This window comes from Paenibacillus filicis, assembly GCF_038070315.1.
GTDB lineage: Bacteria > Bacillota > Bacilli > Paenibacillales > NBRC-103111 > Paenibacillus_G > Paenibacillus_G filicis.
The window spans coordinates 114,518-159,916 of the sequence record NZ_JBBPCC010000018.1; the positions used below are offsets into that span (position 1 = coordinate 114,518).

Consider the following 45,399-nt stretch of genomic DNA (forward strand, 5'->3'; position numbering starts at 1 on the left):
TTTCAATCTTTGCGATTTGTGAAGCGAAGTCACTAACAACAAACCCTTCCCTTTGACCAGGTCCAAAATGATTAAACGCCCTGACATGAATAGCCTTCAAATGATTTTTTTTTGCTAGTTGTAATGTAAGCAATCCAGCCGAATACTTACTCAACGCATAAGGGTTTTGAGGTACACAAGGCATCTCTTCATTAAGTTCAATTCCGTTTTTAGCTGTAATGCCGTACTCCTCACTTGAACCAATGCTAATTATTTTTGTCCCTGGACTATATTTTATAATGGCACTTAACAAGTTACTCGTGCCAATTGTATTTACTAATAAAGTGTCTTTTGGATTTTCCCATGATTTAAGTACCATACTTTGAGCGGCAAGATGAATGAGTACATCTGGTCTTGTTGTCTTAATAACAGATTCAACCGCAAAATCATCTAGTATATTCAAATCATAAACGGGAAAAAGAGGCTTAGGTACTGAACTTTTTACAGTACCATAAACCTCATGATTTCTCATTAATAGTTCTTGTATTAAATATTCTCCTACAAAACCGCCAGAACCTGTGATTAAAATTTTCACAAGAAACCTCGTATTTTAATTATTTTTGTTACGTTCTAAATCAGCATCGACCATCATAGTTATGAGCTGCCTAAGATTCGTCTTCGGACTCCATCCTAGCACTTTCTTTGCCTTTCCGGGATTACCTAACAAAACATCGACTTCGGCCGGTCTATAGAACTTAGGGTCAATAACAACAAAATCTTCATAAGTTAATCCTACATGTTCGAAAGCAATTTTACACATATCTCTCACAGTTGTAGTCTCACCTGTCGCGATTACAAAGTCATCTGGCTTTTCTTGTTGAAGCATTAGCCACATTGCCTCAACATAATCCCCTGCAAAGCCCCAGTCTCGTTTAGCATCAATATTTCCTAATCGCAGTTCCTTTTGCCTTCCTAATTTGATTTTGGCCACTGCGTCCGTAACTTTTCTCGTCACAAATTCAATTCCCCTTAAAGGGGATTCATGGTTAAAAAGGATTCCACTGCAAGTAAACATGTTGAAACTTTCTCGATAATTCACTGTAATCCAATGACCATACAACTTTGCAACACCATAAGGACTTCTTGGATAAAAAGGAGTGCTTTCAGATTGCATTGATTCTTGAATCAAACCAAACATTTCACTTGTTGATGCTTGGTAGAACTTTATTTCAGGATTAACCAATCTAATTGCCTCAATTATATTTAATACTCCTACACCTGTCACTTGTGCAGTTACTATAGGTTGTTCCCAAGACGTACCGACAAAGCTCTGTGCAGCTAAGTTATATACTTCTGCGGGTTGAGAAATTTTAAGAGCTCTAATAAGGGAAGAGAGATCGGTCATATCTCCCTCAACAATCTCTACTTGATTGGCAATATCTAAATATTCCAATCGCCACTGCGTATTAGTGCTCCTACGAGCTACTATTCCGTACACCTTGTAATTCTTTTCCAATAACAACCTAGCCAAATATGCTCCATCTTGCCCAGTAATTCCTGTTATTAAAGCCGTCTTCATTTAAATACTCCTCCAGCTTATAATAGTCCTAAATGCTTTAAACGATTTTTTGCTTTCATTCCAACAGCAATTGGAGAGAACTCTTTTCGTATAGTTTCTTGACCCTTGATAGCAATATCCTGATAGAATTGCTTGTCTGACACCAATTTTCTCATATAATACGAAGCGTGCTCTATATCTGGATCTGCCCAATGTTGATATGCTTTGTATGGTCCATAGTCTTGTCCTAATTCGATTAGTTTATAATCGACTACACATGAATTCTTGTAATTCATGAAATCAACATTCGCTGACCAATTCGTACCTATTACTGGTTTTCCTAAGTACATCGCTTCTGCCAAACCTAATCCAAAACCTTCCGAGCGGTGAAGTGAAATAAAGCAATCTGAATTATTAATTAATGCATTAACATCAGCTCTACTAAATGTTTCATTGATAACATATATATTACGATATGACTCAATACTTTTTAGTAAGGCATGGAATAAATCTGGATTACTGTTACCATGGTTCACTTTTACAATCAAGCCCACTGAAGTATCCGTTGGTTCGAAAGCTAACTTAAATGCATTAATCACAGCATTAGGATTTTTCCTCTCCTGAAAACTGTACATATCATACATTGTTAGGAATAAAAAAGATTCGTTGGGAAGTTTAAAATGATCTCTGCTAATTATATTATTTACGTCTACTTGAATTCCATGTGGAATTTTAACAACAGGAATTGGAGATTTTGCCGAAATAGAATCCATAATAAATTGGGAGGGAACCCAAATTTCATCGAGATATTGAAAGCTCCCCTTCCATTCATCTGGAAAATCAGGTAATTCCCAGTGCCAGTAGCCAATATTATAGCGCGAAGCAAAGTAATTACTGCTTAAATAATCATAAGCAACTGGGATTTGATCAGCATTAATATGAAAGATGTTTACGTTATAACTCGGTCCTTCTATCTCTCTACTAATCCATGATGTGTCTGTACTTCTAGCGGGATTACCGTAATCATAATTGATAATACCAAAAGGCATGCTAGCTTCATGCAAAGCCCTTGCCGCCAAACGACATGATTCACCAACTCCCGTCTCAGACCGAGAGTACCCAATTAAATTAATTCCTTGTTGATTAGGCTGATATTCTTCACTAATAACAGGAGTAGGACTTATTTTCGAATTAACTGGAGAAACTGAAGCAGGATATGCAGCTCTTTGCATTTTTTCTTTGAATCTTTTTAGTTTTTCCTTTTGTGATGATGGTATATATTTAATTAGGTATGGCTTTAATGTAACTGCAGTAGCATAGAGTTTCTTATTTAGAAGCAGCTTCAATCCACCTACTGGTTGAGTAGAAGAAATTACTTCATTCGAATGTTCATCAGCTACTTGAGTGACATCTGTTGAATTGTTCACAATCAATGATTGCTTAACGGGAGTAATATATTCATTTGAAAATCCATACTCTCTTTCAGCGCTATCAATAAACCATTGACAAAACGAAACTCTATCTTTCCCCCAGATGTCTGGAAAAACATTTTTCAAATCATGCCTAGATTGCCACAGTTCTAACATGACATGAGTGATTAACGGCAATGATGTACTAGAGTCTTTATCTCTTGCTTGGGTATTTAAGAAATATTCAGCTTTTTCAAAGGGATTCTCTCCACACAAATGTTGTATTGTGGCATTATTACGATAAGAAATCCTTGCAAAATCGCTAATTTTAATTTTTTTCTCCTGTTGAAAATAATTATAATAGTAAGTCCATTGCCTTACTTGCTCATGTCCATTTTGTCGAACATTTTTGGCATACTCCTCCACCAACTGAGCTGCATCACCAATATTTTTTAATGTAAATCGATTTTGATGCTTAGATAAAATGCTTAAATCTAAAGGGTTAACACCACTAAAATGGAAAAAAATTAACGGTTTATCGTTTACAAAGAAACGCTTTTGGCGCTCAATCACACTTCGATGCTTCAAATTCCAGTAGGCAACGTTATATCCAACATGATGGAGAATGAGAATATCCTCAAAGAAACCAGGGACCAAATCCATCCATTTTTGGTCAACAAACAAACCATTAGGAATATCTACAGTGCAATCATACTCAAGCTTTCCCTTCCACCAGTCCAAAAATTTATTAGTTTGCTGATGCTTAGATACAGCTAAAAAACCTAAATTGTATGTCCCAGCTTGCAAGATTTGTAATTCACTGGGTTTCAAATCATCATCTAGGAAATCAGACAGATGAGGCGTTAGAACCATTAACTTCCCGCTATCTAGGGCTTCATCAACTTCAGACATTTTATCGTATAAATGAATATCAGGGTCGATGTAATAAACTTTATCAAAATTTTGTTGATTGAAAAGCCAATAAAACATCCAAGGCTTCACAGCTGTATTCAATTCAAGAATATTGTAACGAAAGACAAACTTCTTGAAATTTGGTAAATTTATATCCGCCATAAATTTAACTTGAAATTTTTCATTATCATAATTAAATACACCATCTGGTTCATCAACTAATAAAACAAATTGTTCCCATTCAGGATGATGATTTTTAACTGAATCCATTAAAGTCCTAGCAAATGCTAGATAATTTTTAGAAACTATAGTAAATACTGCAGTTTTGATTTCAATCACCTCTTAAATATTTTCGCTTTTATTATCTTTAAGACACTTTTATTCTCCAAGTAATGTATTTTCTCAAATTGTTCAGATATTATTTTTTCTTTAGAATTAATCATTTCATTTAATGAAAAAATCTCATTCTCCATATTACTTTTCTCAATTTCTAAAAAGTCTCTTTGTTTTTCAATATCTAACTTTTCATGTTCTACGCTACTAATCCGCTGGATAAAGCTTTCTTTTTCTTTTTCTAATGTTTTAGCATAATTTTCAGCTTCTTTGAAATTATCTTTACTTTGGGTAATGTGCTCATTTAAACTAGTATTTACTTTATTTAAATTAACAACTTCATCTTCATAACGTTTTTTTGCGTTTTCCAGCGAATGAGCATATTCAGTTGCGCTTTTAATTTGATTTTCAAAAGACTCTCTAGCTCTGAGCATTGCAGCATCTTTAACACGAACTGCTTCCATGAGTTCAACTTGAATTTGATGAACTTTGTTCGTTAGCTTATAATGCTCCTGATAGATGCTTTCAAGTAAATTTACATTATATCGGTACCCCATAATTAAAGGGGATCTCACAAAACTCTTCACTTCATGTTGACTATCTAGAATAATTCCTATTAATCGATCTACCCATGACGATTCATAATTCACCGTCAAAATGTTAAGTGTAACTTGTTCAAAAATTAAATCAATCTTTTCATCAGCTTCAAAATTGGATATAATCGGAAACAATGTATACAAACAATAGCATACTATATCTTGTAGAAAAAGCTTTTCATTGCCAAATGTGACGTTATCCAAGTCAATTAATTTAACTAGTCCGTCTTGATCGATCATAAAATTGTGAGCTGTCAAATCCCCATGTATTAAATTCGCTTGATGTAAATTTTGAATAATGTTTGCGCTTTTTTTAACAAAATCAATGAACTTCTCATAGTTCCAATCGTCAATAAAATCAAATAATTCATAATGCTTTGTTACCGGAAGGGAATACTTGTAAGCAATTTTTCCTTCATGAAATTCCATCTCATAAGAACAGTCGCAATGAGCTGTTATTTTAATCACACCGGAAAGTTCATTATTTTGCAGAAAATTAAAGACTTCACTTTGATTCTCAGGATTGATTTCGTAATTATACGTTAACTTTCTATTTTTCATTACCATAGTATTTTTCTTCTTAATCAGTGTCTGATTATTTGTGATTACTGGATACTCTAGGTGATTACCATCCCTCCCCAAACCAGAAAAATGGAAGGCCTTGAATGTTCTTCTACAATACAAGCATTCTTCACTACAACTTTCTCTTTGTGAAGTCACTTCATATTTATATTCTCCATTTTCAAACATCGGAAGTTTTAAAATCATAATCTCGCCACCTCTATTTTATAAAACACCAGACAGCTCTTAAACTGCCATCAGTAGCATAAGACCTTGTCACCAACTCTAATTTATCAAAGTTACCTAAATAGAGCAAATCAGTTAAGTATTTCTCATAGTTCGGAAAAACAAGTGAATTAGTTTCAAAAAAAAGATATTTCCCAGTAATAACTCCTAGTTTTACAACTAGACTTTTAAATTCATCCCACTCTAGCTTACCATGCTCTGTACCTTGCCCATATCCTGTAAAAAAATGATGAAGGATATTTAGTAAGAGAACCACATCGTACAAGGGCACATTAGGAAGTTTTTCGATAAAATCTTCTATTGATGAATTAATAGAAAGCACATTATTTATATGGATATTTTTAAACCTAGAATTCATTTGAGTTATGCTAGAAAGGCTATTTTCATCTTGGATAAGTATATACCTATCATCATCGACAGCAGTACAATGCATGTCCAGCATCGTATTTAAAACTAATGAAAACACGCCTCCGCTAGCCCCCAGATCGAGTGCAGCGTATCTATCTTTCGGCGTCCATTTACTTTTGAGGTAATTAGAAATACTAATTGCCCGATCGAAAGTAAATCTCTCTACTTCATTCAATTCGAGTCTTGTAAACAATTCCGTACTACTGATTCGACCAGTCTTTAACAAAATTAGCCAATCCGAATTCCAATCCAATGGTTGATATACCATATTTAACTCATTCCTTATTGAAGCGTAATTTTATTTTTAAGATTGGCTATACCCGTAGCCTTTCCAGATTCAACAATTTTCAAATAAAAACAATCAATTCTATGGTCATAGGGCTCGTAAACATCTCCGGTCTGGCCACCTAAGGCTAATGAGACGAAATACTCTCCAGCAATTAGATTAAAAGAGTCGAAATCTAAATTCAATTCGAAATTTTGGTTCTGTGTTAAAGTATCAAACAATATGTGTTCATCTCGTGTATTAAAAGCATAGACATCTATTCCGCTTGTTGTTTTAACTCTTACACCAAAAACTAAACTGGCAATCTCTTTTTTTGCCATACACATTAGTTTAATCTGTACTTGTTGGCCAGATAGTATTGTTGCCGATTCTGTATTTAAAAATACGTTAGACAACACTACATCTTGATTCCCGTAACGTTCTCTATCCGTCAGTTCAATCGAAATACCTTCGACTTTTTTCTTGTCGGAAGTAACGATGGATTTTTTCGTTGCGTCTTGCGTCTCAATCGACTCGGCGCTATAAACTTTTTTGTAAAATTTATTCACAGCTTCAACGGGAGACCCATCGTAAAGAAGTGTCCCTTTATCCAGTAATATAGCTCTATTAACAATTTGCTTTAGGTTTGCTAACTCATGTGTAACATAAATTAATGTGCATCCATTTTGATTTAATTCTTTGATCTTCTCAAAGCATTTTCTTTGAAAAAATACATCCCCCACTGCTAATGCTTCATCTACAATCAGAATTTCTGGATTCATATGAATAGCCACAGAAAAAGCTAATCTAACAAACATACCACTTGAATATGTTTTTATTGGTTGATTAATAAATTCACCTATATCTGCAAAGGATATTATTTGATCATATAGACGATCAGTCTCAACTTTTGATAATCCAAAAATAGAAGCGTTAAGATATATATTCTCATGACCGGTAAAGTCCGGATTGAAGCCACTTCCCAATTCGAGTAAAGCAGCAACCTTACCATTTACGACAATATCCCCTTCTGAAGGTGTAAGCGTCCCTGCTATAATTTGTAAGAGCGTACTCTTGCCAGAGCCGTTTCTTCCGATTATCCCCAACATTTCGCCCTTTTCGACCTGAAACGAAATATTATTGAGCGCTCGAAAGACCTTGTTATTTTGTGCTGTATTGTCTTTTACAAAAACTTGCTTTAATCGCTCCGTTGGTGAACTAAAAAATTTGTAAAACTTTGAAATATTCTTTATTGAAATCACAAGGTTAGAGGACATCTGAAAAACCACCTTTTGTTTTCATAAACCATTTGTATCCTATTATTAATAATATTGTCCCTATAACAATACCAGATATTGTCCATTCCCATTGCGGAAGCTGCCCCCAAACAATAATTCTTCGAACATCTTCAACAACAAAAGTTATTGGGTTTAAATTGTAAATGAATAATAAGTTTTTTGGGATTAATGATACTGGATAAAAAATGGGACTAAGTAACATTAAGGCTTGTACAAATACCCCCAAAAATTGCCCTATATCTTTAAAATAAACCCCCAATGAGCTTACTATCCATCCTACTCCTGCTGTAATCAAGACTAGTGGCAGTATAACAACTGGCAATAATACGATTGTCCAATGAACCCCACCCATGAAAATCCATACACCCGTCACTAAAATAGTAAAAGATATTGCTGCTTGAACCAAAGTAGCAAATAATATGTTTATAATAAGCAACTGTAAAGGAAATACTACTTTTTTCACTAAGTTTACATTGCTAGGTATTAGAGTTGGGGCTCGTAATATCACTTCAGAAAAGATATTAAACACGATTAGCCCACAAAAAACAAGGAGTGCAAACTCAACATGGCCACCATTATCAGTTTGGGACCATCGAGAATTAAAAATTTCACTAAAAACAAAAGTATAAACAACTAACATTAAAATAGGAGTAATAAAAGTCCAAGAAAAACCAAGTACGGAACCTTTATATTTTATCGAAAGCTCTCTTAAAGTGAATTGCTTTATTATAGTTTTGTATTTTATTAAATCTTTAATAATATACATAATTGTCTCCCTTAATAGTTATTCCCTTTGCAACATTCAAATAGAACGGATTATTAACGATGTAGTACATTTTAGCAATACGTAAACCGTAAGACATTGGAAGCTCGGAGTATATTTTATAAGTAGGCGACTTTATAATGAAATAGAATTCACCACATTAAAAAGGATAACCTTATTGTGAATATGCTTACGTATCAGCATCCATCTAAAAAAGAGTATGATCTTCCAAAATCAGAAAACAATAGACAACAGCTGCTTATGGCTTGAAGGCTAGGCGCCATTCATAAAGTAATTAACGGTAGATAGAAAAACAAAGGTTTTAAAATTGATAGCTTTGCTATTCAAGTAATACAATAGTTGCCCCATTAATAAATACGGAATATATGCAACTGAGATAGATATTAAAAAGAAATTATCGAAGAAAATAATTAGAGCACAAATAGAGATCAAAACAAAATTTGAAGCAATTGGTCTATTTTTAATTAAAGAAAGTGATAAAAAACACAAGATATAAAATAAAATCTCTATAAAAGTGTCCAAGCAACTCCACTAAAACATTCTGGGTTACTAGCACATAGTTAAAAAGAGTAAACGATAACAAATAAGCTTTTACTATAAAATTATCAATAAAAGTAGGAGAGTCAGTGAAATGTCCATAAATAATATTAGATCCGATAATCAATAAAATCGAAATTATTAACGGCGGATATATCGTGAATAATCTTTTAACTAAGAATGAGATTGGTTTTTCCTTTTGAGATACGAAAGTAACTATATAGCCACTCGTTAAAAAAATAGGACCACTACAAAAATCCAAAATCTTATATTACTTATAATGGTCGAGCGATATATTCTCTAATTAAAGTAAGGGGTACCCAAATTAACTTATTATAATCTAGCTATCTACCGACCCAATGAGCATATAAAACCAACAGAAATGCAGTACCTCTTATTAATACAATAAAGTTTAAATTTTTATTTATTTCCATGATTACTCCGCCTCGTAAATGTGTAGTCTTTTAAATTTATACAAAAACGAGTTTAACTTACTAGAGATTTGCCCAAATCGATTCATATTCGGATATAATAAAACTACAAACAAACTTTTCGTATTTGGCTACTCCCCAACAAATATGATAAAATTTTGTCGTACTACCACGCCAATCCCTACCATAGATAAGGAGAAAACCAATGAGCACCAAAAAGCCGCAATACGGCTACACCAGCGGGAACAAAAAACAATCCGCTGCCGCAACCTCAACAAGTGCAAACTCTATCCTCCTGTGGATCGTCCTTGGCCTGATCAGCTTGTTTCTATTCTGGGCTCCGTTTCAGAAAGCTTTGTTCAACGGAATCTACTCCAGCTTTGAAGGACCGATTTTCTCTGCACTAGTATGGACGTGTCTAACCTTCTTTTTGTTTTCCATATTTCTATTCTACCATTGGAGAATGAAAACTGCATCCGATGTCCTGGCGATTGCCGTGTGGCTGATTCCCTTGACCTATCTGCTGTCGACAATAGGCGCGGCGTCATCAACATTTGCCTTCAACATGTTTTACATTCAGATCATCTATGTCGCCTTCTTCTTACTGGCGTATTATATATCCAACGAGAAATTCGGACTTTCTCTGCTTCAGTACGTCTTTATCGCCTCGGCCTATTTTATTGTAGCGTTCGGATTACTGAACTGGCTCGGACAGCGCGAAGCCATCTTCCCCGTCGTCAAATGGTTCACTTCCGATATGGAGAGTTTTCCCTATTACCAGCATGCGGTTATGGAAGATTCCAATGGACCACGTCTAACATCAGTGTTCCAATACGCGAATTCGTACGCAGGCTATCTAATCGCTATTTTACTCTGTGCCGTGCATTTTGTCATTACTTCCAAACGCTGGTACACCGTAGCCCTGCATGCTTTGTTCGTTGTGCCTATCATCATTTCGTTCTTTGTGACACTGTCACGGGGGGCTTTGGTCATCCTGCCGATCGTCGTGTTGCTTGTCCTTCCTTTCCTGAAAGTCTACAAACAGGTAACATTTCTACTGCACTTGCTCCTGAGTTTTGTTGCATCCTTCATCATTCTAACACAAGTGTCGAATGCTGGCGTGCAATTGTTTAAAGGATATGATGCCAAACTTGCCCAGAGCGGCTGGACAAGTCTGATCGTGGCTTCTGTGATTTATACTGTGCTGGCTGTGGCAATTCAACTTTGGGTACAGCCTTGGCTGGAGAAGGTGCTCAGCAAGCTGCAGCAGCGCCGTTTCTCTCAAATTGGCCTTCCGATTATTGCAGTTATTGTAGGGACCATCGCTGTAGTGCTGCTATTCACGGATACAGGCGTGACCAAAGCTCTTCCCGATAATATTCGGACACGGATTGAAAATATCAACTTCCAGCAGCACAGCGTACTTGAGCGCGGGACTTTTTACAAGGACGCCATGAAGCTATTCAGCGACTATCCGGTGCTTGGAGCTGGCGGCGGCGCCTGGTCAGCCCTGTATGAGAAGTACCAGAATAACCCGTACACCAGCCGACAGGCGCATAGCTTCTATCTGCAGTACCTGGTAGAGACTGGCCTGATCGGAACATTGATTTTCGCATTGATCCTGATCGCGGTTCTGTATATCTACATTCGCAACTATGCCAGACAAGATGAAGTTTCACGCGAAAGCCGCTTCCTGTTCTTCATTGTTGCGATCGTCTTGCTGGTTCACAGCGCCTTGGATTTCAACTTGAGTTATGTATATTTGGGATTGCTCGTGTTCTTGTGTCTTGGAGCGATGACCTCTGGCGATTCCATAGTCTTCAAAGCTGGCTGGATTAAAAAACTCTCAGAAAAAAAATGGGTGGTTCCATCCATTTTTACCTTGATCGCACTTATCATGTTCTTTACATCCGTACAATTGGTAAACGCAAATCGTAACTTCAAAACAACTGCCAAGTTGCTGACAAGTGGGGTCACGGATTATAACCAAATTACTGCCCCTTTGAATCAAGCACTTGATACAAGACCAACCCATCCTGAGTTTGTTAATCAGAAGGCTTCGATTTTATTCCAGGTGTACAACCAGACCAAGGATGAGAAATTCTATAACGAGGCTGTAGAGCTCATTGATAAATCGAGAGAGAAGAATCCGTACGAATTCAATTTAATTTTCCAGCGTCTTCAAAGTTATCTGCTCAAAGAAAACAACCAGGCTGCCTTGGATATGGCTACGGCTGAGCTCGACAATTTCCCTTGGAAAGTAGAGCTGTACCAAACCGCGATTGATCTGAATACACGTCTCGGCCTCCAGGCCTTAGACAAGAAGGATCAGGCAACCCAAGATAAGTATTGGGGACAAGCACTGCAGGTATATTCGCGCTTCGATGCTCAGCATCAGACATTAGCAAGCCTTCCTAAAGAGCAAGCGCAGGGTAACGACTTCTCCGTTACGCCACAGATAAGCTTCTCCTTAGGAGAAATCCACTTCTTGCAAGGAAAGTACGACCAGGCAGAGGCCATGCTGAGGTTCGGCTTAAATGAGAATCTCGGGGATGCCTTCACGCGTCAGTTGACGAGATGGTACTTGGCCTCCCTGCAGAAGCAAGGCAAGAACGATCAAGCTCTCTTCGATAAACTGATCGCTGCGGATGCCAATGAGAAGAACGAGATTCAGCGCTTAGTGAACTTGAAGCCATAACTTTAACCTACACGTAAGCCCCTGGCTCCCCTCCACTTGGAGAGGCACAGGGGCTTCTTTTCCCTTTCATAAGCAGACTTACAGCCTCAGAAGGTCTGTTTCTTACTCATTTATGCGAAGCCGCAGCCTGAGGCTGGCCTCTGTTTGAGTAGCAGCAATAAGTCGCACCCGCACCACACTAGAGAGTTACCCTTACCTCTCCTCACGCCTCGCCACTCGTCCTACCAACGCATACAGCTGCTGCCAAGCTGGAGTCATCTCTCTCAGATGAGGCGATGCTTCCAGATCCAGTTCAGCCGTCCAGTCGATGGTCTGCTTTTTCTTTCCTGAACCGCGTTTTTTCTTCGGCTCTCGCGCCGCATCTAAGCCTTCTTCGTCCAGCCTTGGAACTAAGCTTCCGATCGTTCTCTCCGGTGCTTGTTCCATAGCGGCCCGGGGCCCTGCTGCATTAGACTTGTTAGACGCTGTTTCCGCCAGTACGTTGCTTTTGGGCGGTCTCCCGCGGCGCTTGGCCGTATTCAAGTCCGGCACAGCCGCAAGTTCCTTTGCAGCAGCAGACACGGTTCTAGATGTTGGTTCCATAGCCAGCTGCTCGGACCCGGACAGCTCGCCCTTGACTGACGGTTTGCCAGAGCCGCCCCGAATAACCGTCAGATTCGATCCTTCACTGCGATTATGTCGACGCTCTTTCGCCTTGATTTTGTCCCGCTTGCGCTTCGACATCCGATGACCACCTACTCTCTGCTATATGAGGTATCTAAGCCTTACCAACCCAATCTCGGCGTAAAGCAAACATCTCCCGAAGCTCATCCGTCGACATTTCGGTCACCCAGTTCTCGCCGGTTCCGACGATCTGCTCGCTAAGCCCGAACTTTCGCTCGATCATCTCGTCTATACGCTCCTCCAGCGTGCCCAGCGCGACGAATTTATGCACCTGCACATTACGGGTCTGTCCGATCCGGAAGGCACGGTCCGTCGCCTGATTCTCCACAGCCGGGTTCCACCAGCGGTCGAAGTGGAAAACATGGTTGGCAGCCGTAAGGTTCAGACCTGTTCCGCCCGCTTTCAGCGAAAGAATAAATATGCCTGCGGGTTCGTTAGAGGAACCCCCCGCCGGGGTTGCGGATGAAGCTATTACCTGATCTTCAGCCGCACGGGATGCCCTCTTGGTCAGTCGGCCTCCCGCTCCTCCCGGTGTCGACTCTCCCTGAAAGCAGGCAATCATCTCATCTCGCTGCTTCTTCGGTACACCCCCGTGAAGGAACAGCACACGATCGCCTCGCTCTCGTTCCAGTGTAGCCTTGAGCAGATGGCCCATCTCGACAAATTGGGTGAAGATCAGGCAGTTGTCGCCTTCGTCACGGAGCTCTTCGACCAGCTCCAGCAGCCGCTCCAGCTTGCTGGACCGATCCTGCCAGGAAGCATCGACAGACTCCTTCAAGAACAGCGCGGGATGATCGCAGATCTGCTTGAGCTTGGTCAAGGTAGCCAAGATCAGCCCCTTCTTCTCCATGGCTGTCAAGCTATCCAGACGATCCAGCATATCCTGTACCGTGTTCTCATACAGCGTAGCCTGCTCCAGAGTCAATGGTACGTAGGCCTTGCTCTCATATTTGTCGGGCAAATCCAGCTGGATGGCCGGATCTTTCTTCAGCCTTCTGAGCAGGAAGGGCTTGATCAGCTTTTGCACTTGTCCGACCAGATGATCGGCGCCACCTTTCTCGATCGGATTTACGTATTTGTGGTTGAAGCTGCCCAGTGTGCCTAAATACCCGGGATTCAAGAAGTCGAAGATCGACCACAGCTCCGTCAGCCGATTTTCAATCGGTGTACCCGTAAGAGCGATGCGATGGCGTGCGGACAGACGACGCACGGCGGCAGACTGTTTGGTCTGCACATTTTTAATATTTTGAGCTTCATCCAATCCGATGACATCCCAAATTAGGGAAGACAGCTCCTCCTCATCCAACTGAGCCAGGGTATAGGAGGTCAATACGAGATCATAGCCCTGGACGGCGGATGCAAATTCCTCCGCCTTCGCACGCTGCGGACCGTAATGCAGATACACGCGAAGTGACGGGGCAAACCGGGTCAGCTCCTTCTGCCAGTTGCCCAGCACAGAAGTGGGACAAATGAGCAGACCGGGAGTGCGATTGCCCCTGGCTTCAAGCGGCGAAGCAGCTTCTACAGTCTTGGAGGCTGACACGGGTAACGAGAGTTCCCCTGAAACCCCTTGATTTTCGGCCGGTCCTCTGACCGCCGTATCCTGAGCCCCCACTCCACCTGACGCCTCAGGCTTGACCTTGCGGGGCCGGCCCGGACGCTTGCGGACAAGCCCGGACGGATCTTGGGCAGCCGGCTGCCCCTCTTGCCTCGCATGCAGCAGATAGCCGATGAATTGAATCGTTTTGCCAAGCCCCATGTCATCCGCCAGACAAGCTCCCAGGCCAAATTGACGCAGGAATAGCAGCCAGGACAGCCCGTCCTGCTGGTACTTGCGAAGGCTCGCATGCAGCCCTTCAGGCGCCTGAACAACCGGGATCCGGTCCGTATGTCGCAATTGTCCGATCAATGCAGCCATATGATGGTTCAGCTCTACCTCGATGAGCAGTTGCTGCTCCTCTTCCTTGGATGACGAACCCTCGGGAACATCCTCATCCGCAGATTCAGCTCCCAGCAGATGCAGCTCCATAATCTCGCGGAACGACAGCCCGCCTGTACCGACACGCTTCATCGCCTTCCTGACCGCCGCGACAAAGGCAGGATCGAGCTGAACCCACCGGCCGCGTATGCGCATCAGCCGCTTATTTGCCGCAGCCATACGAGCAAATTCAATATCTGAAAACTCCGCATCGCCGACCGCGATCTTCCAGTCAAACTTCACCAGCTGGTCCACGCCCAGCAGAGAACCTGTCCCTGAGCCGGAGGATGCCTTTAACTGGGCCTTCAGACGCGGCTGCGTCCTCCGCAGCTCCTCCCACCAGGAAGGTAGATAGACCTGAAATCCCGCTTGGAGCAGCTTCTCGCTGTCCTCGTCCAGAAATTTCCAGGCTTCCTCATCGTTCAGTCTTCCTTTCAAGGAACCTGATACGAATGAACCCTCCTGAACCTGAAGCTCCGGTACAAGTAAGGCAATTCGCTGCAAATCCGATACCAGCTTGCGCTCCAGCGCGGCCAGCCACGGCTTCGGAGTCTCCTTACGGCTGCATACCGCGGTATAAATCGCATGCGGGGATGCCCCTGTCAGCTCCTGCTCCACCACGAGCGCAGCATTCTGCTTGTCCTGCAACACTAGGCTCAGCCTCCAGGCTTCTCCTTGCTGCGCTGGCCCCGCATCTGCTTTCTCATCGTCGCTCCAGTTCTCCTCATCCTGCGGCTCCGTCAATCGCAAGGCCACTCGATAGGGAATGTCATCTCTTTTCCAGCCGACAGAAACAAGCCAGCCCTCTTCATCGACAGCAGCGGCGGTACTTACAGGCAATACCGTTGCTGACATCGCCTCAGAAGCTAAGATCGGATCAGTATCCGCATGGTGGAGGTTCACAGCAGAACTCAAAGCCCCTACATCGGCTTTCTCGCTTCTTGCAGTACCTGCAGCCGTCAAGCCTGCCCTCCTGCTCCCACGCTCAGTCTCCTGATCCCGTGAATCTCGGATAGCCTCCGCATCCTCACGATACCGCCCCAGCAAAGGCTCCTGAACCAGTAATTCATCCCAGGCCGCGGTAATAGTAGGCTCCTGCGCCAACAGCTCCTCGACCGCCAACGAGAACCATCTGGCCAGATCTCCCCCTATAGCGGCCAATTCTTGCTCGATTCGCGCGAATTCGGCCTGACGTTCCGCTGGAACCATCAGCTTCCACCCGAGTTCCCCTTGCTGCCAAGCAACAGGGTCAGGACGGTAACAGCCTTTGTCCAGGGCTTGCCGCAGCAGCCTAGCCGCAGCACTCGCCAGCTGCAGTGTCCGGCTCCACACAACCGGCAGATGCAGGGAGACTCCCGGCTCCGCCAAGTAATCTACCGCATCATAGGCCGACAGCCTCAGCGCTTCGCTGCGCCCTGGAATCCCTTGTTCCAATAGCAAGCCATACATGGAACGCTCATGCCAGGGAAATAACCGGAAGCGCAGGCCTTCTGCCGGCACCGGCAGCCTCCCGCCCTGTTCATCCCCATCGGACCAGATTGCCCAGCCACCGTCGGGTAGAGGCTGGCCTTCTATAAGATAAGACTTGACGTTCAGCATCTATGCCTCCCCCTTCCTCAGCTGGCCCATTTCTTCCTGGAGGGCTCGCAGCCTTGAATATTTGCTGCTGGTATGTTTCAAGTAAAGCTCCCAGCGTTCCTGCTGCTTCAGCTTGCCATACGTCGTTCTCAGCTTCTTCATCAGCCTGACGGCCCTTTTGTAAGCATCGCGGTTTTTCTCGGCGATCAGCCGCTCGATGCTGTGATGAAACCAAGGGAGCAGCAGATGCTTTTGCTTCAGTTCGATGGGCTTGTAGTCGCTCACCCGGACGTCCAGCGGGGTGTACCCGAATGTCAGATGAAGATCGACCCATTCCCGGAATCGCTCCTGCTTCATCAGCCGGTCCAAGTAATACGGGAAGCTTGGGGGAAGAAGCTGGATCATGACGCTTTCCCAAGACTTCTCGGCAGGGTGATGGTCCAGCAACTCTTCCCACAGCTCATAATAGCCCGGGTCGGGCTGACCCCATTTCTTCTGAATGAGAGGAGCCAGCCGCTCCAGCCAAAGCTGAAGCCTATCCCATTGCTTCTTATGCTCAAAGCTGTGCAGGAAGGGAGCTAGCCGGATATGACCGCGCAGCTTCAGCTGCCCGGCTTTATGAAGGGCCGCTTCATCCTCCCCCGCCTCCACATCGAACAAGATCCGGGCGGCCATCAGATGGTCGAACAAGGTCTGACTGAGCCCTTCCTGCCGAGAGGCACGACTGAGCCTGGCCTTCTCGCGATCGGCGCTGAGCTCATCAAGCAGCAGCCCCTTCCATAAGGACATATACACAGACAGCCAGGGAATGAAGCTGCTCGACGAGGGGAAGGCGTGCTGAGCCAAATAATCGGCTGTGGCTTGGAGCCTCTCGCTGTAGTTCCTTCTCACTTCCTCCCTATGAACTCCGCTCAGAAGATAAAGCAGTCGGTCATAGCCCTGACCCACAATCTGGGCGTATACCTGTTGCATGCCATAGTAATCGTATCCATATGCATACTGGTAGCCTGCTTCGGACAAGTCATCCAGCAGCTTGAAGAGAAAGAGAAGAATGTGGATCTCATACAAACTCTTGAGCGCAGGAGGCCAGGCAGCCCCTGTGGGAGATAACCCTCCGTATACCGTATCGTATAAAGTTTCAAGTGAACGCGAGCTGGTGATCCTCTCCAGCGGGAAACGATGTTGGAAAAAACGGTGCCAATCCTCTACGCTTGACGCGGAGCCGGGCACCTGGATCTTGGGAGCTGCAGCCAGGCCCGCCTTGCTTGCTTTTCCGTTGCTCACGACGGTCTCCGCCTCAGATAGCCTAGACATGCCACTTGAGCTCCCCCAGGCATTTCCGCCCGGCTTTAAAATGTCCCGGATATCGAAGCCGCGTTCCATGTCCAGGTAAGCCAGGGCAACAGCTGCCAGATGCTCGCAAGCCTTACCTTTCGAGCATGTGCAATGACTTGCCGGTAGCTGCTCCAAATTAAGAGTGACGACGCCGAGAATACTCCCTCCTTCTCTCCTCACTGCACCTTCCACAATCTCCGTATCGTCTATCCCATATTCAACGACATGGTCCGGTTGCAGTAACCGCCAGCCCTGCTGCAGAGTCGGCAGTGTAAAATAACTGTACAGCCTCCTTGTCCATTCCTTGATATTGCGGTTGTGCATGGCTGATCCACTCTCCATTCGTCTCGCCGTACCTCTAATGTCTTTGCTGCTATCATAATACCATAAGCTTGAAAGCTTCGAGAATGACCCCAAGGCTCCCGAGCGTCAAAAGCCAAAAAACGGCATTCCATAGGAATGCCGTTCTCCAGTATATGATGGTGCGCTGCGCAGGGGCTGGATTAGAATCCGCCCATGCCGCCCATACCACCCATGCCGCCCATATCAGGCAGAGCAGGTTTGTCTTTTTCAGGCTTATCGGCAATAACCGCTTCAGTCGTCAGGAACATGGAAGCAACGGATGCTGCGTTTTGCAGCGCGGAACGCGTTACTTTCGCAGGGTCAACGATACCTGCTTCGATCATGTTTACCCACTCGCCGGAAGCCGCGTTGTAGCCAGTGCCTGTCGTTTCTTTCTTCAGGCGCTCGACGATAACGGAGCCTTCTTGACCAGCGTTAGCCGCGATCGTACGTACAGGCTCTTCCAGAGCGCGCAGGACGATGTTAACGCCCGTTTGCTCGTCGCCTACTGCATTCACAGCAGCAACAGCCGCATATACATTCACAAGCGCCGTACCGCCGCCTGCTACGATACCTTCTTCTACAGCTGCACGAGTAGCGTTCAGAGCATCTTCGATGCGAAGCTTGCGCTCTTTCAGCTCAGTTTCGGTAGCAGCGCCGACTTTCACGACAGCTACGCCGCCGGACAGCTTAGCCAGACGCTCTTGCAGTTTTTCTTTATCGAACTCGGAAGTTGTTTCTTCCAGTTGAGCGCGGATTTGCGATACGCGAGTGCCGATGTCTTTCTTGTCGCCAGCGCCATCCACGATGATCGTGTTTTCTTTGGTTACGCGGATTTGACGAGCGGAACCGAGCTGCTCAGGACGCGTGGATTTCAGCTCAAGGCCGAGTTCCTCGGTGATGACTTGGCCGCCTGTGAGTGCAGCGATGTCGCCCAGCATAGCTTTGCGGCGGTCGCCGAAGCCAGGAGCCTTAACTGCAACGCAAGTGAATGTGCCGCGCAGACGGTTGACAACCAGAGTTGCCAGCGCTTCGCCTTCAACATCCTCAGCGATGATCAGCAGTTGCTTGCCGGATTGAACGACTTTCTCAAGAACCGGAAGGATCTCTTGAATGTTCGTGATTTTCTTGTCAGTGATGAGGATATGCGGGTTGTCCAGTACAGCTTCCATCTTGTCCGTATCCGTGATCATGTACGGGGAAATGTAGCCGCGGTCGAATTGCATACCTTCAACCACTTCAAGCTCCGTAGCGAAGCCTTTGGATTCTTCAACGGTGATAACGCCGTCTTTGCCGACTTTCTCCATAGCTTCGGCGATCAGTTCGCCTACTTCGTCGTCAGCAGCCGAGATTGCAGCTACTTGTGCGATGGATTGCTTGCCTTCGATCGGCTTGGCGATGCTAGCAAGTTCTTGAACAGCCGCTTTTACAGCTTTCTCGATACCTTTGCGGATAACCATAGGGTTAGCGCCTGCGGTTACGTTTTTCAGACCTTCGCGGATCATCGCTTGAGCCAGAACTGTAGCGGTAGTCGTACCGTCACCGGCAACATCATTGGTTTTGGTCGCTACTTCTTTAACGAGTTGAGCGCCCATGTTCTCGAATGCATCTTCGAGCTCGATTTCTTTGGCAATCGTCACGCCGTCATTGGTGATCAGTGGGCTGCCGAATTTTTTCTCGAGGACCACGTTGCGGCCTTTAGGACCGAGTGTAACCTTAACAGCGTTCGCCAAAGCGTCTACGCCGCGAAGCATCGAACGGCGAGCTTCTTCGCTGAATTTAATATCTTTAGCCATGAATGAACCCTCCCGATTTGGAAAATGTTTATGTTGAACACGCTCGGATATTTCTTCGTTGTGATGCCAAACTTAAGTATATGGCGGCGATGAACCTTAAGCCAGAACGGCAAGTACGTCGCTTTCGCGCATGATCAGCAAGTCGCGGCCTTCGAATTTCACTTCGGTACCCGCGTATTTGGAGAAAATCACGCGGTCGCCTTCCTTCAGTTCGAGCGCTACGCGTTCGCCATCCTTGAGTGTACCGCTGCCGACTGCTACGACTTTACCTTCTTGCGGCTTTTCCTTCGCCGTGTCAGGCAGTACGATTCCGGATGCGGTCGTTTCCTCCTTAGCGATGGCTTCGATAACTACGCGATCACCCAACGGTTTGATCATGAGAAAATGCCTCCTTTAAATTGTGGTACTGGGGTAAGTTTAGCACTCAGATGTCTCAAGTGCTAACAACACTATTTATGATAACTATTTCGCACTCATTTTGCAAGTGCTTTTACAACTTTTTAACGCCCTCCCCATTGTCTCCGGCAGCACTCACGAATATACCTATGCCCCCTCAACAAAAAAGCCTGTCATTCGACAGGCTTCGTTTGCGCTTCCTGCTCCCAGGCTTGATCCTGCAGCTGCTGCTTGCGGTAAATGTTAGCCGATAAATACACGCTGAACTCGTACAGAATGATCATCGGTACGGCAACCACAATAGCAGATATCGCGTCCGGCGGGGTGATCATAGTTGAGATGACAACCAGAATCAGATAGGCGAACCGGCGGATCTTGCGGAGCAGCTTCGGATTCAACAGCCGGATTTTCGTCAGAAACATCACGACGATCGGCAGCTCGAACACCAGGGCGATAGGGAGAATAATATTAAACATAAATCCGAAATACTGGGCAATGCCGTAAGTCTCGCTCAATTGCAGGCTTTTGGCGATAGAGGTTGTAAACAGAAAAGCCATCTGGAATACGATGAAATACCCGAAGGCTAGACCGAGTAGAAACATAAAAAAAGCGAACGGTACATACATCAGCGAGGCCTTCTGCTCCACCTCACGCAGCCCAGGCTTCAGAAAAGACCAGAGCTGATACAGCGTGAACGGCAGCGTAATCAGCAAGCCGGTTACGAGTGCAAAATTCATATACATCTTGAGCGGATCCCAAGGGGAGAAGGCATTCCAGTTGATGCCGTTCGCCGGGGGAACCGTCTTCAGCAGCGTAATCAGCGGATTGGTCGTGAACAAGCCGATTGCCATCCCAACGATCAAGACGACGACAATCCAGATAATCCGTTTCCGCAGCTCAGTCAAATGCTCGACCAAAGTCATGCCCTCGTCCTGCAATATGCTTCACCTGCCCTTTCAATGTAACGACCTAGTCCGGCAGCCTCCGGGGGTTGCTGCGGGACTCTTTACCCGTTTCTCCGCCTTCGTGAGTCTGAGGGGGATCTTGGATAGGCGCCAGCCGGCCCACGGGGTCCGGGGCGGGAGAAGCCGAAGCTGCCGCCCCCACGCTCGTGTTCGTCTGACCCGCCGTCACAGACGCCTGCCCGTCTCCGCTGTCTGGCGATAAGCTCCTATCATCTCCTGCGGAAGCCTCCTGCGGCGAAACAGCCGCAGACGACTGCTGTGCAGGCGCAGCGGTTTCCACCGTCTGAGCAGGTGCAGGAGGAGGCGTTACATCCCTGCGTCCGGTATCAGTCGGTAGATCATTCAGCAGCTCGCGGGCGCCCTGCTTGAATTCCCGGATCATGTTGCCTACCGTACGACCGATCTCCGGCAGCTTGGCCGGTCCGAACAGGATAAGGGCCACTACGGCGATCAAGATGAATTCAGATGTTCCAATATTGCCAAACATGGCCTCTCGACCCTTCTCTTTAAGTTAGGCTAGCAGTTCTGCAAACCTCCATAGCCCAGCTCCGTAATGTCCTGCCGGATGATCGTTTCACCGGCACAGATGCGTGGAAGCAGCACATCGAAGGAGGTGTGCGGATCATGCATGACACACCCCGGCAAGCCCATGACGGGAACTCCCTCCAGATAGCCGACGAGCAGCATCGAGCCGGGGAGCATCGGCGTCCCGTAGCTGACAATATCCGTCCCCGCCTGCTTGATCGCTCCGGGCGTCCGGTCGTCAGGATCGACCGACATCCCGCCTGTAAGCAGGATCAGGTCGGCGCGGTCCTCTTCCAGAAACCGCCGGATCTCGGCCGCGATGACCGAGCTGTCGTCGGGCGCGAGCCGCTGAGCGATCACTTCAGATCCCAGTGCCTCGACCTTGGCCTTCACCACAGGCCCGAACTTGTCCGTAATGCGTCCCTTGAATACCTCGCTGCCAGTTGTGATGAGTCCGACCCTTAAGGCACGGAACGGCTTCACTTGGGCGACCGGGAAGGCGGCTGAAGCCGCGAGCGCTTCAGCCGCTGCGATACGGCTTTCTTCAATGACAAGCGGGATAACCCGCGTGCCCATCAATGCCCCGCCGGGACGAACAACGGTATTCGAACGGATCGTTGACATGATGATCTGATCAAGTGCGTTGACCCGGTCGATCCGTTCTTTATCGATTTTGGCCAAGCCGTGGATGGTTGATTTCAGCGTGATTTTTCCTTCATGGGGGTTGGTAAGCTCCACATGTGAGCCTTGCGCGGCTTGAGCGAGTCGGAGTGCGGCATCGTCCTCATGAAGGAAGCCTGCCTGGAGCCGGAGCGTATAAATATGCTCCTTGCCGATGCTGAGCAGCGCAGGGATGTCCTCCTCCTGGATGACGTGGCCTTTCTTGAACAGCCTGCCCTTGAACTGCCCGGGTAGAATCTGTGTCAGATCATGTGCCAGCACAAGACCGACAGCCTGCTCGACAGCTACTTCCTCCAGCATGTCCTCAGGCTTCATCCCCGTGATTCCCTTCACGTCCGGACAAAATAGCGAGCGCATGCGGCAGTTGGTCCATAATGGCGGACAAATTGTCGGATACGCCCTTGGGGCTGCCCGGCAGATTGACGATCAGCGATTGTCCCCGAATTCCGCATATGGCGCGGGACAGCATCGCCCGGCGCGTTTTCTGCATGGAATACAGCCTCATGGCTTCGGCCAGCCCCGGTACCTGCCGTTCGATAACCTCCAGCGTAGCCTCAGGGGTAACGTCGCGGACAGCCAGTCCCGTACCGCCGGTTGTAATGATGAGATCGGCTTTGAAGTAGTCGGTCATTTCGATCAAGGCAGCCATGATCTCGTCCTTCTCATCAGGTACGATCCGATACTCGATAATTTCGCCATGCATTTCTTCTTCAATCAATTCCCGAATAACCTGTGCACTAGTGTCTTCCCGTTCTCCGCGGGAACCGCGGTCGCTTGCGGTCAAAATCGCCACTTTCCAGCGCATATGCCTACTCCTCCCCGATTGAATTGCAGTTCCTAGCTCTCCGCCTGATGGGTATAATCGCCGCTCTTGCCGCCGGACTTGGCCAGCAGCAGCGTCGGGCCGATCTGCATCGACTTCTCAAGCGCCTTGCACATATCATAGACGGTCAGCGCGGCTGCGGATACGGCCGTCAGGGCCTCCATCTCGACGCCGGTCTGTCCTTTGGTTTTCACGGTTGCTTCTATGTACAGCTCATCCCTGCCGTTATCGCTGAATCCTACATCGATACCGGTCAAGGGAAGAGGATGGCACATCGGAATCCAATCCGACGTTTTCTTCGCAGCCATGACGGCCGCCACCTGCGCGACGGCCAGTACATCGCCTTTGCCGACCCGGCCCTGCCGGATCTGCTCGAGGGTAGACGGCTGCATGGTCACCGTCGTCCGGGCGGTCGCCGAGCGGGAGGTTTCCGGCTTCTCGCTAACATCAACCATGCGGGCCCGGCCCTGCGAGTTGAAATGAGTCAGCGTGGCCTGATCGGCCTGCGGCTTTAACCCTCCGGGATCACGCGCTTCGTCCGTCACTTGATCTCGGCGCCCCCTTCCAGAATACATCGGGATTCCGTCACCAGCTCATTGATCCGGAAGTCGAACAGCCCCATCGGCACCTCGTCAATAATCTGCTCCTCGAAGGACGCCGCTACAATATACGGCTTAGGCAAGCCTGTCCGCACATACTGCTGCATGAAACGATCATAGAACCCTCCGCCGTAGCCGAGGCGGCCCATGTTCAGATCGAAGGCCAGTCCTGGCACTAGAGCGACGTCGATCTGCCGGATATCGAACAATTGCGGGGCTTTGGCCACCGGCTCGCGGATGCCCCAGGTCCCCCGCTCCAGGTCGGCATACGATTTGATCTCGTACAGCTTGAGCTGCTTATGGGCAGGCACGACCTTGGGCACCACAACACGCCAAGGGCGCTTCCAGCAGGCTTCGAGCACTGAGGTTACGTCAACCTCGGATTTGACAGGCATATAAGCAAACAAGGTAGGCTTGCGCCGGACTGCGGGGTCGGGACGCATGAGCTCCTCCAGCCTTGCGATGAGTTTGCGGCTGATTTCTTCGGATTTGCGCCGGCGTTCCTCTTCGCCAATATCGGAGCGTACCGCCTCGGCTTGCCGCCTCAGTTCAATTTTTTTCTCTTTAATATTCATGGGAACGGCCTCTTTTCACGAAGCGATAAAAACAATGCAGCCAGGGAACAAGTTCCGTTTTGCAAATCAAAACTCCATTTTCATCAGTTTACAATAAATACTCAATAAAAAAAAGCATTCACCCCAAACCACAGTACTCTAGCTGCCCTGATGTGGCCGGATGGACTGAAAGGACCTGCTCGGCGTTACGGACTCCTTGGAAATGAAGATTTGAATTGAAGGCTGGCCTGAGGGATAAGCATGTCCCTCCAAGTTCTCCGCTAGACCAATATTATATGTAGCGACACAAAGCGTAGCTGACCAAGCCCAGCAAAGCCAGAACGGGAAGGTCTAGAAGCAGCAAGAACCGTGCAGCCTGCTTTCCTTGCAGATATTTTTATAGAAGAAAGATGCGGTATAGCTTGGTTGCCGGCTACCGCTTATGCTACACTTATACCAACTATGTGCAGCTCTTGCTGTACATCTAACCTCGATGCATCAGGGAGGCTTTATTTATTATGCTTTTGCAAGTTAGCGGCATCGCCAAGAGCTACGGCGTCACAAGCGTGCTCTCTCATATAACGCTTCAAATTGAAGCACGCGAGCGGATCGGCCTGGTCGGGGTCAATGGAGCAGGCAAGTCGACGCTGCTGCAGATTATCGCCGGGGAGCTATCCTACGATCAGGGAAACATTTTCAAAGCCAAAGAAACGAAAATCGGATACTTAAAGCAAAACTCCGGCCTGCATTCCGACCGTTCGATATGGAATGAGCTGATCAGCGTGTTCGCCGGGGTACTGGAGACCGAATCGGAGCTGCGCCGCCTGGAGGCCCGGATGTCGGACCCTGAGGTGCTGGCCGACGAGAAGAAAACCGAGGATACGATGCGGCGGTATGCGGAGCTATCGGATACATTCCGCGCATCCGGAGGCTACGAGGTAGAGGCCAAGGTCCGCGGCGTATTGAACGGCATGGGCTTCGGACAGATGGACCCGGCAACCCCTGTGCAGGCACTCAGCGGCGGTCAGAAAACCCGGCTGGCGCTGGCCAAGATGCTGCTTGAGGCCCCTGACCTGCTGCTGCTGGACGAGCCGACCAACCATCTGGACATTCCGACGCTGACCTGGCTGGAGCAGTATCTGCGCTCTTATCCGGGCGCGATTCTGGTCGTCTCGCATGACCGGTACTTCCTCGACGCTCTGGTTGACGCGATCTACGAGATCGAACGCACCTCCTCCAAGCGGTATACCGGTAACTACTCCCGCTATATCGAGCTGAAAGAAGCGAATTATGAGATTGAGCTGAAGCAGTTCGAAAAGCAGCAGGAGGAAATCGCCAAGATGGAGGATTTCGTCCAACGCAACATCACCCGCGCCTCGACGACCAAGCGGGCGCAGAGCCGCCGCAAGGCGCTGGAGAAGATGGACCGGCTCGACAAGCCGCTCGGCGATCTGAAGCGCGCCAGCTTTTCCTTCGAGGTCGAGGTTCCGAGCGGACGCGAGGTGCTGGACGTGCGGGGGATCTCCGTCTCCTATGACGGACGCAAGCCATTGACCCAAGGCATCTCCTTCCAGCTGCGCCGGGGCGATACCGCCGCTCTGATCGGACCTAACGGCATCGGCAAGACGACCTTGCTGCGGACGCTGATCGGCCAGCATACACAGGACCGGGGAACCTACCAATGGGGCGCCAATGTGAAGATCGCTTACTACGATCAGGAGCAGACGGGGCTGAACCCCAATCAGACGGTGCTGGAGGAGGTCTGGAATGCCTTCCCTCATCTGGAGGAGGGGCGGGTTCGGACCGTGCTGGGCAGCTTCCTGTTCAGCGGGGAGGACGTGTTCAAGAAGATCGGCTCGCTTAGCGGCGGCGAGAAGGCCAGGGTTTCGCTGGCCAAGCTGATGCTGCTCAAAGCGAACGTCTTGATTTTGGACGAGCCGACCAACCATCTGGACTTATTCTCCAAGGAAGTGCTTGAATCGGCCCTGATCGATTACGAGGGCACGCTGCTGTTTATTTCCCATGACCGGTATTTCCTCAATAAAATGGCCGAGAACATGCTCGAGCTATCCACTGACGGAGTGACGGCCTATCTGGGCAATTATGACGATTACGTCGAAAAGAAGCTGGAGCTCGCCGAGATCGAGCAGCAGCGCCTGGCCCAAGAAGCAGCCAAGCGCTCGGCTTCGGGCAGCGCTCCTGGAAAAGGGACGGAGAAATCCGGGAGTGCGGCAGGAAGCGCCGGGGGCGAGAGCGCAGCCTCCAATCCTTATGAATCGAGCAAGCTGGCCAAGCGCGAGGAGAGAAGCCGTCAGCGCAAGCTGGAGCAGCTCGAAGCGCAGATCGCGGAGCTGGAGTCAGGCATCTCCGGGCTCGAGGAAGAGCTCGCTCTGCCCGAGGTGTTCAATGATTACGTGCTCGTTCAGCAGAAGAACGAGCAGATCGAAGCCAAGCGAAGCGAGCTGGCTTCCTGTTACGAGCAGTGGGAGCAACTGGCCGAGTAGCAGGCGGCAGGATGGGCCTGAACATCTTCTAAACGTCCAAGACAAGACAAAGACGCCTGGTATAGGCGTCTTTGCTGCAAGGAGGCAGGGTTATGCTGGAGCAGAGGCAATCAGAACTCAAGGCCATCGTCGTCGGGGCTGGGATCGGCGGGCTGGCGGCGGCACGAGCGCTGCAGCTTCGCGGCTGGAGCGTACAGGTGCTGGAGAAGCGGCCGGTTGGCCAGGAGGCGGGCGCCGGGATCGTACTCGCTGCCAACGCCATGAAGGCGCTGGACCAGCTAGGAGCCGGAGAAGCAGTGCGCCGGATGGGCTCACCCGTGGCTCAGGGAGAGATCCGGACCCCAAAGGGCCGGCTGATAACCCGGCTCCCTGTGGAGCGTCAGGCCCGGCGGTTCGGATCGGAGAGCTGGATGATTCATCGGGCCGAACTCCAGCAAGCGCTGCTCGGCGTGCTGGGGCCAGGTACCGTGCAGGGGGAGACTCCTCTGGCTGAGGTCTGGCAGGATGAGAACGAGACCCAGGCGATACTGGCTAACGGCAGCTCCCTCTCCGCCGATCTGCTGATCGGAGCGGACGGCCTGCATTCGGTGGTGCGTACCGGCCTATTCGGCTCATCTCCGCTGCGCTATGCCGGATTTACGGCTTATCGGGGCATCTGCAGCTTCCCTGAGCAGCGGATTGCCCGGGAGATCGGCGATGGCTTTGAAGCCTGGGGCCCCGGTGTCCGCTTCGGTGCGACGCCGCTTGCGCCAGGCCGTATGTTCTGGTTTGCGGCAGTCAATGCGCCACAAGACAGAATCGTATCTGTTCCCGAACGCAAGCAAGCGGCTCTTAGCTTCGTCAAGGGCTGGTTCTCCCCCATCGAAGCCTTGATCGAGGCTACAGAGGACAGTGCCATCCTCGCTCATGATATTTTCGATCGCGCACCCCTGCAAAGCTGGAGCCAGGGACGTATCACCTTGCTCGGGGATGCTGCCCATCCCATGCTGCCGAACTTGGGCCAAGGAGGCGCCCAGGCGCTTGAGGATGCGCTGGTGCTGGCGCACTGCCTGCCGTACGGATCGAGGGATGCCGGGCAGCAGGCCGGTCTCCGCCCGCTTGATGGATGCAAGCCCGAAGAAATAAGCAGCCGCATACAGACTTCTCTCACTGCCGGAGGCGGAACCTTAGATGATGGGAAATTCACCATGACGGAAGCTACGAGAGCTGACGGCCTGCAGTCCGGACAAGGCCTTCGCAGCATAAAGGATGCGCTGCTCGCCTACGAGGAGCAGCGCATTCCCAGGACGACTCGGGTTGTCGCAGCATCGCGCCGGATGGGGCGCATCGTGCAGATGGAGCACCCCTTAGCGATCTCCGTCCGGAACAGCCTGCTGCGCGTAGTACCTTCCCACTTCCAGCTGCAGCGACTTGACTGGCTGATCGGGCACGAGGTTTAGCCTGCAAGAAACACCACATGGTATGCTTTCCCTTTCCCCTTCTAACTACCCTGCTCTTGTCGGTGAGTCATGGGATGCAGGCTTACAAGAAGCTGCTGGCCGATCCCCTGCCTATCCTCCTGCCTCCGCCTCTGCAGCTCTCTCCCGCAAGCGGAGCAGCAATAAGGGCACGCAGCCGTAGACGATCATTGCGGCTGCGGCGACGATGCCCGAATCATTGAGGGCGAGTGCGGCGAACGAGCCGAGCACATTGGCGTAGCATCCGTGCATCAGGAACGGGTAGCTCCGTTCCCACGCCCGCAGCCTGCCCTTCGGGCGCAGCAGCAGCGCGGCCATCACTGCGAGGCCGGTCAGCAGCACCTTGCTCCACGCCGATACGCGGAGCAGATGCAGATTCATCGCCAGCTTGCGCTCGATGATGGCTCCAATATCGTCCCAGCGGCCCTGCAGCAGGACGGTGAAAGCCCGGCCGATGTGGGAGCCATGCCCCGCATCGGCCCCTGCACGACCGTCGCCCTGCTCAGCGGCGACGGTGGCCATGGCGGCTGCGGCAGAGCCGCTTCCCCCCGCAGGGGCGGGGGGAGCGGCGGCGTTCAGCAGCCACAGCCCGAACAGCGCGGCGGCGAGCGGCCCCGCCAGCGCCAGACTGAGGCCGCGCCAGCGCAGCGGCCCGCCGGCCGCCAGCCGAGCGGCCAGCACGCCGAAGCCTGCCGCGGCCGCCAGCGCGCCGCCGGCGTTGGCCCCAATCCCCGGCGCAGCGAGGGTGCCGGTCGTCAACAGCCCGGCGACCACAGCTGGCCAGGCGGCAAGATAAGCTTTTCCCCGCTGCGCCGGGCGTTCCTGCTGCTGCGCGGGATGACGGCGGCGTAGCTCAAGCAGCATACTCACAGCGAGCAGCGAGGAGCCAAGCAGCACGCCCATGCACTCATTGCCGATGCCGTAATAACGAGCTCCGATCATCGCATCGTAGCCCAGCACCGAATGCTTCATCAGCGGCGCTCCCCACATGGCATCCGCCAAGATCAGCACAGACGTACCGATGCCTGCGGCAGCTAATACCCGTAGCATAGCCTGCCGCAGGTAGAGAGAGCTGCAGCGCCGCCAGCCGGCAATTCCTAAGCTTAGCGCCAGCAAGGCCAACGCTGCCCCTCGTACGGGACTGCCGATTGTCCCCCCCATCGCAACCAGCAGAGCCGGAATCCACAAAATCGCCAGCAAGAGGAAGCTTACGCACCTGATCCTTATCCGTCCTCTGCCCATAAGTCCCCAGCCAGCGAACAAGCCCGCTACCATAATAACAATCTCAAACACAACCAGCCCATATAATAACGGCGGTCTAAGCTTATAAATCCAGCTCAACCCTTCGAGCTCTTGCATAAGCTCGTTCAGAACGGAACCTGATGATGCCGAATGAGACGATAACAACAAGGGGCCGTCAGCCTGCCCGTTACCCAGCCTGTATATAGGTAAGCCGACCATAGAGGCGGAGGCAGGAAGGCCGAACTCCCTGAGCAGCGACGGGGCCAAATCGACGGCAGCGACGATACCCGGCCGGTACGTGCTGGCCGAGCTCATTCTGGTAGGCTTGCCCGCTTCGCTGACCGTGTTAATAGAGAATACCCCATCCAGCGACGGACTCCAGCGCAAGACGGGCGTCAGCAGCTTTTTGGCCCGCTGCGCGATTGGATTGATCTCCGGGCTAACGAGCCAAATCACCTGCCGCTCCTCCGGGCGCTGCCGACTTCGTACGGTGACTGCCGAACGGACGAACGCCAACAGCCGGTCTGCTTCGAGCATCGCCTTATCCAGTCTGGCCCCTGCCTTCCTCTCGTCCTGCCCTTCCCCTCCTCGTGGGCTGAATGCCCTTGCGATTCCATCGTACTCCAGGACATTCAAGGTGCCATGCCGGATACGACCCTCGGCAGGCTCATTTCCGGCAGCTTCAACCACTTGATTCCAGCTCCGGTACAACAGCGAGGACACTTGCCCGATCGCAGCCCCTCCGCCTGCCGCAACCTTCCCCTGCTCGTTCATCATCATCAGCGCGGCGGTGAATGGCCTCCGGCCTTCAGCTATACCTTCAGTCCTCTCTTCTGTCCCGACCAGACGCCATACCCCAGTCCGGACTCCTGTATCTCCCAGCCGCTGCGCCAGCGCTCCCGGTACAGCCCGAAAGCCTCCTCGCCTACTGCGTTTCTGCATTCTCCCCAATCCAGGTACCGTCCAGGAGCTGCCGTTATCCCCGAGAGCCGGCTCTAACATAGCTGGGGCGCTCAGGCTCGAATAGCTGCCAGCATCTCCTTCCTTACCGGCCAACTCGGGCGTAGCCCCGTTATGCAGCCATGGCAGGTCAGGCCGCGCTCTTCTTCCCGCAGCGATCCCCCTGGCATCGGCCGGAGAACCCGCACCCCATGTGGCGTAGACGGACGCGGCTCCTCTGACAGGCAAACGGACGTTCATCGCCGCTACGTCACTATCCGCCGCCAGACTGCGCAGAGCCGGATAGCGCATCAGGCTCGCAGGTTCGAGCTCCAGGAAGGACAAGCCCGGCAGGGAGATGACCGTCACATGGGTACCATTCACAGCCGTATCCGACACCCCTTCCCACTCCGTGGCGGAAGCTGTCGAAGCAAGCGCATTTCCTGACATCATCAGTACCAAAACGACAATCCGGAATTGTTTCAACAGCTTGCAGTTACGGGTAACACCTAGATATCCACTGTGCATAACTACCCTCGCTTCGGCATCTGTCCGCTGACATCTACGGTGAAGAGTCGCCATTTTCTCCGTACTTTTCCCAAATCACAGGACATTATCCAGCATGTGTACAACGCAGGGGTATTTATCATGTATCCACAGGATTATCCCCAGAAAAAAATGTCACTTCGCCTTGAAAAATCGGACTTTTTTTAGCCATCCACAGAGTTATGCACATTATCCACAGATTTGGGACCCGAAAGTTATTCCACCCCTCCGGGGAAAACCTGATCTTCCAAGTCTTGATTTCATGAGCTTTTTCAGAGTTATTCACACTATGCACAGAGGCTGTGGACAACTTTTGTCCACAGCCTCTGATCTGGTAATCACCCGTTATGGAATTGTAATTTCGACATGTGGCGTTCCGTCCGCGGTACCTGTTGCCTGTACGTTCTCCTGCTGCTTCCAATCCCGTGCCGCCTGGTTGCAGGCTGCCATGAACGCATGAGCAGCAGCCATAATAATATCCCGCTGTGCAGATACTCCCCGATAAGACTGCCCATGAGCCAGCACCGTGACAATCGCTTCTCCGCTTGCCTCTTCACCCGAAGAAAGCGAGTACAGCTCCAGATCGGAGAATTCCGCTTCAAATGGCAGCGCCTGCTTAATTCCAGCAACCACTGCTTCCACCGGACCTTCGCCCGTTCCGATGAAGACCTGCTCCTGACCTGCGGCTTCGTCGCGAACCGTGCAGGATGCGACCCGGTGACCGGCATCCCCAGTCACGACCTGGACCGATTTGAGTGCGAACGGCTCCAGCACCTGATTGACCGCAGCGCCTACCAGCTCGAGCAGCTGATGATCGTGGACGACCTTCTGGCGGTCCGCCATTTTCTTGAAAGCGGCATAGAAGCTTTCCATCTGCTCGCCTTCCAGCTCTACACCCAGCTCGCTCACCCGATGCTTGATCGCATGACGGCCGGAATGCTTGCCGAGGATGATCATGCTGCGTGGAATCCCCAGTGCCTCAGGGTCCATAATCTCATACGTGTTGCGGTTCTTCAGCAAGCCGTCCTGATGGATGCCAGCTTCGTGCTGGAAGGCATTGCGGCCCACGATCGGCTTATTGAAAGCGATCGGGAAGCTCATCGCACGGCTGACCATTTGACTCGTAGCGAAAATATGCTCGGGCTTCACGCCCGTTTCCGCGCCCATGGCGCTTTTTCTTGTCTCCAGCGCCATGACCAGCTCCTCCAGCGAGCAGTTGCCCGCACGCTCTCCGACCCCGTTAATCGTAACCTCGACCTGGCTGACTCCCGCCTTGATGGCGGCCAGACTGTTCGCTACCGCGAGGCCCAGATCGTTATGGCAGTGAGCGCTGAACCTGACCCGGTCGGAGCCGCGGACATTCTTCATCACGCGGGTGAACATAGCGCCGTACTCTTCCGGCAGTGCGTAACCGACCGTATCTGGAATGTTAATCATCGTCGCGCCTTCCTCGATGACGGCTTCGATTACCTCGAACAGGAACTCATCGCCAGTCCGCGTAGCATCCATCGGCGAGAACTCGAACTCGTCGACAAACTGCCGGCCGTACGCCACCATCTCCCGGGCCAGCGCAACGACCTGCTCGCGGGATTTCTTCAGCTGAAAGTCCAGGTGAATGCTGGACGAGGACAGGAACATGTGCAGCCTGCGCCGCCCGGCGTCCTGCGTCGCTTTGACGGCAGCGTCGATATCCGCCTTAACTGCGCGGGCGAAGCCACAGATCTCGACGGTCTGAAGCTCACGGGAGATTTGCTGGACAGCCGCAAAATCGCCGGGACTCGAGATCGGGAAGCCGGGCTCGATCACATCGACCCCTAGCTTCGCGAGCTGGCGGGCGATCACGATCTTCTGGGCCGGTGTCAGCGTTGCGCCGGGCGCTTGTTCGCCATCACGCAGCGTCGTGTCGAAAATCGTAATCGGCCGGATAATTGGTGCAGATCCTTGTGTTTGTTGGTGTTCCATAATGAACAGTCCTCCTTGAAATGGGGTTATTATTTAAGGGTCACATGTCTATTTTCGCTAACAAAAAAAGCCCGCGTCTCTTGGAAATAAGAGACGACAGGCTGTATAGGGCCAATGCCGCGGTACCACTCTTGTTGGATTCACACTCCCGGCAGTCGTGCACTACCGCCTTGAGGTCAATCCCGCTTGGACGTTGATTACGGAGACTGCTCCGTCAGAATCTAGGGCATGCATGCTGCTCGCCGTTCCGCCTTCCGGCTTTACGAACTCAAGACAAGCTGCTCCATCAATTCCGCCGCTCCCGGGCGAGCTTCAGACGATTCCCCTGCTGCGTCGCACCACCCCGCAGCTCTCTGTTCAGGCGAATTTCGCTTACTGTTCCCGTTCTTAGCGTGTATCGTATTCGGTTTGTCGAGCCGAGGGTTCGTTGAAATCAAAAAAGCCCGCCGTCTCTAAAATAAGAGACGACAGGCTGTTCCTATCGCGGTACCACTCTTGTTGACCTTGTTCCTATGGGCAGCAAAGCCCGAACAAAGTCCGCTCAAGGCCTGATCACGGTGGCGAACCGTCCAAACCTGCTGTCCTCAACATAAAGCGTGCAGCGCTGCGCGCAGGACCATCAGTCTGGCCGCTCCCGGGTGAGCTTCGCCGTGTTCCCTATACTGCGTTGCACCATGCCGCAGCTCTCTGAATAGGTTGCCGGTTACTGTTCCCGTTCGTTGCGTTTTGATTTGTTAATAATTATATGACGCGCAATTGGAAATGTCAACAAGCCGAATTTACGAAAATCCCGTCAGCATGTCCGACCAAGGGCTGCCTCATTTAAACTTCGCGGTCCTTGTTTCCCCATCCCACTCGACTTCAATCCCGAGGATTTCCGCAATCTGTCGGACCGGTAAAAAGGTCACTCCTCCTTTAATCAGAGGAACCGCCTCTTCCAGCTGTACTTTCTTCCCATCAACTTGCATCTCAGCCTTTCCGATCTGCATGACGATGCTCTTGCCTTCCCGCGTAAGTGTAATCTTCTGTTCGCTCGCCTCCCAATCTACTTCGAACGCGAATGCGTCGGCAAGGGCTCGCAGCGGAACCATAGTTCGCCCGTTCTCGATAAAGGGCCATCCTTCTACGCCGAAATGGACTTGCAGATATTGCCCGTTGACCATGACCAAGACCTGGTTCTTCCTGGCTTCCTCACACGTTGGAAGTTCCAGAACGATCTTCTTGCCATCTCTCACGACTCCCATATTAGAAGTTCCATTCGTGTTGGAGGAACATGAGGGTAGTGGTACTGCTTCCGACCAGAAAAAATCCTTCTCCGCATACGCCGTATTGCCGCCGACGGCTAGAGCAAAGAGCAGGCTGAGGGCGCTATATTTCCATTTGGATTGGAACAACGGTATCAACTCCAGTTTCATATTTTATTTTCTAACCGGGACTTCCTTTTGAAGCGTGATGACTGGACGTAAGTTAGCTGGAGGAACATAAGCTGGAGATACTTCGATCTCCTCTTTCCCTGTTTGATAGGTGAAAATTTCGACTTTCGCCGTGTCCTCAGCTTCTCCGCTTGCGATGATCTTGAACGAGCGGTTTAACCTGTTCTCTCCTGGCGTAAAGATAGATCGTGTGCCGCTTCGTGCTAGCGGATTCCAGTATGCCACTTCACCCGTCGCCTCATCGATGACAGCCAGGCTAACCGATGGGGACATATCCGTCGTTTCTTTCACGTCGAAGGCTAAGGTTTCACCGCTTTTCAACGTAAAGGACTTACCGAGCTGAATGCCCTCCGAACCGTCCGTCTCCCGGTCGAGTACAGATCTCGGGAGCTTCACGCTATCATTGAAAATATCCGTCATTTTGGCCTTCTTGTCATAGGCCGTCAGCATCTTGCTGCCATTCCTATCTCCGTTTTCTGTCTGAAATATAGAGAACTTAAACGCTTTGGCGGGCAGCACCTCATAGATCACATACACCCCGCGCCGGATCACCTCGTCGATAAATGCCGTATGATCATCATTCAATCTCTTGTTGGTGTACGTCAATTCAAAATCAATTTGGTTCGTGATCATTTTTTTGATGACGCTGTCGTCTTTATATGACGTGGCCTTCTCGTCGAAAGCAACCGTTACAGTCCGATCCTGTACGGACAATGTTTGTTGAGTCATGCTGGCAACGACGGCGTCGGACTTATCCTTCCACATCATGCCCACCTTGTAATAGGGCTCTGAGCGGTTTAAGGAATCCACCCTCAACCCATTTTTATCGATATATAGTTCTCCTACAAATACGGCCATTCTCGTCTTTCCGAACGTCGATTGTACATTTCCTTCCAGCGTATCGTTTACATTGTAATAGGTTCTAATGCCTCCACTGAACTCCGTAACCGGCTGGGACGCTTTCGCAAATACCACGGAGGATGAGATAAGGGATACGGCCACGATCATGACGACCGCTCCGATGCCGACCCCTGTCCGGCCTCTACCTTGACCCCGGCTCATAATCAGCTTAAATCTTCGATACAGCTGTTTCTTGGGCTGAGCCAGGCCGCTATTCAAGGCTGGAGAAGTCTGGGAGGCAAAATGCAGGATCATTTCGCTATAGCGCTTCTTATCCACGGGCTTCATCGTTTTGGACAAGGCTTCGTCCACCGCGTATTCGCAGGCTTCGCTTATATTGGCCAGGGCTATATAAGAAACCGGATTAAACCAGTGCAAGCAATTGACGATCACGGCAAATAGTTTGAGCCAGGCGTCTTTTTGCTTATGGTGAATCGATTCATGCTTCAACGCTAGCTGGTAATCCTCTACCGTCATCTTCGTATTGGGAAATACAATCTGAGGCTTAATAAAGCCGATCAGCATAGGCGAATGCACGTAATCGCTGACCCGCACATCCAGCTTTCCAACTCTGTCGATTCGGATGCCCGAGAGCGCTTGGCGCTTGAAGCGAAAGTAATTGAACAGGTAGAGGCTTAGCATGATAACAAAACCGCTGATCCAGATAACCAGGATCCAGGCTTCCGCCGATAACGCCGAAGATTGAAAAGTCTCCGCCTTTACAACTGGGTCGGAAGGTACCGGCGCTAACGGAGCTTTCGTCTCTGTCGCAGCAACCGGGTTTCCGGTCCATCCAGTTGGGCCCTGTTCCGGAATTAAGGACTGAGGAAGGAGGGCAGGCAGCTGGATAGGGATAGGGATCGGCACCAGAAACAGCAGCAAGGCCGACAGACAAACACAATAATACCAGCGGCCGCCGTATGCGGCGGCAAGCTTAGATTTAAGAAGGATGAGACAAAGGCTGGCGATACTGCCGGATAGGGAGGCCATCAGCAGCCATTTAATCATGAGAATCGGCCTCCCGGTTAATGAATTCTCGGAGCTCGTCGATATCCTTTTTCGACAGATTCTCGTCCTGGAATAAGGCACTAATCAGGCTTTTTGCAGAACCGTTATGGATGGTATGCAGGAATCCTTGCGTCTGCATTTTTTTATATTCCGCTTCGCTTATGGCCGCCCAATATTCATGAGCATGGGAGCGGCCAAGCTTGATGGCATGCAGAGCGCCTTTGTCGATCAGCCGGCCAGCCAGGGTAAGAATCGTCGTTATTTTTTTATCAGGCAATTTTTCTGCGATTTCCTTGGTGGTTACCCTTTGCTCGCTTTCCCACACGACTTGCATGATCTCCATTTCCGCCTTCGTAATTTGCATAGGAACACCTCTCTTTCACTTCGTTTCTACAACTTGTTTTTTATTATACAGACTGTAGAAACGAAAAGCAATACATATCCATTTTCCGTTTACGGAAAACATAAAAGGCCCCGATGCCCGAACGTGTCGGACACCGAAGCCTTGGCAATACGAGTGAATGATGATAGGAACCTATTCGCCCATCGTTCCTTGTCTAAGAAACGCGGGGGCCAGACCTGCCTACTCCGTAATAAAGATATACCGCAGCACGATCAGTACGGCGAGCACCCACATCAGCCAGTGTACCTTATACTGGCCTTTGCCTCCGAGACGGGCCGTGGTAGCAAGCACGACATAGCTGACAATACCGAACGAAATACCGTTGGCGATATTATACGTGAACGGCATGAACGCTACGATGAAGAACGCCGGAATTCCGTACACGAGATCGGAGAAGTCAATTTCCTTGACGGACTGCATCATCAGCACGCCGACCACGATCAGCGCCGCTGCCGTAGCCGCACCTGGAACCAGCGCCGCCAGAGGGGCGAGGAAGATCGCCAGCAAGAAACAGATACCCGTCGTTACTGCGGTCAGACCGGTACGTCCGCCCTCCGCGATCCCCGCCGAGCTCTCGACGAAAGCCGTCACCGTGCTCGTACCGACCAACGCGCCACCGCTGACGCCGATGGCGTCGACCATCATCGCTTTACCGACACGCTTGCGGCCTTCGGTCTCATTCTTCATGATCCCGGCACGGTTGGCCGTACCGACCAGCGTACCGAATGTATCGAATAGTTCCACGAACGTAAAGGTCAGGACAACCGAGATGATCCCCGCATTCATCACGCCGGCGAAATCAAAGTCTGCAAAAGCAAGCTTGGTCAGATCCGGCACCCAAGTCGTCTGGTTGCTTGTGAGCGTCGCCAGATTAACAACGGCCGACCCGTCCGGATTGTGCATGAAGATCCCGATAACCGTCGTCAGCAGGATGCCGAACAAAATCGCTCCGCGCACGCGCAGTACCATCAGGATGGAGATCAAGAACAGGCCGATAATGGTCAGCAAGACGTTGACATTATGCATGCTGCCGATATGGAACACCGTTTCGAAGGAAAGCAGATCTGTATATTTGCCCTTCGGTACATCATTGACCAGTTCGACAGCCACGGTCAACAGGCCGCTGTTTTTCAAGCCGATAATCGTAATGAACAACCCGATTCCGACCGTAATGGCATGCTTCAGGCTGTCAGGAACAGCGACGAGCAGCATCTGCCGAACCTTGGTCACGGTAAGCAAAATAAAGATAATTCCCGAGATAAAGACGGCCGTAAGCGCCATCTGGTAAGTAAACTTCCCGTTAGATGCCAGAATGACGGTAGCAAAGTAAGCATTCAAGCCCATCCCCGGTGCCAGTGCCACCGGAAAATTCACGAACAGTCCCATACAAATCGTGACGACCCCAGCCGCAATCGCCGTAGCCAGGAACACGGCCGTCCAGTCCATACCCGTAGCCCCAGAGCCGAATGCGCTGAGAATGTTCGGATTCACGGCCAAGATATAGGCCATCGTCATGAAGGTGGTAAGACCCGCCATCACTTCCGTCCGCACGGTCGTCCCGTGCTCCTTCAGCTTGAAAAAACGATCCATTTTCCAAAATCCCCCTCAGAAAGAGTGTTTTCAGAACAACGACGAAAAGCCCGATTACCAGAGGTCCGGGCTCACGAGAATGTGCACTCCGCGGAGCTTCCGCGATGCGCGCCTTCTTGTTCGTAGCCAGATCATTTACGGTGATCTCGTAGAGACTTCCGGGCCGATTCCCGGAATTATACGAAACGGTTATTCTTTGCTTGTCTTCCTTCATTCTAAAAGGGGGACCTTTTAATGTCAATGCATTTTCCGAACATTCTGCAGACTTTCGCCAAGTTCGTTCGTGTCACTGGATGAAAGACCCAAAATTAACAAAACCCGTCCCCGGCCTAAGCCGGAACGGGTTGGTTCCGTTCATACAGCATGAAGAAGTACTCTACTCGTGAAGTTGGCTTACTCCCACTCGATCGTTGCTGGTGGTTTGGATGTGATATCGTACACAATACAGTTCACATTCTCAACTTCGTTTCAATACGAACGGAGATTTTCTCCACCATCCCAAGGAATACGCGCCCCGTCGGGTTTTCGCGGCAATTCTGATCTATTTTAGAACTTCTCTTGTGTTTTCTAGTTCAAGTAATGGTTCATAGTCTTTATCTCTTATTACCAAAAATCCATCATCAGGGATGCTGCTTAGATTATGAATAAAACCGCATCTACATATTAATTTAGGCATCTGTTATATACCTGCTTTCAGTATGGTGAAAATGATTATTCTTTTATAACACTTTCAATAATTCATTTTTCTTTGCAGGCCTTAAGTTTGAAGAAAGATTCTTTGGTGAAATTACTTCACCATTCAACATAAATGACATTGAACATGTTCTACAAATCTTAATCACATGCGTCTCATTGTAATAGTAAAATAAGTGACCCTGACACATATCACAAGATTCTTCAAACGGTTTGTTAAAAATTAGCAATACATTAATAACCCAGATATAGCGTTGCATAAATATCTTTACATCAATTCGTTCTTTTTTCATTCTCTTGAAAGTAGTGTGTGCTTCTTCAATCATATCTTTAGTGATTAGGATTTCATTTACTTCTAGCTTTTCAATATTTTCTTGAAAGAACTTGGTAAACTCGGGGTAGATATTCTTAATATATTTTTGCAAATACTCCCACGATTTCTTAATACCTTCTAAAACACAAATATTATCAACCTCTTGTAGATTGAAGATATGATTCTCAAGTTCATATATGGCTTTTTTTACATGCCCATAAATGTTCATCAGTACACCTCTGATACTTCATAAAATCATGTTTTAATCTAACAGGTAATGATTCTTGAATATACAGTCAATATGTAGTCACTTCCTGTTTCGTAATCATTTAAGTTTGATTCGTCCGTTTCGATCATTGTAATACCATCAAACTGTGCTTTCTCTTTGTATTGAATCAGTACGTCCTGTATGTTTTTCACCTTGTTCAAGGTACATTCAAAAGGTAGCACTAAGCCCTCATAAAAGGAAACAACTGATAACTTAATAGCAGGTATCTGGTAATCTCCCCAAATGTAAAAAAGGAAAGTTTTATCCATAAAGTGCTTATTCAAATACGCCGACCATGAGTTTTCAATAAAAATAAAAGCCTTTTCTAATTCACAAACTGAAACGCTGTCTTTCTTAATGAATTTGTTTAGCTTATGAATGGTGTAAAGATTATAGTTAGCTTCCGCATTGTGCTGACCACTGTCATTTGAGAACAAGAGATTTGGTTGTTCTGCTATCTCGATAATTTCGTTGTACGCCTTAATTCCCTTATTTCTAAGAAAATCAATCATTAAAATGTATCACTACTTTCAAGATAAAATCATTCATTTCACCAAACCCATTTCCATATATGTCCATTATAACATTAAAGCCCTGTCCAACGGAGTGATATTTAGTAACACCTCGCGGAGTAGAATAGTTTCACCCATTTCCTGTAAACCACAATTAAATTTTAGATATTTACCCACCCCAAGTACCCTTAAAAATACAACAAAAAAGAGCATCCTCATGAGAATGCCCTTGATTAATTTGGATAGTTAAATCGGATTATCAGCTTGCGATACTTGTAGTATTCAAAAACTAAACTACACGCTGTAACACCCAGCACTTTGGTTGTGAACTTTTCCCAACGATGCAATCGGAATAAGCAAAGATCAACATATCTCTTCTCCCTGCCCAAAATTTCTTGGTTTAGCTTGAAACCCTCAATTAGCTCGTTGATTTTTATCATAAAAAATACTCCCTTCTATTTGCTAAACAACGCAAATAAAAGAGAGTAATTTTTTGCACTCTATTGTTGCAGGTGTACGTGGAATATCAATGCCGTCATCGCCATAAACCCTTATGCATCAAGGCTTCCGAGCGATTGACGACATTAAACATTCCCAACCTATTCCCACTCGATCGTCGCAGGCGGCTTGGACGTGATGTCATACACGATCCGGTTGACGTTATCGACTTCGTTAACGATACGTACAGAGATTTTCTCCAGGATGTCCCAAGGAATACGCGCCCAGTCGGCGGTCATGCCGTCGATGGAAGTTACGGCGCGGATACCGACGGTGTACGAATACGTACGGCCGTCACCCATGACGCCGACGCTCTTCATGTTCGGCAGCGCCGTGAAGTACTGCCAGATCTCGCGGTCGAGACCAGCCTTGGCAATCTCGTCGCGCAGGATCGCATCGGATTCGCGAACGATCGTCAGCTTCTCCTCTGTCACCTCGCCAAGCACACGGATTGCGAGACCCGGACCTGGGAACGGCTGACGCCATACGATCGCCTCAGGCAGACCACATTCCTCGCCGACCTTGCGGACCTCGTCCTTGAACAAGGCGGACAGCGGCTCCACCAGCTTGAACTTCATATCCTCCGGCAGACCACCGACGTTATGGTGAGACTTGATCGTCTGCGCCGTAGCCGTACCGCTTTCGACGATATCCGTGTACAACGTGCCTTGGGCCAGGAAGGCAAAGTCATCGAACTTGGCGGACTCTTCCTCGAAGACGCGGATGAATTCGTTGCCGATAATCTTACGCTTCTGCTCAGGATCTTCTACGCCGGCCAGCTTGCCCATGAAACGGTCACGGGCATCGATTTTGACAACCTTCATGTCGAATTTGCCAACAAAGGTATCCATGACGCCTTCGGCCTCATCCTTGCGCAGCAGGCCGTGGTCAATGAACATACAAGTTAGCTGATCGCCAATTGCCTTATGCACCAGCATAGCAACGACGGATGAATCCACACCGCCGGACAGGGCGCACAGTACCTTCTGGTCGCCAACCTTCTCGCGGATTTCCCGTACAGTATCCTCGATGAAGGTCGTCATGCTCCAGGAGCCTTCGCAGCCACAGATCTGATACAGGAAATTGCGGATCATTTCGTTACCGTTCACAGAGTGGCGAACTTCCGGATGGAACTGAACCGCGAAGAAGCGCTTCTCGGCATGGCTCATAGCCGCCACCGGCGCATGCTCCGTGCTGGCATCCACAACGAAGCCTTCCGGCGTTTGCACGACGAGGTCGCTATGGCTCATCCATACGGTCTGCTGCTTGTCCAATCCATGCGCCAAGCCGCTTGCATCGGCAAAATCAACTTCGGCCTTGCCGTATTCGCGCTTCGATGCTGCCTCAACCTTGCCTTGAAGCTGATGGGCCATCAGCTGCATGCCGTAGCAGATACCGAAGATCGGCACGCCCAGATCATAAACAGCCGGATCAACCAGCGGCGAATTTTCCCCGTACACGCTGGCAGGACCGCCCGAGAAGACGATACCTTTAGGCTGCAGCGCCTTGATTTTTTCGGCTGGCGTGTTATACGGCAGCAGCTCGCTGTAAACGCCCAGGTCGCGGATACGGCGTGCGATCAACTGGTTGTACTGTCCGCCAAAATCGAGCACCACAATAATTTCATTCGGCTTGTCCATGAATTTTTCGTTCCTCCTGCTTTTTGCGTTCGTTTTTTCAATGACACCTATTATAAGGCTACGCTCGATAAAGGGCAATGCTTTGACCGAAAAGTGTCGAATGACGTCGACCTGTATGCATCTGGCAACCTCACGGATCAGCGTATGAACCCGCGCCGAATGCCAAAAGGACTGCATATCCGCTTTAAGCGGCAGCAGTCCTCCAAGCTCCGTTACTACCCTTATCCCTTCCGGCGCAGACTCCTCCACGCCTCTCGCAATGTGTGAGGGGACACGCCACCCTGATCCCCATACGGGTCAGCGTAGCGCTGCGCCTCCAGCATCCGCAGGAAGGCTTGCAGCGCCTCGCTCTGCGTCGCGCCCTGCAGCGGCCGCGTCGCCATATACTCGCGCAGCGTCTGGCAGGGCTCCGCGCGCCCGTAACGGCGCTGTACCCGCCGCCACAGCCGCTCGCTCAGCCGATGGGCCGCGAGCATGCGCAGGCCGTAGAACAGCCCGGGGCCGGATGCCAAAGCCGGGGAGGTGGCACCGCGCGGACGGTTCGGCGGTTCAGGTAAGCTCCTCCGCCACAGCTGGCGGAGCTTGAGCATTGAAGCCACAAGCGCCCCGGCCGCGAGTACGGCCGCCGCTAGGATCGATGTCAGCGGATGCTGGCGCAGCCACACCATCAACTGCGAGCCAGCATCCGCTGCCGCATGCTGCCATTGTGTGAGCTCAGCTGTAACCTGCCCGGTCAGCGAGACCAAGTGCTGCCGCAGGTTGTTCAGACTCTCGAATGCCGACACGCGCCAGTCCGGTCCCGCAATCTGCGGGGACTGGCCTGCTGACCGCTCCTTCTGAACTGACGGAGAAGGAGCGTCCGCGGCCAAACCGGCTGCTCCGGCAAAGCCCGAAGTCGGCTCGTAAGCTACCCAGCCGTAGTCCGGGTTATATACCTCCACCCAGGCGTGGGCATCCTTGCGCTTCACCTCAACGGTATACTGAGTCTCCCCGTCCTCTACCCGCGTGCTGGTCACCTCACCTGGAACAAACCCCTTCACCCAGCGTGCGGGGATGCCGACCTCCCGGAGCAGCACCACCATAGCCGTGGAGAAATGATCGCAATAGCCGGACCTCTGGTGGAACAAAAACCGGTCGACCAGATCCTCTCCCGGGCCTACGGCCTGGGTATGGACCGTATCGTACGTATAATGCTCCCGCAGGTAGGTCTCGACGGCTTCCGCCTTGGCATGATCCCCGGTGGCGGACTGCGTAATTTGCCGGGCCAGCTCCCCCACTCGGGCTGGCACCGTGTCAGGCAGCTGCGTATAATGGGCACGCACGTCCTCCGGCATCATCGCCGCAGGCTCCCGCTGCAGCATGGCTCTGTCGGTCAGCACGCGCGCCTCCACCGTATAGGCGGCCAGCGGCTCCGTCATCGCGGGCAGCGAGAAACGATCTGTGACTTTATTTCTCCACACCCATTCCTGCGGAATGGAGCGGCCCTGTGCGCTTTGCAGCGATACGATCCGGGTAAGCTCCCCCCCGGCAAATAGGATTCGGTTTAAGGAACTGTCTGCCAGCGTGATGCTCTGCCGGACCTTCTCCCAGCCCTCTTGCGGAGGCTCCGTCCGCTGGCCAGACGGCTCCCAGCCGGTCGCCGCACCGGCCTCCTGCTCGGCCCAGCCCTGACCCGTGTAGACGGATTTCGTCTCACCTCTCCAGTAGGTCAGACGACCGGTGACAGCGGTAAAGGCCGGACTGTCATCCAGCTTCAGCGGCTGCCCCATCCGGCTGTCGTCCGAGCTGTACCCGCTGCGCGCAAGTGTCTGCTCCCCCGCCAGCGCGGAAAGACCATGCAGGCCGTTCTGCCATGCTGCCATATACCGGGACCAGTCCAGAGGAACCGCCTGCTGCGGATGCAGCAGCGCCCCGAGCAGGCCGAAGGCCAATACAAGCCCTCCCGGAACCAGTCCCGACCACCATGTGGCCCGGCTGGCGCCCTGAGGCGTATCCTGTAGCAAGGCCGACTTATGCGACCCGATCTGAAGCAAGCCTCGCTGCCAAATTCCCGGCTGGAGCCATAGCTGCAGCAGTAGCCCTAGCAGCACACAGCGGCAGGCAGCTAGGAAGCCGTCGAGCCCGAAGGCTGTCTGCAGTACGACAGGGAGAGCCAGTGTCAATAGCACAAATCCATGTACTTGTCTCCTGTCCAGCACCAGTGACTGCACGACGGACAGAAAAAACGACCACCCCGCCGTAAACAGCAGCGTTCGGGTAGACGGCTCCCAAGCGCCGAGCTCGCCGCGCAGGCCTTCGCCGATATCGGCCGCAAACTCCCGGGCCCATAAAGACCAGTCCTCCAGAGAGGGGAGGCTCTGACCGTGATGAAGCCATACCGTAAACACCACCATCCAGATCGTCTTGAACAGCCAGGAAGCCCAAGACGAGAAACGCAGCGTATCAAGCAGAACAAAGCAGGCGAAGGTTCCGATAAAGGGTCCTAGCGCATACAGCTCGGTGATATCGGCTAGCTGCTGCAGCGGGTACAGCCATTCCAGCACCAGCAGAAGCAGCAGCAGACTGAGCACCGCATCCGCCAGCCATGATGGCTGGCGCACAGGCTGGCCGGAAACCTCCGCTGCGTGCCAGCGTCTAGGGGACGAGGGCCCTCGTCCTCCCCTTGCTGCGGATGGCTGGCGTGGAGCTAACAGAGAGCTCCCGTTCCTGCTAGGAGGTAACGGCATAGACAGCACCCCCTTGGTCCGTCCCGGACCGCTCCGCAGGCACAACGGTCACCGCGCAACCCTGCGCCTCGAGCTCTCTGCGCCAGTTCCCTAGCGCGCCCTCGCCGCCGGGCCACCAAGGCCCGTACACGCAGACCACGTGCACGGAGCCTTTCTTCAGCCGCCGCAGGACGGCTGCGAGGCCTGCATCCGGCCGGGCCGTGACGGCCGTGACCCCGGCACCGCCGGCGGCCAAGGCTTCCCTGGCCACGAGCTCGGCGAAGCCCTCGGGCCGTGGCAAAGCTTGCGGTACACCAGCCAGTGCCGCAAGCACAGGCTTGAGACGTCCTCGCCCATGCGGCGGCGCCTCCACAGCACCTGTCCGGCCGTCGCTCACGGCCAGGCGCACGCCTTGCCCGCGCTCCAGCGCTCCGCGGGCGATGCCTGCCGCGGCCTCGACCGCCGCGGCCAGCGCGGGGTCCGCCCACAGCGCAGCCAGCCCCGCGACGGCGCCTCGGGCCGCGCTAACACGGCCC

31 protein-coding genes, 2 pseudogenes, 1 riboswitch and 1 other annotated feature (1 of these 35 running past the window's edge) are annotated in these 45,399 nt (G+C 50.5%); of the genes and pseudogenes, 3 read left to right on the forward strand and 30 right to left on the reverse strand.

Translation table 11 applies throughout. The annotated features are described in order from the left end of the window. The 7 genes in view from WMW72_RS24560 to WMW72_RS24590 are tightly spaced (at most 17 nt apart) and all read right to left on the reverse strand, a layout consistent with a single transcriptional unit that may run on beyond the window. Positions 1 to 574 carry the 5' portion of a GDP-mannose 4,6-dehydratase gene (locus WMW72_RS24560; protein WP_341418216.1) on the reverse strand. It extends 377 nt beyond the left edge of the window, so only the first 574 of its 951 coding nucleotides appear in the window; its start codon is at positions 572 to 574; the stop codon falls past the left edge of the window. Positions 575 to 589: 15 nt separating this feature from the next. Beyond that, positions 590 to 1,558, reverse strand: a complete 969-nt coding sequence (gene gmd, locus WMW72_RS24565) for a GDP-mannose 4,6-dehydratase (RefSeq protein WP_341418217.1) — start codon at positions 1,556 to 1,558, stop codon at positions 590 to 592. A gap of 17 nt (positions 1,559 to 1,575) precedes the next feature. Continuing rightward, the gene (locus WMW72_RS24570) at positions 1,576 to 4,197 is read right to left on the reverse strand and encodes a glycosyltransferase (protein WP_341418218.1); all 2,622 of its coding nucleotides are present in this window, start codon (positions 4,195 to 4,197) and stop codon (positions 1,576 to 1,578) included. Further along, positions 4,194 to 5,555, reverse strand: a complete 1,362-nt coding sequence (locus WMW72_RS24575) for a lipopolysaccharide kinase InaA family protein (RefSeq protein WP_341418219.1) — start codon at positions 5,553 to 5,555, stop codon at positions 4,194 to 4,196. Before WMW72_RS24575 ends, WMW72_RS24570 begins: the two co-directional genes overlap by 4 nt. A 13-nt stretch (positions 5,556 to 5,568) precedes the next feature. After that, a complete protein-coding gene (locus WMW72_RS24580) occupies positions 5,569 to 6,270 on the reverse strand; it encodes a hypothetical protein (protein ID WP_341418220.1) in 702 nt (233 codons plus the stop codon). A 14-nt stretch (positions 6,271 to 6,284) separates the two neighbouring features. Then, positions 6,285 to 7,544 (reverse strand): ABC transporter ATP-binding protein, encoded by a 1,260-nt coding sequence (locus WMW72_RS24585; protein ID WP_341418221.1) that lies wholly within the window; start codon positions 7,542 to 7,544, stop codon positions 6,285 to 6,287. After that, positions 7,534 to 8,331: an ABC transporter permease gene (locus WMW72_RS24590; protein WP_341418222.1), complete on the reverse strand. Its 798-nt coding sequence runs from the start codon at positions 8,329 to 8,331 to the stop codon at positions 7,534 to 7,536. The genes WMW72_RS24585 and WMW72_RS24590 overlap by 11 nt, the downstream gene beginning before the upstream one ends. Before the next feature lie 1,191 nt (positions 8,332 to 9,522). Here WMW72_RS24590 and WMW72_RS24595 point away from each other — a divergent pair. Then, complete coding sequence (locus WMW72_RS24595; RefSeq protein ID WP_341418223.1) at positions 9,523 to 12,015, forward strand: O-antigen ligase family protein; 2,493 nt, start codon at positions 9,523 to 9,525, stop codon at positions 12,013 to 12,015. Positions 12,016 to 12,207: 192 nt separating this feature from the next. Here WMW72_RS24595 and WMW72_RS24600 read toward each other — a convergent pair whose 3' ends face one another. The 11 genes from WMW72_RS24600 to WMW72_RS24650 form a co-directional block, all read right to left on the reverse strand. Beyond that, on the reverse strand, positions 12,208 to 12,738 hold the full coding sequence (locus tag WMW72_RS24600) for a hypothetical protein (protein WP_341418224.1): 531 nt from the start codon (positions 12,736 to 12,738) through the stop codon (positions 12,208 to 12,210). A gap of 34 nt (positions 12,739 to 12,772) precedes the next feature. After that, a complete protein-coding gene (locus tag WMW72_RS24605; RefSeq protein ID WP_341418225.1) occupies positions 12,773 to 16,255 on the reverse strand; it encodes a DEAD/DEAH box helicase in 3,483 nt (1,160 codons plus the stop codon). Next, on the reverse strand, positions 16,256 to 17,893 hold the full coding sequence (locus tag WMW72_RS24610) for an SWIM zinc finger family protein (RefSeq protein WP_341418226.1): 1,638 nt from the start codon (positions 17,891 to 17,893) through the stop codon (positions 16,256 to 16,258). It lies immediately after the preceding gene. A gap of 179 nt (positions 17,894 to 18,072) precedes the next feature. Next, on the reverse strand, positions 18,073 to 19,707 hold the full coding sequence (gene groL, locus WMW72_RS24615) for a chaperonin GroEL (RefSeq protein WP_341418227.1): 1,635 nt from the start codon (positions 19,705 to 19,707) through the stop codon (positions 18,073 to 18,075). A 96-nt stretch (positions 19,708 to 19,803) separates the two neighbouring features. Further along, the gene (gene groES / locus WMW72_RS24620) at positions 19,804 to 20,085 is read right to left on the reverse strand and encodes a co-chaperone GroES (protein WP_159885981.1); all 282 of its coding nucleotides are present in this window, start codon (positions 20,083 to 20,085) and stop codon (positions 19,804 to 19,806) included. Positions 20,086 to 20,276: 191 nt separating this feature from the next. After that, complete coding sequence (gene tatC / locus WMW72_RS24625; RefSeq protein WP_341418228.1) at positions 20,277 to 21,026, reverse strand: twin-arginine translocase subunit TatC; 750 nt, start codon at positions 21,024 to 21,026, stop codon at positions 20,277 to 20,279. Positions 21,027 to 21,072: 46 nt separating this feature from the next. Next, the gene (locus tag WMW72_RS24630; RefSeq protein ID WP_341418229.1) at positions 21,073 to 21,555 is read right to left on the reverse strand and encodes a twin-arginine translocase TatA/TatE family subunit; all 483 of its coding nucleotides are present in this window, start codon (positions 21,553 to 21,555) and stop codon (positions 21,073 to 21,075) included. A gap of 29 nt (positions 21,556 to 21,584) precedes the next feature. Continuing rightward, positions 21,585 to 22,589 carry a molybdopterin-binding protein gene (locus WMW72_RS24635; protein ID WP_341418248.1) on the reverse strand — a complete coding sequence of 335 codons (1,005 nt, stop codon included), beginning with the start codon at positions 22,587 to 22,589 and terminating at the stop codon, positions 21,585 to 21,587. Next, positions 22,579 to 23,079 carry a MogA/MoaB family molybdenum cofactor biosynthesis protein gene (locus tag WMW72_RS24640; protein WP_341418230.1) on the reverse strand — a complete coding sequence of 167 codons (501 nt, stop codon included), beginning with the start codon at positions 23,077 to 23,079 and terminating at the stop codon, positions 22,579 to 22,581. Before WMW72_RS24640 ends, WMW72_RS24635 begins: the two co-directional genes overlap by 11 nt. A 32-nt stretch (positions 23,080 to 23,111) precedes the next feature. After that, on the reverse strand, positions 23,112 to 23,642 hold the full coding sequence (moaC, locus tag WMW72_RS24645; protein ID WP_341418231.1) for a cyclic pyranopterin monophosphate synthase MoaC: 531 nt from the start codon (positions 23,640 to 23,642) through the stop codon (positions 23,112 to 23,114). Further along, positions 23,639 to 24,271, reverse strand: a complete 633-nt coding sequence (locus WMW72_RS24650) for a 5-formyltetrahydrofolate cyclo-ligase (RefSeq protein WP_341418232.1) — start codon at positions 24,269 to 24,271, stop codon at positions 23,639 to 23,641. The genes moaC and WMW72_RS24650 overlap by 4 nt, the downstream gene beginning before the upstream one ends. Before the next feature lie 497 nt (positions 24,272 to 24,768). On the opposite strand from WMW72_RS24650, the gene abc-f reads away from it, so the two are divergent. Together abc-f and WMW72_RS24660 are read left to right on the forward strand one after the other, a co-directional pair. Beyond that, a complete protein-coding gene (gene abc-f / locus WMW72_RS24655) occupies positions 24,769 to 26,754 on the forward strand; it encodes a ribosomal protection-like ABC-F family protein (RefSeq protein WP_341418233.1) in 1,986 nt (661 codons plus the stop codon). A gap of 92 nt (positions 26,755 to 26,846) precedes the next feature. Next, entirely contained in the window at positions 26,847 to 28,193 is a 1,347-nt protein-coding gene (locus WMW72_RS24660; RefSeq protein WP_341418234.1) for an FAD-dependent oxidoreductase, read from the forward strand. A 111-nt stretch (positions 28,194 to 28,304) separates the two neighbouring features. On the opposite strand, the gene WMW72_RS24665 is transcribed toward WMW72_RS24660, so the two are convergent. From WMW72_RS24665 to WMW72_RS24715, 12 genes and pseudogenes are all read right to left on the reverse strand, one after another. Beyond that, positions 28,305 to 30,920: a hypothetical protein gene (locus WMW72_RS24665; protein WP_341418235.1), complete on the reverse strand. Its 2,616-nt coding sequence runs from the start codon at positions 30,918 to 30,920 to the stop codon at positions 28,305 to 28,307. Between the two features lie 363 nt (positions 30,921 to 31,283). Further along, complete coding sequence (locus tag WMW72_RS24670) at positions 31,284 to 32,900, reverse strand: 2-isopropylmalate synthase (RefSeq protein ID WP_341418236.1); 1,617 nt, start codon at positions 32,898 to 32,900, stop codon at positions 31,284 to 31,286. Between the two features lie 457 nt (positions 32,901 to 33,357). After that, positions 33,358 to 33,629 (reverse strand) — a binding site (T-box leader). 89 nt (positions 33,630 to 33,718) lie between these two features. Further along, positions 33,719 to 34,315, reverse strand: coding sequence for a stalk domain-containing protein (locus WMW72_RS24675; protein ID WP_341418237.1), 597 nt, complete (start codon positions 34,313 to 34,315; stop codon positions 33,719 to 33,721). Positions 34,316 to 34,318: 3 nt separating this feature from the next. After that, entirely contained in the window at positions 34,319 to 36,241 is a 1,923-nt protein-coding gene (locus tag WMW72_RS24680; RefSeq protein ID WP_341418238.1) for a M56 family metallopeptidase, read from the reverse strand. Next, on the reverse strand, positions 36,234 to 36,605 hold the full coding sequence (locus WMW72_RS24685; protein ID WP_341418239.1) for a BlaI/MecI/CopY family transcriptional regulator: 372 nt from the start codon (positions 36,603 to 36,605) through the stop codon (positions 36,234 to 36,236). Before WMW72_RS24685 ends, WMW72_RS24680 begins: the two co-directional genes overlap by 8 nt. A 219-nt stretch (positions 36,606 to 36,824) precedes the next feature. After that, on the reverse strand, positions 36,825 to 38,234 hold the full coding sequence (locus WMW72_RS24690; RefSeq protein WP_341418240.1) for an NCS2 family permease: 1,410 nt from the start codon (positions 38,232 to 38,234) through the stop codon (positions 36,825 to 36,827). A 103-nt stretch (positions 38,235 to 38,337) separates the two neighbouring features. Continuing rightward, positions 38,338 to 38,438, reverse strand: a riboswitch (purine riboswitch). Positions 38,439 to 38,627: 189 nt separating this feature from the next. Further along, positions 38,628 to 38,753, reverse strand: a pseudogene (locus tag WMW72_RS35680) (GMP synthase (glutamine-hydrolyzing)); the annotation flags it as partial. Positions 38,754 to 38,953: 200 nt separating this feature from the next. After that, the gene (locus tag WMW72_RS24695; protein ID WP_341418241.1) at positions 38,954 to 39,469 is read right to left on the reverse strand and encodes a hypothetical protein; all 516 of its coding nucleotides are present in this window, start codon (positions 39,467 to 39,469) and stop codon (positions 38,954 to 38,956) included. A 38-nt stretch (positions 39,470 to 39,507) separates the two neighbouring features. Next, positions 39,508 to 40,020 carry a hypothetical protein gene (locus WMW72_RS24700; protein ID WP_341418242.1) on the reverse strand — a complete coding sequence of 171 codons (513 nt, stop codon included), beginning with the start codon at positions 40,018 to 40,020 and terminating at the stop codon, positions 39,508 to 39,510. Between the two features lie 599 nt (positions 40,021 to 40,619). Beyond that, positions 40,620 to 42,158, reverse strand: a complete 1,539-nt coding sequence (gene guaA / locus WMW72_RS24705; protein ID WP_341418243.1) for a glutamine-hydrolyzing GMP synthase — start codon at positions 42,156 to 42,158, stop codon at positions 40,620 to 40,622. A 221-nt stretch (positions 42,159 to 42,379) separates the two neighbouring features. Next, on the reverse strand, positions 42,380 to 44,884 hold the full coding sequence (locus WMW72_RS24710) for a transglutaminase-like domain-containing protein (protein ID WP_341418244.1): 2,505 nt from the start codon (positions 44,882 to 44,884) through the stop codon (positions 42,380 to 42,382). After that, a pseudogene (locus tag WMW72_RS24715) lies at positions 44,868 to 45,399 on the reverse strand (DUF58 domain-containing protein); the annotation flags it as partial. The pseudogene WMW72_RS24715 and the gene WMW72_RS24710, both read right to left, overlap by 17 nt.

What these genes read in the sequence shown, in the direction of transcription:
- WMW72_RS24650 (WP_341418232.1), bottom strand. Translation starts at nt 24,271, where the DNA reads ATGAATATTAAAGAGAAAAAAATTGAACTGAGGCGGCAAGCCGAGGCG.
- WMW72_RS24695 (WP_341418241.1), bottom strand. Translation starts at nt 39,469, where the DNA reads ATGAACATTTATGGGCATGTAAAAAAAGCCATATATGAACTTGAGAAT.
- guaA (WP_341418243.1), bottom strand. Translation starts at nt 42,158, where the DNA reads ATGGACAAGCCGAATGAAATTATTGTGGTGCTCGATTTTGGCGGACAG.
- WMW72_RS24635 (WP_341418248.1), bottom strand. Translation starts at nt 22,589, where the DNA reads ATGAAGCCTGAGGACATGCTGGAGGAAGTAGCTGTCGAGCAGGCTGTC.
- WMW72_RS24630 (WP_341418229.1), bottom strand. Translation starts at nt 21,555, where the DNA reads ATGTTTGGCAATATTGGAACATCTGAATTCATCTTGATCGCCGTAGTG.
- WMW72_RS24680 (WP_341418238.1), bottom strand. Translation starts at nt 36,241, where the DNA reads ATGATTAAATGGCTGCTGATGGCCTCCCTATCCGGCAGTATCGCCAGC.
- groL (WP_341418227.1), bottom strand. Translation starts at nt 19,707, where the DNA reads ATGGCTAAAGATATTAAATTCAGCGAAGAAGCTCGCCGTTCGATGCTT.
- WMW72_RS24640 (WP_341418230.1), bottom strand. Translation starts at nt 23,079, where the DNA reads ATGCGCTGGAAAGTGGCGATTTTGACCGCAAGCGACCGCGGTTCCCGC.
- WMW72_RS24600 (WP_341418224.1), bottom strand. Translation starts at nt 12,738, where the DNA reads ATGTCGAAGCGCAAGCGGGACAAAATCAAGGCGAAAGAGCGTCGACAT.
- WMW72_RS24690 (WP_341418240.1), bottom strand. Translation starts at nt 38,234, where the DNA reads ATGGATCGTTTTTTCAAGCTGAAGGAGCACGGGACGACCGTGCGGACG.
- WMW72_RS24610 (WP_341418226.1), bottom strand. Translation starts at nt 17,893, where the DNA reads ATGCACAACCGCAATATCAAGGAATGGACAAGGAGGCTGTACAGTTAT.
- WMW72_RS24660 (WP_341418234.1), top strand. Translation starts at nt 26,847, where the DNA reads ATGCTGGAGCAGAGGCAATCAGAACTCAAGGCCATCGTCGTCGGGGCT.
- WMW72_RS24585 (WP_341418221.1), bottom strand. Translation starts at nt 7,544, where the DNA reads ATGTCCTCTAACCTTGTGATTTCAATAAAGAATATTTCAAAGTTTTAC.
- WMW72_RS24675 (WP_341418237.1), bottom strand. Translation starts at nt 34,315, where the DNA reads ATGAAACTGGAGTTGATACCGTTGTTCCAATCCAAATGGAAATATAGC.
- WMW72_RS24685 (WP_341418239.1), bottom strand. Translation starts at nt 36,605, where the DNA reads ATGCAAATTACGAAGGCGGAAATGGAGATCATGCAAGTCGTGTGGGAA.
- abc-f (WP_341418233.1), top strand. Translation starts at nt 24,769, where the DNA reads ATGCTTTTGCAAGTTAGCGGCATCGCCAAGAGCTACGGCGTCACAAGC.
- WMW72_RS24665 (WP_341418235.1), bottom strand. Translation starts at nt 30,920, where the DNA reads ATGCACAGTGGATATCTAGGTGTTACCCGTAACTGCAAGCTGTTGAAA.
- WMW72_RS24580 (WP_341418220.1), bottom strand. Translation starts at nt 6,270, where the DNA reads ATGGTATATCAACCATTGGATTGGAATTCGGATTGGCTAATTTTGTTA.
- groES (WP_159885981.1), bottom strand. Translation starts at nt 20,085, where the DNA reads ATGATCAAACCGTTGGGTGATCGCGTAGTTATCGAAGCCATCGCTAAG.
- WMW72_RS24595 (WP_341418223.1), top strand. Translation starts at nt 9,523, where the DNA reads ATGAGCACCAAAAAGCCGCAATACGGCTACACCAGCGGGAACAAAAAA.
- WMW72_RS24700 (WP_341418242.1), bottom strand. Translation starts at nt 40,020, where the DNA reads ATGATTGATTTTCTTAGAAATAAGGGAATTAAGGCGTACAACGAAATT.
- WMW72_RS24605 (WP_341418225.1), bottom strand. Translation starts at nt 16,255, where the DNA reads ATGCTGAACGTCAAGTCTTATCTTATAGAAGGCCAGCCTCTACCCGAC.
- tatC (WP_341418228.1), bottom strand. Translation starts at nt 21,026, where the DNA reads ATGACTTTGGTCGAGCATTTGACTGAGCTGCGGAAACGGATTATCTGG.
- gmd (WP_341418217.1), bottom strand. Translation starts at nt 1,558, where the DNA reads ATGAAGACGGCTTTAATAACAGGAATTACTGGGCAAGATGGAGCATAT.
- WMW72_RS24575 (WP_341418219.1), bottom strand. Translation starts at nt 5,555, where the DNA reads ATGATTTTAAAACTTCCGATGTTTGAAAATGGAGAATATAAATATGAA.
- WMW72_RS24710 (WP_341418244.1), bottom strand. Translation starts at nt 44,884, where the DNA reads ATGCCGTTACCTCCTAGCAGGAACGGGAGCTCTCTGTTAGCTCCACGC.
- WMW72_RS24590 (WP_341418222.1), bottom strand. Translation starts at nt 8,331, where the DNA reads ATGTATATTATTAAAGATTTAATAAAATACAAAACTATAATAAAGCAA.
- WMW72_RS24670 (WP_341418236.1), bottom strand. Translation starts at nt 32,900, where the DNA reads ATGGAACACCAACAAACACAAGGATCTGCACCAATTATCCGGCCGATT.